Source organism: Pseudomonas sp. Irchel s3b2, from assembly GCF_900187445.1.
Classification (GTDB): Bacteria; Pseudomonadota; Gammaproteobacteria; order Pseudomonadales; family Pseudomonadaceae; genus Aquipseudomonas.
Genome location: NZ_FYEB01000004.1, coordinates 229,058 through 285,431, shown reverse-complemented (window position 1 = coordinate 285,431; position 56,374 = coordinate 229,058). Strand labels below are relative to the sequence as shown.

The 56,374-nt window shown below is 59.3% G+C and carries 55 protein-coding genes (2 of these 55 cut by a window edge); 34 read left to right on the top strand and 21 right to left on the bottom strand.

The features are described from left to right. The 5 genes from CKW20_RS12735 to CKW20_RS12715 all read right to left on the bottom strand — a co-directional run. On the bottom strand, positions 1-621 hold the 5' portion of the coding sequence (locus CKW20_RS12735; protein ID WP_007904854.1) for a peroxiredoxin. The gene continues 33 nt to the left of window position 1, outside the view; only the first 621 of its 654 coding nucleotides appear in the window; its start codon is at positions 619-621; its stop codon lies off the left edge, out of view. A gap of 161 nt (positions 622-782) precedes the next feature. Beyond that, positions 783-2,195, bottom strand: coding sequence for a cytosine permease (locus CKW20_RS12730; RefSeq protein ID WP_095053200.1), 1,413 nt, complete (start codon positions 2,193-2,195; stop codon positions 783-785). A 221-nt stretch (positions 2,196-2,416) separates the two neighbouring features. Next, a complete protein-coding gene (locus tag CKW20_RS12725; RefSeq protein WP_095053199.1) occupies positions 2,417-3,157 on the bottom strand; it encodes a TorF family putative porin in 741 nt (246 codons plus the stop codon). A 111-nt stretch (positions 3,158-3,268) separates the two neighbouring features. Continuing rightward, complete coding sequence (locus CKW20_RS12720; protein ID WP_095053198.1) at positions 3,269-5,011, bottom strand: amidohydrolase; 1,743 nt, start codon at positions 5,009-5,011, stop codon at positions 3,269-3,271. Between the two features lie 18 nt (positions 5,012-5,029). Then, positions 5,030-6,898 carry an amidohydrolase gene (locus tag CKW20_RS12715; RefSeq protein WP_095053197.1) on the bottom strand — a complete coding sequence of 623 codons (1,869 nt, stop codon included), beginning with the start codon at positions 6,896-6,898 and terminating at the stop codon, positions 5,030-5,032. 580 nt (positions 6,899-7,478) lie between these two features. Here CKW20_RS12715 and CKW20_RS12710 point away from each other — a divergent pair. After that, positions 7,479-7,835 (top strand): DUF6124 family protein, encoded by a 357-nt coding sequence (locus tag CKW20_RS12710; protein ID WP_095053196.1) that lies wholly within the window; start codon positions 7,479-7,481, stop codon positions 7,833-7,835. A gap of 97 nt (positions 7,836-7,932) precedes the next feature. On the opposite strand, the gene CKW20_RS12705 is transcribed toward CKW20_RS12710, so the two are convergent. From CKW20_RS12705 to ggt, 3 genes are all read right to left on the bottom strand, one after another. After that, on the bottom strand, positions 7,933-8,955 hold the full coding sequence (locus tag CKW20_RS12705; protein WP_095053195.1) for a helix-turn-helix transcriptional regulator: 1,023 nt from the start codon (positions 8,953-8,955) through the stop codon (positions 7,933-7,935). A gap of 115 nt (positions 8,956-9,070) precedes the next feature. Then, positions 9,071-9,601, bottom strand: coding sequence for a cysteine hydrolase family protein (locus CKW20_RS12700; RefSeq protein ID WP_095053194.1), 531 nt, complete (start codon positions 9,599-9,601; stop codon positions 9,071-9,073). A gap of 136 nt (positions 9,602-9,737) precedes the next feature. Further along, entirely contained in the window at positions 9,738-11,465 is a 1,728-nt protein-coding gene (gene ggt / locus CKW20_RS12695) for a gamma-glutamyltransferase (RefSeq protein WP_095053193.1), read from the bottom strand. 152 nt (positions 11,466-11,617) lie between these two features. Here ggt and CKW20_RS12690 point away from each other — a divergent pair, with 152 nt between their 5' ends. Further along, a complete protein-coding gene (locus tag CKW20_RS12690) occupies positions 11,618-12,136 on the top strand; it encodes a methylated-DNA--[protein]-cysteine S-methyltransferase (protein WP_095053321.1) in 519 nt (172 codons plus the stop codon). An 18-nt stretch (positions 12,137-12,154) separates the two neighbouring features. Here the strand turns inward: CKW20_RS12690 and CKW20_RS12685 are convergent, their stop codons facing one another. From CKW20_RS12685 to CKW20_RS12675, 3 genes are all read right to left on the bottom strand, one after another. Next, positions 12,155-12,973 (bottom strand): helix-turn-helix transcriptional regulator, encoded by an 819-nt coding sequence (locus CKW20_RS12685; protein WP_095053192.1) that lies wholly within the window; start codon positions 12,971-12,973, stop codon positions 12,155-12,157. A gap of 5 nt (positions 12,974-12,978) precedes the next feature. Further along, positions 12,979-13,518 carry a kinase inhibitor gene (locus CKW20_RS12680; protein ID WP_095053191.1) on the bottom strand — a complete coding sequence of 180 codons (540 nt, stop codon included), beginning with the start codon at positions 13,516-13,518 and terminating at the stop codon, positions 12,979-12,981. 134 nt (positions 13,519-13,652) lie between these two features. Beyond that, positions 13,653-14,246: an NUDIX domain-containing protein gene (locus tag CKW20_RS12675; protein WP_095053190.1), complete on the bottom strand. Its 594-nt coding sequence runs from the start codon at positions 14,244-14,246 to the stop codon at positions 13,653-13,655. Between the two features lie 156 nt (positions 14,247-14,402). Between CKW20_RS12675 and CKW20_RS12670 the strand changes: the two genes are divergently transcribed. Beyond that, positions 14,403-14,834, top strand: coding sequence for a GNAT family N-acetyltransferase (locus CKW20_RS12670; RefSeq protein WP_095053189.1), 432 nt, complete (start codon positions 14,403-14,405; stop codon positions 14,832-14,834). 54 nt (positions 14,835-14,888) lie between these two features. Here CKW20_RS12670 and CKW20_RS12665 read toward each other — a convergent pair whose 3' ends face one another. Continuing rightward, a complete protein-coding gene (locus CKW20_RS12665) occupies positions 14,889-15,239 on the bottom strand; it encodes a hypothetical protein (protein WP_095053188.1) in 351 nt (116 codons plus the stop codon). A 162-nt stretch (positions 15,240-15,401) separates the two neighbouring features. Here CKW20_RS12665 and CKW20_RS12655 point away from each other — a divergent pair, with 162 nt between their 5' ends. The 9 genes from CKW20_RS12655 (at position 15,402) to CKW20_RS12615 (ending at position 20,303) form a co-directional block, all read left to right on the top strand. Continuing rightward, entirely contained in the window at positions 15,402-15,656 is a 255-nt protein-coding gene (locus tag CKW20_RS12655) for a hypothetical protein (RefSeq protein WP_095053187.1), read from the top strand. A 2-nt stretch (positions 15,657-15,658) separates the two neighbouring features. Then, positions 15,659-15,988 carry a DUF6388 family protein gene (locus CKW20_RS12650; RefSeq protein WP_095053186.1) on the top strand — a complete coding sequence of 110 codons (330 nt, stop codon included), beginning with the start codon at positions 15,659-15,661 and terminating at the stop codon, positions 15,986-15,988. A gap of 28 nt (positions 15,989-16,016) precedes the next feature. Beyond that, a complete protein-coding gene (locus CKW20_RS12645; protein WP_095053185.1) occupies positions 16,017-16,721 on the top strand; it encodes a YoaK family protein in 705 nt (234 codons plus the stop codon). Between the two features lie 107 nt (positions 16,722-16,828). Then, entirely contained in the window at positions 16,829-17,221 is a 393-nt protein-coding gene (gene tusD / locus CKW20_RS12640; protein ID WP_064621317.1) for a sulfurtransferase complex subunit TusD, read from the top strand. Between the two features lies 1 nt (position 17,222). Beyond that, positions 17,223-17,585 carry a sulfurtransferase complex subunit TusC gene (gene tusC, locus CKW20_RS12635; protein ID WP_038982573.1) on the top strand — a complete coding sequence of 121 codons (363 nt, stop codon included), beginning with the start codon at positions 17,223-17,225 and terminating at the stop codon, positions 17,583-17,585. Continuing rightward, positions 17,585-17,878: a sulfurtransferase complex subunit TusB gene (gene tusB, locus CKW20_RS12630; RefSeq protein WP_095053184.1), complete on the top strand. Its 294-nt coding sequence runs from the start codon at positions 17,585-17,587 to the stop codon at positions 17,876-17,878. The genes tusC and tusB overlap by 1 nt, the downstream gene beginning before the upstream one ends. Next, positions 17,875-18,210, top strand: coding sequence for a TusE/DsrC/DsvC family sulfur relay protein (locus CKW20_RS12625; RefSeq protein ID WP_095053183.1), 336 nt, complete (start codon positions 17,875-17,877; stop codon positions 18,208-18,210). The genes tusB and CKW20_RS12625 overlap by 4 nt, the downstream gene beginning before the upstream one ends. Further along, positions 18,207-19,208, top strand: a complete 1,002-nt coding sequence (locus CKW20_RS12620; RefSeq protein ID WP_095053182.1) for a glycosyl transferase family protein — start codon at positions 18,207-18,209, stop codon at positions 19,206-19,208. The genes CKW20_RS12625 and CKW20_RS12620 overlap by 4 nt, the downstream gene beginning before the upstream one ends. A gap of 90 nt (positions 19,209-19,298) precedes the next feature. Continuing rightward, on the top strand, positions 19,299-20,303 hold the full coding sequence (locus CKW20_RS12615; protein WP_095053181.1) for a glutathione S-transferase family protein: 1,005 nt from the start codon (positions 19,299-19,301) through the stop codon (positions 20,301-20,303). Between the two features lie 43 nt (positions 20,304-20,346). On the opposite strand, the gene cysG is transcribed toward CKW20_RS12615, so the two are convergent. The 6 genes from cysG to CKW20_RS12585 all read right to left on the bottom strand — a co-directional run bounded on the left by cysG (position 20,347) and on the right by CKW20_RS12585 (position 27,981). Further along, the gene (cysG, locus tag CKW20_RS12610) at positions 20,347-21,741 is read right to left on the bottom strand and encodes a siroheme synthase CysG (RefSeq protein WP_095053180.1); all 1,395 of its coding nucleotides are present in this window, start codon (positions 21,739-21,741) and stop codon (positions 20,347-20,349) included. Next, complete coding sequence (serS, locus tag CKW20_RS12605; protein WP_050682726.1) at positions 21,742-23,022, bottom strand: serine--tRNA ligase; 1,281 nt, start codon at positions 23,020-23,022, stop codon at positions 21,742-21,744. A 15-nt stretch (positions 23,023-23,037) separates the two neighbouring features. Continuing rightward, complete coding sequence (gene crcB, locus CKW20_RS12600; RefSeq protein WP_030130939.1) at positions 23,038-23,412, bottom strand: fluoride efflux transporter CrcB; 375 nt, start codon at positions 23,410-23,412, stop codon at positions 23,038-23,040. Beyond that, positions 23,412-24,734, bottom strand: coding sequence for a replication-associated recombination protein A (locus CKW20_RS12595; RefSeq protein WP_095053179.1), 1,323 nt, complete (start codon positions 24,732-24,734; stop codon positions 23,412-23,414). Before CKW20_RS12595 ends, crcB begins: the two co-directional genes overlap by 1 nt. A 149-nt stretch (positions 24,735-24,883) precedes the next feature. Continuing rightward, entirely contained in the window at positions 24,884-25,507 is a 624-nt protein-coding gene (gene lolA, locus CKW20_RS12590; protein ID WP_008154853.1) for an outer membrane lipoprotein chaperone LolA, read from the bottom strand. Positions 25,508-25,575: 68 nt separating this feature from the next. Continuing rightward, positions 25,576-27,981 (bottom strand): DNA translocase FtsK, encoded by a 2,406-nt coding sequence (locus CKW20_RS12585; protein WP_095053178.1) that lies wholly within the window; start codon positions 27,979-27,981, stop codon positions 25,576-25,578. Positions 27,982-28,287: 306 nt separating this feature from the next. Here CKW20_RS12585 and trxB point away from each other — a divergent pair, with 306 nt between their 5' ends. The 4 genes from trxB (at position 28,288) to infA (ending at position 31,110) form a co-directional block, all read left to right on the top strand. Beyond that, positions 28,288-29,247 carry a thioredoxin-disulfide reductase gene (trxB, locus tag CKW20_RS12580; protein WP_095053177.1) on the top strand — a complete coding sequence of 320 codons (960 nt, stop codon included), beginning with the start codon at positions 28,288-28,290 and terminating at the stop codon, positions 29,245-29,247. A 68-nt stretch (positions 29,248-29,315) separates the two neighbouring features. Then, positions 29,316-29,996 carry a leucyl/phenylalanyl-tRNA--protein transferase gene (gene aat / locus CKW20_RS12575; protein WP_095053176.1) on the top strand — a complete coding sequence of 227 codons (681 nt, stop codon included), beginning with the start codon at positions 29,316-29,318 and terminating at the stop codon, positions 29,994-29,996. Between the two features lie 87 nt (positions 29,997-30,083). Next, positions 30,084-30,791, top strand: a complete 708-nt coding sequence (locus tag CKW20_RS12570; protein WP_095053175.1) for an arginyltransferase — start codon at positions 30,084-30,086, stop codon at positions 30,789-30,791. Between the two features lie 100 nt (positions 30,792-30,891). Then, a complete protein-coding gene (gene infA, locus CKW20_RS12565; RefSeq protein ID WP_002553999.1) occupies positions 30,892-31,110 on the top strand; it encodes a translation initiation factor IF-1 in 219 nt (72 codons plus the stop codon). Positions 31,111-31,325: 215 nt separating this feature from the next. On the opposite strand, the gene clpA is transcribed toward infA, so the two are convergent. Next, the gene (gene clpA, locus CKW20_RS12560; protein WP_038982525.1) at positions 31,326-33,596 is read right to left on the bottom strand and encodes an ATP-dependent Clp protease ATP-binding subunit ClpA; all 2,271 of its coding nucleotides are present in this window, start codon (positions 33,594-33,596) and stop codon (positions 31,326-31,328) included. 30 nt (positions 33,597-33,626) lie between these two features. Further along, the gene (gene clpS, locus CKW20_RS12555) at positions 33,627-34,010 is read right to left on the bottom strand and encodes an ATP-dependent Clp protease adapter ClpS (RefSeq protein ID WP_034146919.1); all 384 of its coding nucleotides are present in this window, start codon (positions 34,008-34,010) and stop codon (positions 33,627-33,629) included. Positions 34,011-34,234: 224 nt separating this feature from the next. Between clpS and CKW20_RS12550 the strand changes: the two genes are divergently transcribed. Then, positions 34,235-34,516 (top strand): cold shock domain-containing protein, encoded by a 282-nt coding sequence (locus CKW20_RS12550; protein ID WP_095053320.1) that lies wholly within the window; start codon positions 34,235-34,237, stop codon positions 34,514-34,516. Between the two features lie 59 nt (positions 34,517-34,575). On the opposite strand, the gene icd is transcribed toward CKW20_RS12550, so the two are convergent. After that, positions 34,576-35,832: an NADP-dependent isocitrate dehydrogenase gene (gene icd, locus CKW20_RS12545; RefSeq protein WP_007905029.1), complete on the bottom strand. Its 1,257-nt coding sequence runs from the start codon at positions 35,830-35,832 to the stop codon at positions 34,576-34,578. A gap of 493 nt (positions 35,833-36,325) precedes the next feature. Here icd and CKW20_RS12535 point away from each other — a divergent pair, with 493 nt between their 5' ends. From CKW20_RS12535 to nuoI, 17 genes are all read left to right on the top strand, one after another. After that, a complete protein-coding gene (locus CKW20_RS12535) occupies positions 36,326-38,551 on the top strand; it encodes an NADP-dependent isocitrate dehydrogenase (RefSeq protein ID WP_095053173.1) in 2,226 nt (741 codons plus the stop codon). Between the two features lie 212 nt (positions 38,552-38,763). Beyond that, complete coding sequence (locus tag CKW20_RS12530) at positions 38,764-39,210, top strand: NUDIX hydrolase (protein ID WP_095053172.1); 447 nt, start codon at positions 38,764-38,766, stop codon at positions 39,208-39,210. A 59-nt stretch (positions 39,211-39,269) separates the two neighbouring features. Beyond that, positions 39,270-40,403 (top strand): tRNA 2-thiouridine(34) synthase MnmA, encoded by a 1,134-nt coding sequence (gene mnmA, locus CKW20_RS12525; protein ID WP_095053171.1) that lies wholly within the window; start codon positions 39,270-39,272, stop codon positions 40,401-40,403. Beyond that, complete coding sequence (gene hflD / locus CKW20_RS12520; RefSeq protein ID WP_038982517.1) at positions 40,400-41,023, top strand: high frequency lysogenization protein HflD; 624 nt, start codon at positions 40,400-40,402, stop codon at positions 41,021-41,023. Before mnmA ends, hflD begins: the two co-directional genes overlap by 4 nt. Positions 41,024-41,150: 127 nt before the next feature. Continuing rightward, entirely contained in the window at positions 41,151-42,521 is a 1,371-nt protein-coding gene (purB, locus tag CKW20_RS12515; protein ID WP_008068312.1) for an adenylosuccinate lyase, read from the top strand. Between the two features lie 86 nt (positions 42,522-42,607). Next, positions 42,608-43,777: a cupin domain-containing protein gene (locus CKW20_RS12510; RefSeq protein WP_095053170.1), complete on the top strand. Its 1,170-nt coding sequence runs from the start codon at positions 42,608-42,610 to the stop codon at positions 43,775-43,777. Beyond that, positions 43,770-44,195: a GNAT family N-acetyltransferase gene (locus CKW20_RS12505; RefSeq protein WP_095053169.1), complete on the top strand. Its 426-nt coding sequence runs from the start codon at positions 43,770-43,772 to the stop codon at positions 44,193-44,195. Before CKW20_RS12510 ends, CKW20_RS12505 begins: the two co-directional genes overlap by 8 nt. A 168-nt stretch (positions 44,196-44,363) precedes the next feature. Beyond that, positions 44,364-45,125 carry a secretin N-terminal domain-containing protein gene (locus CKW20_RS12500; protein ID WP_095053168.1) on the top strand — a complete coding sequence of 254 codons (762 nt, stop codon included), beginning with the start codon at positions 44,364-44,366 and terminating at the stop codon, positions 45,123-45,125. A gap of 512 nt (positions 45,126-45,637) precedes the next feature. Then, entirely contained in the window at positions 45,638-46,963 is a 1,326-nt protein-coding gene (gene aceA, locus CKW20_RS12495) for an isocitrate lyase (RefSeq protein WP_095053167.1), read from the top strand. Positions 46,964-47,535: 572 nt separating this feature from the next. Further along, entirely contained in the window at positions 47,536-47,949 is a 414-nt protein-coding gene (locus CKW20_RS12490; protein WP_007905050.1) for an NADH-quinone oxidoreductase subunit A, read from the top strand. A 10-nt stretch (positions 47,950-47,959) separates the two neighbouring features. Further along, positions 47,960-48,634, top strand: a complete 675-nt coding sequence (locus tag CKW20_RS12485; protein ID WP_050682721.1) for an NADH-quinone oxidoreductase subunit B family protein — start codon at positions 47,960-47,962, stop codon at positions 48,632-48,634. A 72-nt stretch (positions 48,635-48,706) separates the two neighbouring features. Continuing rightward, positions 48,707-50,491 (top strand): NADH-quinone oxidoreductase subunit C/D, encoded by a 1,785-nt coding sequence (gene nuoC, locus CKW20_RS12480; protein ID WP_095053166.1) that lies wholly within the window; start codon positions 48,707-48,709, stop codon positions 50,489-50,491. A 2-nt stretch (positions 50,492-50,493) separates the two neighbouring features. Then, the gene (gene nuoE / locus CKW20_RS12475; RefSeq protein WP_030130919.1) at positions 50,494-50,991 is read left to right on the top strand and encodes an NADH-quinone oxidoreductase subunit NuoE; all 498 of its coding nucleotides are present in this window, start codon (positions 50,494-50,496) and stop codon (positions 50,989-50,991) included. Next, positions 50,988-52,343, top strand: coding sequence for an NADH-quinone oxidoreductase subunit NuoF (gene nuoF, locus CKW20_RS12470; protein ID WP_007905061.1), 1,356 nt, complete (start codon positions 50,988-50,990; stop codon positions 52,341-52,343). The genes nuoE and nuoF overlap by 4 nt, the downstream gene beginning before the upstream one ends. Before the next feature lie 138 nt (positions 52,344-52,481). Continuing rightward, positions 52,482-55,196 carry an NADH-quinone oxidoreductase subunit NuoG gene (gene nuoG / locus CKW20_RS12465; RefSeq protein ID WP_095053165.1) on the top strand — a complete coding sequence of 905 codons (2,715 nt, stop codon included), beginning with the start codon at positions 52,482-52,484 and terminating at the stop codon, positions 55,194-55,196. Beyond that, positions 55,193-56,200, top strand: coding sequence for an NADH-quinone oxidoreductase subunit NuoH (gene nuoH, locus CKW20_RS12460; protein WP_008014900.1), 1,008 nt, complete (start codon positions 55,193-55,195; stop codon positions 56,198-56,200). The genes nuoG and nuoH overlap by 4 nt, the downstream gene beginning before the upstream one ends. A 12-nt stretch (positions 56,201-56,212) precedes the next feature. Then, positions 56,213-56,374 carry the 5' end (the start) of an NADH-quinone oxidoreductase subunit NuoI gene (gene nuoI / locus CKW20_RS12455; protein WP_198044941.1) on the top strand. The gene runs 384 nt beyond the window's last position, so only the first 162 of its 546 coding nucleotides appear in the window; the start codon lies at positions 56,213-56,215; its stop codon lies off the right edge, out of view.

The following is a 56,374-nucleotide window of genomic DNA, read 5'->3' as shown; positions in this document are numbered from 1 at the left end:
TTTCAGTGTCTTGAAGCCATCCGGATATTTCTTCCTGGCGTCCTCATCGGAGACCGAAGTGGGAATGATCACGTCCTCGCCCGGACGCCAGTTCACCGGGGTGGCGACGGTGTGCTTGGCATTCAACTGCAAAGAATCGAGCAGTCGCAGTACTTCATCGAAGTTGCGCCCGGCACTCATCGGGTAGATCAGCATCGCCTTGACCTTTTTGTCCGGGCCGATGATGAACACTGAACGCACCGTCGCGTTGTCAACGGCAGTCCGTGCGCCGCCACTGGCATTCGGATGAATCATGTCGTAGAGCTTCGCCACCACCAGGTTCTCGTCCCCGATCATCGGATAGTTGACCGCATGCCCCTGGGTCTCTTCGATGTCTTTGGCCCAGGTCTGGTGGTTACTGACAGGGTCGACGCTGAGCCCGACGATCTTGGTGTTGCGCTTATCGAACTCTGGCTTGAGCCCCGCCATGTAGCCAAGCTCAGTGGTGCACACCGGGGTGAAGTCCTTGGGATGCGAAAACAGGATCGCCCACTTGTCGCCGATCCACTCGTGGAAATGCAGCGGGCCTTCGGTGCTTTCGACGGTAAAGTCCGGTGCTTCGTCGCCAATACGGATTGCCATGTTCGTTCTCCTTACTGTTGAGTCGTGGGGAGCCGCTGGCTGCTGTGCCAACGGCCTTCAGGATCTGCGTTGAACCTGTCAACGCGGATCAGTATAGGAGACGCTTGAACATAAGGCAGTTATCGCCGCGCCCACACTGCAGCCCTTGATCGACGTGGCCTTCAAGCCTTCGCGTTACCTTCGACCGACACCGCAAGCCCGGTTGTCCTGGCCACCCAGTAGTAGAGAATGCCCGGCACCACCAGCCCGACGATCCAGGAAATATCGACACCGCCAAGCTGCGCGACCATCGGTCCGGAATAGAAGTGAGTGTCGACAAAAGGCAGCTGAACCAGCACACCGAAGACATACACGCTGATCCCCAACACATTCCAGCGCCCATAACGCCCCGCCGGGTCGGACAACGCGGGAATGTCATAACGCTCTTTGTTGATGAAGTAATAATCCACCAGGTTGATCGCGCTCCACGGCGTGAAGAAGGTCAACAAAAACAGAATGAAGTATTTGAACGTCGTGAGAAACGAGTGCTGCCCCAGCAGTGCAAGCGCGGTGGACGCGCCGACAATCGCCAGCACAAACAGCATGCGTTTGCCGGCGGATATCTCGAAGCCTCGACGGAAGCCGCTGATAATGGTGGCCACGCACATGAAGCTGCCATAAGCGTTGAGGGTCGACACCGTGACCTTGCCGAACACCACGCTCAAGTACAGCAAGGAAGCGATCACCCCGGTACTGCCCAACCCAACGATGGTGGCGACTTCATGCCCGCGAAAACCCGTGCCCGCCAACGCAGCGGCGAATACCCCCAGCACCATGGACGCTTGAGCGCCCAGCACCGTTCCCAGGCCTACGGCGGTGAACGTCTTCCAGGACGAGGTCTTGCTCGGCAGGTAGCGTGAGTAGTCGGCCACATAAGGGCCAAACGCGATCTGCCAGGATGCGGAAAGGGATACCGCCAGCAGGAAAGTGCTCCAGCCGAAATGGCGATTTTGCAGCAACAGACCGATGTCGTTGAGCGTCATCAACCGGGTAAACAGATACACGAAAGCAATGATGCCCAGCACGCTGGCCACCCGACCGACCAAGTGGATGACCCGATAACCGAAGATCGTCAGAAACGCGATGCAGGCGGCGAAAATCAGGATGCCGGCGCTGTCGCTGACATCGATCAGCTGGGCAATGGCTTGCCCCGACAATACCGCGCCGGTGGCGCTGAAACCGAGGTACATCAGGCACACCAGCACAATCGGGATCGCCGCCCCATAGACGCCGAACTGCACGCGACTGGAGATCATCTGCGGCAGCCCAAGCTTCGGTCCTTGAGCAGCGTGCAGGGCAACTACTGCGCCGCCGAGCAACTGGCCGATCAGCAAACCAATCAGTGACCAGAACACATCGCCGCCCAGCACCACGGCCAGAGCGCCGGTGACGATCGCGGTGATCTGCAGGTTGGCGCCGAGCCACAGGGTGAACTGGCTATAGAGGCTGCCATGACGCTCGGCCTCGGGAATGTAATCGATTGAACGTGTCTCGATCAGGGGACTTCGCTGCTGACTATCGCTGACCTTGGTCATTACGGTGTTCTCTTCTGAGGGGGCAGACGGGCAAGGGGTTTCAAGTCGAATACTGTTTTGTGGCGAGCGAGCTTGCTCGCGCTCGACTGCGCAGCAGTCGCAAAATCGCATTGTTGTCAGAATTTTGGGGCCGCTTCGCAGCCCAACGGGAGCAAGCTCCCTCGCCACAATTGATCGCTGCCCCTGGACTTCTGTTAACTGACTGACAGGACTTTTAACGCTTAGAAGGCCTTGCTGGCACTGGCCACCACGGTGGCAGTGCATAGATCGTCATAGCCGTACCAGCTCGCGCATTCGCTTTTCGACAGGTCGGTATCGACGTAACTAAGTCCCCAGGTCACGCCCACGAAATCACGGGTCAATTTGGCTTCCCACTCGGTGTAGGCATCACGGCTTTCACCGTTGGCGGACCAGAAAGCCGGGTCTTTGACATCGTTGCGACCCACGCGCAGGTCCAGGCCGATCTCGGCCGGCAATTCGATTTTGTAGCTGAGGTAGGTGTAAAGGGTGTCCTGGTCCTCGCCAAAGAAGTTCGGCGTATCGTTTGAGTAGTTGGCGCCGAGCTTCACGCCATAAACGTCAAGGATGGCGTAGACCTCACTCATGTTGAATTGGCCTTCCTTTGGATAGTCGTACTTGAGGTACCCCAGATCGAGACTGATTGCTTCGGTCGCCTGCCAGTAGTAGCCCGCGTAGTACTCGAGTTCCTGCCGGGTTTTGTAGGGGCCGCCGAAATCGACATTCGAGGTCCAGGCGCCAATGTACAAGCCGCTGCTGTGCACCAGCGTGGCGCCGGCCTGAACTGCCGGATCCCCCAGGGTTTGCGAAATGCCACGGGTGCGGTAGTCGCTGACAACGCCCAAGGTCATGTCCAGGCTGAAGTTGTCGTTAAGTGTCAGTGCCTGGCTGGTCAGGGGAGCCAATACAAGGCTGGCAAGGGTCAATGCTGAGCGTACGTTCATACAAGTCTCTTATTTTTATGGATCAGCGGGTGATTTCGGGCATGGCGTTGCCCAGCCCCTCGCAATGCGAGGAGCAGGAGCATTTTTTTCGGTGCTGCCGGCGAGTGGTCGTCAGGACGCGGGCGCGTAAACCTGCTTGCCAGCGAAGAAAGTCTTCAGGACCTTGGTGTCGAACAGTTCGTCGTCGCTGACCTTGAACACATCGCGGTCGAGGATGATCAGATCGGCCTGTTTGCCGGGCGCCAACGAGCCAATCTGTTGATCCAGCCGCAGGACTTTGGCGGCATTGAGGGTGTAGGCGTAGAACATGGTCTGGCGATCAATGCTTTCATTGGCATTCAACACACCCAGCGGCCCTTTACGAGTGCTGGCCTGAGCGATGGCATTCCACGGATTGGGGCTGGACACCGGCCAGTCACTGCCACCGGCGATGAGCGCACCGGCGTTATGCAGAGACCTGGCGGGATACTGATAACCGTAAGCGAACGCGCTGATATACGGCTTGACCAACTCCACCGTGTAAGACTCGCCGGTAGCCCACAGCAGCTGCATGGAAGCGATCACGCCCAGTTGCTTGAAGCGCGGAAATTCCTTTGGATTGACCAGTTGCAGGTGGGTAATGCTGTGGGCCATCGGCGTCGGATTGAGTTTGCGCGCGTATGCAATGCCATTGAGTGACTCACGTACGGCACGGTCGCCGACCGCATGCGTGTGCACAATCCAGTCTCGCTTCTCCGCCGCGACTACCAACTCACCAAAGTGTGCCGGGTCGATCAGCAACTGACCATTTTTGTGACTGTTGGTGAACGGAACAATCACCGCTGCCGTCTGCCCCGGAAACTCCAGAACGCCGTCAGCGAAGACCTTGATGCCAGGGAAGCTCAGGTTGGGCACGCCCTCGAATTTCTTCATCACCTTGGCCAGCACTTCCAGATCGGCTGGCCGACTTTTTGGATTGGCCAGCAGCAGAGCCGCGACGTGGGCATTGAGCTCGCCCTTCTCTGCCAGTTCGCGGTAAAGCGGTAGAACACCGTAACTCTGTTCGGTGGCCTGGAAATCGAACAGCGAATCACCACTTCCGGCATTCGCTGCCGCGTCCATCCAGGCGGTAACGCCATATTGATTATTGACCTTCACCGCCTCGCGGGCGGCCTTCAGCATGACCTCGTTGCCGGGCGCGGGGATCTGACTGCGTACCGTATCCCAGCGCGACTCGGCGAACAAACCATTGGGGGTGAAGTCCGCTGCGTGCCCCACGAAGCTGCGGTCCTGTTCCGACAGGCCTTTTACCAATGCTGCGTCGATCTTCAGACGCTTGAGCATCGCGTTGTTGGCCCAGCCGGTATGCCCGTCAATCCCGCTGAGGACCACCGGTTGGTCCGCCCAGCGTCCCTGATTGAAGCGCTGACCGAGCTCGCGGCTTTTCTCCCAATAGGCCGAACTCACCCCGGCAATGCTGATCACATCACCGGCCCGTGCACGCCCCGCTTCATCCTGCTCGATCACCCATTGCTCGAGTTCCGGCAACGGCTTTACTTCATCCAGCAGGTTGGCCCCTTGGCTGTTGAAGGCCGCAACGACCGGGTGACTATGGGTATCAATCATTCCAGGCATCAATACTTTGCCCGCCAGATCGATTCGTTGCGTCTGGGCGTCGGCCAGGGCGTTGATCTCGGCATCGCTGCCCACTTTAAGAATCTTGCCGTCTTGCACCGCCACTGCCTGAACCAGTGCTTGACCGGGTTCGGCGGTAAAAACCTTGCCGTTGAACAGCACAAGATCAGCGGCGGCCATGGCCTGCACCGAGGAAAGGGCCAGGGCTGCGGCCAACAGGTTGGGAATGAATAATTGCATCGGAACACTCTCTTGTTTTTATTGGGTGGTTCGGGATGTGGAAGCTTGTGACAACGCCTTCGGATCAAGTCCAACGAACGGCGTCTTGGCCCACACGACCTTGCCGCCGACCACTGTCAGCAACACGTCGTTTCGGCCCAGCTCATCCTCTGGCACCTGCATGAAGTTCTTGTCCAACACAATCAAGTCGGCGAACTTGCCCACTTCGACCGAACCGACGACAGCGTCCAGTTTCAGCTGCTCGGCGGCGTTCATGGTGATGGTGCGCAGCACGTCAGTGCGCGACAGCGCCGGGTCGGCATTCAACCTGCCCGCATACTTGGGGCCATAGCTGTGCGGGTTCAGCGGATCGCCCGAGCGGGTGACACCGATCTTCAACGCCAGGAATTCATCGAGCGGGTCGACAGGCCAGTCGCTGCCATAAGCAACCCGACCGCCAGCGCGGCTGATGCTGCCGGATGGCTCCATGCGGGCAAAACGCGCCGGCCCGAGATGATCGCTGGTGCCATCAACCGTGGACGGTGCCTGCTGGGCCCACTGGAACGACATGTTGGCGGTCACATCGAGCGCCTTGAAACGTGCATAGTCGGCGGGGTCCACCGATTCGGCGTGAGTAATGGCCGGACGAAAGCTATTGCCCGGCAGTTGCTGACGCACGTATTCGATACCGTTCAACGAGTCACGCACCGCTCGGTCCCCGGTGGCGTGAAGGTGCGGATCGAGGCCGGCCTGCACCGCTTGCAACAGCAGCGGATTGAGCACTTGCGGCGGGTAGTACAGCTCACCGGCATTCTTGCCAGGCGTCCATTTGGGCGCGGCATCGGTGCCGGCATTGCGCAGGTACGGCGCCAACATTGCCCCGGTATCCGCTGGAGCGTTGATGATGCCGTCCATGAACAATTTGACGTGGCGCATGCTCACGCCCGGCGCGACTTTGGCTTCGCCCTGGTCGTAGGTGTTGGCCAGTGCCTTGGCCTCGGCAATGGTTTTCGCCGGGGCTGCAGCGGCCGCGGCAGGGTCGAGTTTGATCGCCAGCAAGGCCCGTGCGGTCAGCTCGCCCGACTGTTGCAGGGTGGTAAACGCTTTGCCATTTTCAGGTCCCGACAAGGCATCGAAAAAACTGGTGATGCCTTGCTGGCGCATGGCATCGAGCGCCGCGCGGGTCTGGTTGAGTTTTTCTGCGTCGCTGGCTGGCGGCACCACGGCGGCCATGGCATCGGCGGCACCGTCTTCGCAGATACCGGTCGGGTTGCCGGCGCTGTCGCGCACGTACTTGCCATCCCCCGGATTGGCCGTGTGCTTGTTGATGCCGGCAACCGCCAGGCCGCGAGAGTTTGTCAGCACGGTATGGAAGTCGGTAGAACGGACCTGAATCGGGCGATTGGTCTTGAGCGCATCCAGCGTCGACTTGTCGGGATCGCCGTCGAGCCCGGTCATACCCATGCGGTCCCAGCTACCCACTTCAAGCCAGACATCCGGGCCCTTGCTCTTGTCGGCATCCAGACACGCCTGAATGGTTTCCTGGAAAACCTTGCGGGTCATCGTCTGGTATTTCAGGTCGCACAACGTCATGGCGCGACCGCCATCCCCCGGGTGCATGTGCGCATCGACGAAGCCGGGCATCAACATGCGCCCCGCCAGATCGATCAGCTGTGTCTGCGTGCCGATGTACGAGGCAACCCCTTCATCGCTGCCGACATAAACGATCTTCCCGCCCGTGACGGCAATCGCCTGCTGCACGGAGTTCTTGCCATCGACGGTGTAGACAAAGCCGTTGCGCATCACCATGTCAGCCGGTGTCGAACCTTGTGTCTGACACCCCACCAGCGCCATGCAGGAAAATGCCGTTGTCGACGCAACGGCGATAAACAGCCTGGAAAATTTCAACTGCCTCACCTCTATTCTTATAGTTTTGGAAGTGGCCCGAACAGACGGCCGCAAGCCTCTGGTATGCAGGCATACCCTATAGGGCGCAGGCGTCGGATGGACCTCTACAAATGAGGAGGGGTGAGGTAATTAAATGACAGGGGTCCGATCGGGTGTAGCGGCGGAACCTGTGGGAGCGGCGGTGCGGCGATCCGACTTGCTCGCGAAGACGGCGGCACAGTCAACATTGACCGAAGAGGCTTGTTTAAAAAACCTCAACGTTACGTCCTGAAAGCTACAAAACCTTGCGCCGTTGCCTACGGCTGCACCAGAATCCGCCGGCTTGTGCGCCTTGGGGTCACTCGGTAACTTGATTCGTGTCACTGCTCATCAGTGATCGGGTTTAGCAGCCCGCGATAACTCGGCTGTGCGTGCATCTGTCATGCAGGTATTTTCATTGCCTGTAACTTGATGGTGGCTGTACGTAGGGCGCCCTCGGGCGCGCCGGATTGCTGAGTTCCCCGGTCTGCTAACCTGCGTACAGCTGCCACCCTCTTCGTTAGCAGCAGGAGGGTCGGCACACCATTAGGTAACTCAGCATATGATAAAGCCTTCACCGAACCCGCCGGACACCGATTCAGTGTCCCCTTACGAACCCGATTCAAAAAAACTCAACGAGGCCGCCGAACGCGCCCTCAACTTCCACTTCCCGTCGAATGCCGATATCAAAGCCACCGCGCGTAACCCCAGCAAGCTGTTTGTCGTGGCCCCAGAGGCCACAGCCGAAACCCTGGCGGTTTTTTTGGTCGAGACGCTGGCCTCGGTCGATGTGATGGTCCATCAGTTGGTGGATCATCTGGAGGGTGAATCGCGTTACGCCCTGCTGGGCATTTCAAACAGCATAATGGTGGCGGAGATCACGGCGAACCGCGTGCTGGATAAAATCGATACCCCTTAGAAACGTGAGCTCCATTCCCCTGTAGGAGCGAGGCTTGCCCGCGAAGGCGTCAGGTCTGGCACACCGCGTTATCGTTCTTCGCGGGCAAGCCTCGCTCCTACAAAGGACGTGTCGTCTCCGAGGCCGAGGTCGCTGAACGCAGAACCGAACCCAGTTCCACCTTGCTCTTCACACCCAGTTGCAAGTAGCAGTTGCGCAGATAGGTGCGGACTGTCGCAGGACTCAACTCAAGGATTTTGGCGATTTCCTTGTAGGAATGGCCGGCGGCGAACAGCATGGCTGCCGTTCGCTCGCGTGGCGCAAGCATCGCCCCGCGCGACTGGGCTTCGAGCGACAGGATGACGTGCTCGGCGTTGGGGGTCAGTGTCAGGGCGCAGCGGCCCAGACGCATCACGCAGGGTGCCTTTTGCAGTTGTGCGATCACCTGCGCGGGAAGCATTGAACCGTTCCAGCCGGGTAACTCACGTTCAATGGCTGCACACAGCGTTGCCCCCACGTACAGCAAGCTGCCATCCATGCGCGCGACACCAAAGTCCGACGCCCCGTTGCCTGTGTCGAAACGGATCATGTCCTGCACCTGGAATCGCCATAGCTGCAACAGATGGTCGCAGAAGGCCGAAAACAGATCGGCCTCGCTGTCGTTGAAAGCCGAAGCCTCAATGCCTCGGTAGAGACAGACGAAGAACATCAAACCGCTTTCGGGTAACTCGAAGGTGATGCACATCAGGTAGTAAAGGTCGTGGCGCCGAGCGAAAACGTTCACTTCTTCATTGGGGTCGGTGAAGCCGCTGTCGCGCAAGACCTCACCGGGTCGACTCATGGTGTCATGGGAGAATTTGTCGTTGCGCGCACAGGTATGCCACTCGGCGGCAAACGACTCGGGCAGATTGATTCGCCCGTGCATCCAGTTTCTGGGCGAAACATCGACGCCTGACGCAGACATCTCGCCCCACCAGGCCGAAGCGAAGGGCACCAGTTGGCTAAATGCCTGCAGGCCGTCCGCAATGAACTGCGATGCACCGCGATCCCGGGCAAGACGCCCCAGGTGCAACACGCAACGATTGAATGCTTGCAGCGTTGCCATCGACGTCTTGGCGCCGACCTCATCACCCTCCTCCATCGCTCTGATCCCGTTCGCTGCATGGCGTATTATTTTTTTGGACCATGCCATAGGCGCAGCGATTGCGTCCAGCCCCAGGCGCGCAAGCTCGCCCGCCACGGGACTGGCGGTGTTTTCAGACTTTGATTTCGCTGGCCGGCATCACATCGATCCGCGCCACGGAGCCGGTCAAGTGCGCCAGATCCTTGTTGTGTTCGGCGATGATGTCTTCGGCGCTCATCATGCCGTTGTCGATGGTGGAATGGGCGTCGGCCACCAGCACGACGTCGTAACCCAATTGATGCGCCTGGCGGACGGTGGCGTTGATGCAGTAGTCGGTTTGCAGACCGCAGATGATCAGACGGTCGGCTTCCAGCTCTTGCAGCTGTTCATGCAAGTCGGTCTGGTAGAACGAATCCGGGGTGGTTTTGTACACGTGCAGGTCTTGGGGGGAGGTCTTCAGACCGTCGGCCAGTTGCCAGCCTTCGCCGCCGTATTGCAGCAGGTCGCCTTCTTCGTGTTGGATCAGGATGACCGGGATGTCGGCGGCCCGGGCTTTGGTGCTGAGATCGTTGATGGTGTCGATGACGCGCTTGATGTCGAAGCATTCATACTCGCCGATGCACAGCGCGCGTTGGACATCAATGATCAGGAGTGCGGTGCTCATGGCTTCCTTCCTTAGATAGGTCGGTAAAACGATGGATTACAACTCCCTTTCTGGTCTGTAGCAGCTGTCGAGGCTGCGTTCGAGGATCGGAGATCGGGGCCACCCGGGGAGTTCAGGTGGCCGCTGATCGCCTGCTTTAGTAACCGAGTGACAACCCGGTATTACGCCGTGGATCGTTCGCTCCATAGAAGCGGTTCTTGCCCACTGGCTTGCCTTCCAGTGAAGGCGCACCTACCAGAATAGCTGCGATATGGTTCGGGTCCTGCGGCCCGGCAAATTTATGCCCCCAGCTTTCGAGCATCTTCTTGGTGTCCGGGCTGGTGGCGAAGTTCTCCAGGTTGGTTTCTTCCGGCAGCCATTGCTGGTGGAAACGCGGCGCATCCACCGCTTCCTGGATGTTCATGCCGTAGTCGATCACGTTGAGGATGGTCAGCAGGGTTGCGGTGATGATGCGGCTGCCACCGGGGGTGCCGACAACCATGACGACCTTGCCGTCCTTGGTGACGATGGTCGGGCTCATGGACGACAGCGGCGCTTTGCCGGGGGCGATGGCGTTGGCTTCGCCCTGCACCAGACCGTACATGTTCGGCACGCCGATTTTCGAGGTGAAGTCGTCCATTTCATCGTTGAGGATGACCCCGGTTTTGCTCGCCATGACGCCGGCGCCGAACCAATCGTTGAGGGTGTAGGTCACCGACACCGCGTTGCCCCATTTGTCGACGATCGAGTAATGGGTGGTGTTGCTGCCTTCGTGGGGCGCTACGCCGGGTTTAATCTCGCGGGATACGCCGGCCTTCTGCGGGTCGATGACTTCGCGAATTTTGGTCGCGTAGTTTTTATCCAGCAGATGGGTGATCGGATTTTTCACGAAGTCCGGGTCGCCGAGGTAGCTGTTGCGGTCCACATACGCGTGGCGCATCGCTTCAATCTGGTAGTGCATCGCCTGAGCCGAGCGGAAGCCCAGGTCTTTCATCGGGTAGCCGTCGAGGATGTTCATGATCTCGCAGATCACCACGCCACCGGAGCTTGGCGGTGGCGCCGAGACCACATGATAGCCACGGTAATCGCACTCGATCGGCGCCAGTTCGCGGGTCTGGTATTTGTCGAGGTCGGCCTGGGTGATGATGCCCTTGTTGGCCTGACTGGAGGTGACGATGGCGTCGGCCACCCAGCCTTTATAGAAACCGTCGGCGCCCTTTTCGGAAATTTCCCGCAGGGTTTTGCTCAAGTCTTTTTGTACGAGTTTCTGGCCGACCTGCATCGGCTCGCCATTGCTCAGGAAGATCGAGCCCGAGTCGCGCATGTCTTTCTTGAAGACGTCGGTGGCGTACTCCAGCAAGTCGACATCGCCCTGCTCCAGCACAAAACCGTCTTCGGCAAGCTTGATCGCCGGGGCGATCACTTCCTTGCGGGGTTTGGTACCGTATTTTTTCAGGGCCAGTTCCATGCCCGAAACGGTGCCCGGCACGCCAACGGCAAGATGACCGCGGGTGCTCAGGTCCGGGATGACGTTGCCCGCTTTGTCGAGGTACATGTCGGGGGTCGCGGCCAGCGGGGCTTTTTCACGGAAGTCGAGGAAGGTCTTGCGCCCGTCCGCCAATTGAATCGTCATGAAACCGCCGCCACCCAGGTTGCCCGCCGCGGGGTACACCACCGCCAGCGCATAACCCACCGCAACGGCGGCATCGACGGCGTTGCCGCCATTCTTGAGCACATCGACGCCGACGTGGCTGGCCAGATGCTGGGCGGTGACGACCATGCCGTTTTCGGCCGCGACCGGGGCGACGGAGGCCGCATGGGCGGTCAGGCAACTCAGCGCCAATGCGGTTGCCACGAGCGATTTGGTAAAAGGTTCGAACTTCATGAGTCAGTCTCTTTTTGTTTTTAGGTTCTGTTCAAAAACAGAGGGAACGGTTCAAGAGCAGTAGGCAAGTATGGCTGGGATTGCGTATTGCGCCTCCCCGACGAGGCAGTATGCTGAGTCCCCTGTTCAGCACTTTTACGGAGTCCGCCGGCATGTCCTACACCTTCACTACCCTGGCGTCTCCGGTCGGCGAATTGAAACTGGTCGCGAAAGGTGCGCGACTGGCGGCCATCCTCTGGGAAAACGACAAACCGGGTCGGGTAAGGCTTGGGCCGATGACTGAATCAGCGGACAACCCGATCCTGGTGCGCACCGCACAGCAGTTGCAGGAATACTTCGCCGGCACGCGTAACCGTTTCGAGTTGGAACTGGATTTTTCCGGGACGGAATTTCAGCAGAAGGTGTGGCAGGCGCTACTTACGATTCCGTTTGGCGAGACTCGCAGCTACAGCGAGATTGCCCGGCAAATCGGCAATCCCAGTGCGGTTCGGGCGGTGGGTGCGGCTAATGGCAAGAATCCGATTTCAATTGTCGCGCCGTGTCATCGGGTGATCGGTGCGTCAGGGAAACTGACGGGGTTTGCCGGTGGGCTTGAGGCTAAGGAACGGCTACTGACACTGGAAGGGTACGAGTGCCACGGGGCTGGCAGGATGGATGATTTGTTTATCTAACGGACTCACACAAACTGCCTAAATCGCCGCCCGTAATTCCCGTGGCGACAAGCCATAGTGTGAGCGAAAGCGCACTGCAAAACGTGAAGCCGAGGCGTAACCGCTGGCACCGGCAATTTCACCGATGGGACGAGACGTGGTTTGCAGCCATTGCAACGCCGTTGCCAGTCGAACACTTTCCAGAATATTCCTGAAACTGTCCCCTTCATTGGCCAGTTGGCGACGCAAAGTCGACTCGCCAAGGTTCAGGTGTTGTGCGACGTCCGCAACAGTCCAGTCTCTCTCCGGGCTGCTCATTACAAGCTGCTGCACCCGTTCGCGCAGGGGATCGTTGCGATCCATCAGCAGCGGTCCGGCCTGACCACCAAGACACAGGCTCAGAAGAACCGCTTCCCCATAGTGGGTGCGTAATGCATCTGGAGCATTCGCATTGATCGAGGCCAATAACTGATCCCATGCCTGTGTTGTATGCCTGTCCAGAGGGACACATAGATCTGTCTTCAGGGCACGGCGATGGCTCATGATCTGCTGGCCATATCGGCTGCTGAAACTACGCAGTGTCGAACCGGGAAAGGTCACCACATCGGCGATGTAGTGACCGTGAAGGCCAGGGAAGTTTGAGATGCCAAGCTCGCGCCCGGCCGGCATCAGAATCAGATGTTGCGGCCCTGCACGCATCTGCCGGTCATCCCATTGCAGCAGTTTTTCCCCCTGCCGCACTCGACACAAGGTCGTAGCGAATATCGGCACCCGTTGCAATGTATGGGGCTGTCGCGCCCGTATGACACAAGCATCGATAATATTTTCCCGGTGCTGTATGCCGAAACAAGGGCGCATCGTTCTTAACGTCCGTAAGTTGAAGTAATGGTCGCTTTGGCCAAGGCGTTGGCATTGAGCATATAGCCCACCAAGGCTCCGCTGGCCTGGTTGTCGAGGGGTAGCTTATCGACTTTCAACGCCCATACGGTGAATTGATAGCGATGCGGTTTATCCCCTACAGGGGGGCAAGCCCCGCCAAATCCAGGCTGTCCATAATCGGTTCGCCCCTGTACTGCGCCAGCAGGCAGGTTCGAACCGACCCCTCTTGGCAAACTGCTGGTTGAAGCGGGTAAGTTGACCACCGTCCAATGCCACCAGCCGCTGCCGGTCGGCGCATCAGGATCGTAGACCGTGATCGCGTAACTTTTGGTGCCCGCCGGGGCGTTGCGCCAGGAAAGTTCGGGAGAAGTATTACCCCCTTCGCAACCAAAGCCCTGGAACACTTCGCGACTGGTCAGCGGGCGGTTTTCCCCAATGTCCTGGCTCGTCAGCGAGAAGTCGGCAGCGTGGCCCGTGAGGGCGACTCCCATGGACAATGCGCAGAGGATTATTCTGATGTTCATCGTGACCTCATCTGAGTGTTGGTGAGGCACGAGTTTAGAGAGAGCAAAGGCTGGTTATTGTGCCGAAATGCTCGACCATTGTGCCTGAACGCTCTCTCGAATCAGATGAACTGCACTTGTAAAACCGCACCGGCTCAAACCGCGCCGAAGACATCCTTCATCGCCGCATACTGCAGCAGCATGATGGTCTTGGCATCGCAGATCTCCCCGCGATAAAACGCCGCCAGCGCGTCGTCGAACTTCCATTCCAGCACTTCCAGTTCTTCGGTTTCTTCCTCCAGCCCGCCGCCATCACTGACTTTCGAAGAGGCGTCGTACTCGGCCACAAAAAAATGCAGCTTCTCAGTCACCGAACCGGGGCTCATGTAGGCTTCGAAAACCTTCTGCACATGATGGACGCGATAGCCGGTTTCCTCTTCGGCCTCAGCGCGAATGCGCTCTTCAGGCGCAGCGCCTTCCAGCAGCCCGGCGGCCACTTCAATCAGCAAACCATCGTGGCCGTTGACGAACACCGGCAGCCTGAACTGGCGGGTCAGCACAACGGTTTTCTTCTCGCGATTGAACAGCAAAATCGCCGCGCCATTGCCGCGGTCATAGACCTCGCGAGTCTGACGCTGCCAGTCGCCGTTGTTGCGCAAATAATTGAAAGTGATTTTCTTCAGCAGATACCAGTCGTGGGACAGCACCTGGGACTCGATGATGTTGACCCGCTCGGCTGTGTTCGACATGACAATCCCATCCTTATGTTCGTCAGAAAGCGTCAATGTTAGGCGAAAAAAGAAAAGCCCCGAAACCACGATCGACGGATTTCTCAAATTCCGGGGGATAGAACAATCGCTGCGACCGGGATAGGCTCTGCGTTCATTGCCATAAGGATGTAGCTCATGACCCTGCGAGTCGAATTGTCGAAAAATGCCACTCAGGAAGAACGCGAGGCGATCCTCACACCGCTGCGTGCCTACAACGCTTCAAAGGTTGGAACCACGGTGTCAGAGCAGATTGCTTTGCTGGTACGCAATGACAACGACGAGATTCTCGGCGGGCTTTACGGCCGAGTGTTTTACCAGTGGTTTTTCATCGAGTTGTTGTCGGTGCCGGAGCAGGCCCGGGGACAAGGGATGGGCTCGAAGCTGATGCAGATGGCCGAAGACCTGGCGCGGGAAAAGGAATGCGTGGGGATCTGGCTGGACACCTTCGACTTCCAGGCTCCGGAGTTTTACAAGAAACACGGCTACAGCGAGTTGGGGCACATCGCCGATTACCCGCCGGGCCATAAGCGCTTCTTTTTTCAGAAGCGGTTGATGAACGACGCTTGACCTGTAGGAGCAAGCTCGCTCCTACAGGGGTACTGCGTCAGCCCATTAACCTCTTTAAAGACAGGTCGCCAACGCCGCCAATCGGCGCTTGGCGACAAAATCGTCGTGCTGGGCGTAATAGTTCAACGCGGTACCCGAGGCATCGGTGGTCACGTCCACGAAGGACTCGGCCGAACGGGTGTAGACCGTGGAGCCACCCTTCTTGCCCGGCTGCAAATAAGCACCCGCATCGACGCCGAACACCGCTTCGTCCTGCCAGGCAAATTGCACGCACTGGGCGACGACTTTTTCCGGTTTGTCCGAGGTCAGGGTTTTGTACGGGGTTTTGGTGCGGGCGTCATTCATCGCCGATCCGGCGCAGCCCGCCAGCAAGGTTGCGGCCAGCGCCACCATCAGAATTCGCATTGCGTTCGCTCATCAAGAAAAAGCGGACTGTATCACCGCGGCGCGGCGTATCGTTCTGCTTTACTTCATTTATACCGCGACACCGCGCAACGATTCGCGCACCCTGTCGCGCCATTAACGTCGCATCGCCCATTTTTTCGGGCTCATTTTTCTGGAAAGGCTATGACACCCAACGCCGAGTTCTACAAACCTTCCACTGACTATGCCGACAAACTGATCAGCCAGATCGGTCAGACGCCTTCCTGGATCGCCAAGCGAATTGGCGTTACCGACAAGCGGATTCGCTACATTCTCGATGGCGAAAGAACCGTCAAAGGCGAAACCACGCCGATCCAGATGACCTACCCCGAGCAATTTGCTCTGGAGTGTCTGGCCGCAGCCGCCAAGGCGAGCAAAAAGCAGTCTTCTAAGGAGTGACCATGGCGGCAACCGAACAGCAACACGAGCAGGCGCTGAAAAAGTTTCTCGATGAGCGTCCTGAACTGCGCATCGAACTGGACAACCTGAATCCACTGTTGGCCCAAGCCAAGGGCGTTACAGTGGCGCAGTACCGCGACGAGCGCTTGCATGAAGCGTTCGAAGCCGAGGCGGAGCGCCTGGGTTTGTTTGCCTGGGAGCTGACGCTGCAACTGACTGCCGCCACACCAGAGGATTACCAGGCCCACCGCCTGGAGGTGCACAAGGAAGTCGCGGAGATGGCCGGCATGGACTGGCTGGAGTATTGCGAGTTATATGGGTTAACCAAATAATCATCGCTGCTCAAGGAAGCTTTCGTCGATGCTGCCTTTGCCCTCAAGTACCCGGGCCACACCGGGCCATTTGCATACCCATAAATGGCGCGGACGCATCGGTCTGTCGATGGTCGCCAGTTTGTCGGTGCTCGCCGGCATGACCGATGCCATCGGCTTCATGGCCAGCGGCGACTTCGTGTCCTTCATGAGCGGTAACACCACCCGGCTGGCCGTGGCGATCAGCGATGGCGACCTCGGGCTGACCCTGCGCCTGGTAATCCTCGTGGCCACGTTCGTCGCCGGCAACGCCTTGGGCATTGTCGTCAGCCGTTTCGGTGGCCGTCGGGCGTTGCCGTTGCTGCTGTGCATCGCCACCCTGCTCTGCGGCGCTGCGGCCTGGCCCTACGAAACGCAATTGCCGGCGCTGCTGGCGGCGATCATCGCCATGGGCATGCTCAATGCCGCCGTGGAAGAAGTGAATGGTCTGCCGGTCGGGCTGACTTACGTCACTGGCGCGTTGTCGCGGTTTGGCCGTGGGCTGGGGCGGTGGATGCTTGGCGAGCGGCGCAATGGCTGGCGAGTGCAATTGATCCCGTGGGCCGGGATGTTTGCCGGCGCGGTGATTGGGGCTTTGTTGGAACATCATCTTGGGCTCAAGGCCCTGTTTGTCAGCGGGCTGCTGGCGGGGGTGCTGGGGGTGCTGTCGTTGAAGATTCCACGGCGTTGGCAGTTGGGTTATATGCCGCGCTGAATCTTGTATTGACTAGTCGTGTCTCATCGCGGTCTACGAGTAAACGCCCTTCGCCGCCCCGGCGATAAAGCTTTATCATGGCCGCAGTTTTGCTGATCGAGTCCGTCATGAAGTTTGCCATTGCGCTGTTTTCCGCCGCCCATGCGCCCTCCTCGCGCCGTGCCTTGCTGTTCGCCCAGGCCGCGCTGGCCGGCGGGCATGAGATTGTCCGGCTGTTTTTCTATCAGGATGGCGTCTACAACGCGTCCGGCAGCGTGGTCACGCCTCAGGATGAACAGGATTTGCCCAAACAATGGCGCAATTTTGTCAGCGAGCATCAACTCGATGGCGTGGTCTGCATCGCCGCCGCCCTGCGCCGTGGGGTGTTGAACGAGGAAGAAGCCCAGCGCTATCAGCGTGAAGCGGTAGCGGTGGGTGCGCCGTGGGAATTGTCCGGCCTCGGCCAGTTGCATGACGCGGTGCAAGACGCTGACCGTTTGATCTGTTTCGGAGGCGCGTGAAATGGCTAAATCTTTGCTGATTATCAGCCGTCAGGCACCGTGGTCCGGGCCGAATGCACGGGAAGCGCTGGACATCGTGCTGGCCGGCGGAGCCTTCGATCTGCCGATCGGCCTGCTGTTTCTCGATGACGGCGTGTTCCAGCTCGCCGCAAAACAGGACGCCAAAGCGCTGCAACAGAAAGACCTGAGCGCCAACCTGCAAGCCTTGCCGATGTTTGGTGTCGAAGACCTGTTCGTGTGTGCTGAAAGCGCCGCGGCCCGTGGTCTGGACCCAAAAGGTCTGTCGCTTGAAGAAGCCCAGGTGTTGGCCGCCCAGGAAATCACCGCCCTCATTGACCGTTACGACCAGGTGATCACCCTCTGATGTCGACTTTGCATGTGTTGTCTCATTCCCCTTTCGGCGACGATCGCCTGAGCAGTTGCCTGCGCGTGATCGGCGCCAACGATGCGTTGCTGCTGAGTGGCGATGCGGCTTATGCCTTGCAACCAGGCACCGCACCGTTCGGTACGCTGCAGGCTCGCAACCTGAAACTGTTCGTGCTGGCCGAAGATGCTCAAGCACGGGCTCTGGAAGTCCCGGACTGGGCCAAGGCCATTGATTATCCGGCCTTCGTCGAGCTGTCGATTCATTACGACAAGGTCAACAGCTGGCTATGAAATCCCTGACGGTCGGCGCACGCGCCATTGAACTGGACAAGGACGGTTTCCTGGTCGAACTGAGTGACTGGTCTGCCGAGGTGGCCGCCGCCCTCGCCGCTGCCGAAGACATCGAGTTGAGCCCGGAACACTGGGAGATCCTCGAACTGCTGCGCCGTTTCTACGACGAATTCCAGCTGTCCCCGGCGACTCGCCCGCTGATCAAGTACACCGCATTGAAACTCGGCCCCGACAAGGGCAACAGCCTGCACCTGAACCGACTGTTCAAAGGCACCCCTGCCAAACTCGCCGCGAAACTGGCGGGCCTGCCCAAACCGACGAATTGCTTATGACCGACTATCCAGCATTGACCCTCGAAACGCCCGCCGAGCACCCGTTCGCCCAGTTCGTGCGGATCCTTGGTAAAGGCAAACGCGGCGCCCGCGACCTGACCCGAGAGGAAGCCCGCGAGGCCATGGGCATGGTGTTCGACGACAAGGTCGAGGACACCCAGCTCGGCGCCTTCCTGATGCTGTTGCGGCACAAGGAAGAAAGCGCCGAGGAAATGGCGGGGTTCACCGAAGCCTTGCGTGAGCGCCTGAATCCACCGGCGCTGGCGGTCGATCTGGACTGGCCGACGTATGCCGGCAAGAAGCGTCACCTGCCGTGGTATCTGCTGGCGGCCAAGTGCCTGGGGCAGAACGGTGTGCGCATCTTCATGCATGGCGGCGGCGCGCACACGGCGGGCCGGCTGTACAGCGAACAACTGCTCGATACGCTGAATATTCCACTGTGCCGCAACTGGCAGCAGGTCGGCACTGCGCTCGACCAGGGCGGTCTGGCGTTCATGCCATTGGTGGACTGGGCTCCGCAACTTCAGCGAATGATCGACCTGCGCAACACCTTGGGCCTGCGCTCGCCGATCCATTCCCTGGCGCGGATTCTCAACCCGTTGGGCGCTCGCTGTGGCTTGCAAAGCATTTTCCACCCCGGTTATCAGGCCGTGCATCGCGATGCCAGCGGTTTGCTGGGTGATACCGCCATCGTCATCAAGGGCGATGGCGGCGAAATCGAGATCAACCCGGACGCCGACAGTCACCTGTACGGCACCACCGGCGGCGAAAGCTGGGATGAAGAATGGCCACAGCTGTCGACCCAGCGCCACGTCAAACCGGCCAGCCTCGATCCGGAACACCTGAAAGCTGTATGGCGTGGCGACGTGGTCGACAGCTATCCGCAAATGGCACTGATCTCGACCATGGCCCTGGCGTTGCGCGGCCTCGGCCAGACCCGCGAGCAAGCGTTCGAAACCGCCCAGCAATATTGGGATGCAAGAGACCGATCGATTTAACCGATCATAAACCCCCAACCTTTGCGCTTTTTGTTCGAACCTATGCGCATAGACTCCTCTCCAACGCTTATCGGTTGAGGAGTTCTGAACATGGGTTTGTTAGTCGAAGGCCGCTGGCAAGATCAGTGGTATGAAAGCAAGGACGGCACGTTCCAGCGTGAACAGGCGCAGCGTCGCAACTGGCTGACCGCCGACGGCAAGCCAGGCCCGACCGGCGTCGGTGGTTTTGCCGCCGACGCCGGTCGCTATCACCTCTACGTATCCCTCGCCTGCCCGTGGGCTCATCGCACGCTGATCCTGCGTAAGCTCAAAGGCCTGGAAAGCCTGGTCGATGTGTCGGTGGTCAGTTGGTTGATGCTGGAAAATGGCTGGACCTTTGATAAAAACCTGGGCTCGACCGGCGACAAACTCGATCACTTCAATTTTCTGCACCAGCGCTACACCACCGATACCGCCGACTACACCGGCCGCGTCACTGTGCCGGTGCTCTGGGACAAACAGACAAATCGCATCGTCAACAATGAATCGGCGGAGATCATCCGCATGTTCAACGGCGCTTTTGATGAGCTGACCGGCAATGATCTGGATTTATACCCGGCTCCATTGCGGGCCGAGATCGATGCGCTGAACGAGCGGATTTATCCAGCGGTAAACAACGGCGTCTATCGCGCCGGGTTTGCTACGTCGCAGCAGGCTTATGAAGAAGCATTCGATGAACTGTTTGGTGAGCTGGATCGGCTGGAGCAATTGCTGGGCGCGAATCGTTACCTGACGGGTGAGTACCTGACGGAAGCGGATATACGGCTGTTCACTACGATGATTCGCTTCGATGCGGTGTACTTCGGGCACTTCAAATGCAATCTGCGGCGGATTGCCGATTATCCGAATCTGTCGAACTGGCTACGGGAGATTTATCAGTGGCCGGGGATAGCCGAGACGGTGAGTTTTGAGCACATCAAGAATCACTACTACAGCAGCCACAAGACCATCAATCCGACCGGGATCGTACCTAAAGGGCCGGCGCAGGATTTCACTGCGACTCATGATCGGGCGCGGTTGAATGGGAAAGGGGTTTGGCGCAAAGCTGAGGTCTGATGATCGTTCCCACGCTCCGCGTGGGAACGATCAAACACAAAAATCAGACTTGCGCCTGAGCCCCTTCAAACCACGCCAATTTCTCGCGCAGTTGCACCACTTCCCCGACGATCACCAGCGTCGGCGCATGCACTTCATGCTCCGCCACCAGCCGTGGAAGGTCAGCCAGGGTGCCGGTAAACACTCGCTGATTGACCGTGGTGCCCTGCTGGATCAACGCCGCCGGGGTATCGGCCGCGCGCCCGTGTTTGATCAACTGCTCGCAGATGATCGGCAAGCCCACCAGCCCCATGTAAAACACCAGGGTTTGCGCCGGCGCGACCAGGTCGGCCCAGGGCAGATCGGTGGAACCGTCCTTGAGGTGCCCGGTGACAAATCGCACCGACTGCGCGTAATCGCGGTGGGTCAGCGGAATCCCGGCATACGCTGCGCAGCCACTGGCTGCAGTAATGCCCGGAACGACCTGGAACGGAATGCCATGGGCTGCCAGTTCTTCGATCTCTTCACCGCCGCGCCCGAAGATAAACGGATCGCCGCCCTTCAACCGCACCACGCGCTTGCCGGCCTTGGCCAGATCCACCAGATGCTGGTTGATCTGCTCCTGAGGCACGGCGTGATCGGCGCGGCGCTTGCCGACGTAGACTCGCTCGGCATCGCGACGGCACAAATCCAGAATCGCCGGCGCCACCAGACGGTCATACAGCACCACATCGGCCTGCTGCATCAGACGCAAGGCGCGGAAGGTCAACAGGTCGGGGTCACCCGGCCCGGCGCCCACCAGATAAACCTCACCGGTAGCGGCAGGTGCTTCACCAGCGATTTTCGCCAGCATCAAGCGCTCGGCCTCGGCGCCCTGCCCGGCCAGTTGCCGGTCGGCAATCGGGCCCTGGAATACATCCTCCCAGAACGCCCGGCGTTGCTGTACATCCGGAAACAGGCCTTTGACCTGATGGCGGAAACGCGCCGCCAGGCCGGCCAGTTGACCGTAGGTGGAAGGAATCCAGGTTTCCAGTTTGGCGCGGATCAACCGCGCCAGAACTGGCGCATCGCCGCCGCTGGACACCGCAATGATCAATGGGGAACGGTCGACGATCGCCGGGAAGATCACGCTGCACAGGGCCGGCGCGTCCACCACGTTGACCGGCACGCAACGCCGATGAGCATCGGCGGAGACTTGGGCGTTCAGCGGTTCGTCGTCGGTGGCGGCGATGATCAGCCCGCAACCGTCCAGGTCCGTTTCGGCGTAGCCACGCAACAGGCACTCGCCACCGCTGCCGACCACTAGCTCGCGCAGTTGCGGTTCGATTTCAGGCGCGACCACCCGCAGCAGCGCACCGGCTTCGGCCAGCAGGCGGGATTTGCGCAAGGCAATCTCCCCGCCGCCGACGACCAATACACGACTGCCGCGAAGGTTATGAAACAGCGGCAGATAGTCCATTTAGCCGATGACCTCAAGGCCACCCATGTACGGTTTGAGCACCTCTGGCACACGGATCGAGCCGTCGGCCTGCTGGTAGTTCTCAAGTACCGCCACCAGGGTGCGACCAACCGCCAGGCCGGAACCGTTCAGGGTGTGGACCAGCTCAGGCTTGCCGGTTTCCGGGTTGCGGAAACGCGCTTGCATGCGGCGGGCCTGGAAATCGCCGCAGTTGGAGCACGACGAAATCTCGCGGTATTTGTCCTGGCTCGGAATCCACACTTCCAGATCGTAGGTCTTGACCGCGCTGAAGCCCATGTCGCCGGTGCACAACGCCAGGGTGCGGTACGGCAGTTCCAGCAGTTGCAGGACTTTCTCGGCGTTGGCAGTCAGGCCTTCCAGCGCTTCCATCGAGGTCGATGGCTCAACGATCTGGACCATCTCAACCTTGTCGAACTGGTGCTGACGAATCATGCCGCGAGTGTCGCGACCCGATGCACCGGCCTCGCTGCGGAAGCACGGCGTGTGCGCCACGAACTTGATCGGCAGCAGTTTCGAGTCGACGATTTCGCCAGCGACGATGTTGGTCAGCGACACTTCAGCGGTCGGGATGAGGTACAGATCGGCTTCGCCTTCGCGGCTGATCTTGAACAGGTCTTCTTCGAACTTCGGCAGCTGACCGGTGCCCTGCAACGCAGGCGCCTGCACCAGGTACGGGGTGTAAGCCTCTTCGTAACCGTGTTCGTTGATGTGCAGGTTGATCATGAACTGCGCCAGCGCACGGTGCAAACGAGCGATCGGGCCGCGCAGCAGGGCGAAACGGGCGCCGGACAGCTTGGCGGCGGTTTCGAAGTCCAGCCAGCCGAACTTCTCGCCCAGAGCCACGTGGTCCTGAACCGGGAAATCGAAGGCTTTAGGCGTGCCCCAGCGGCGCACTTCCACGTTGCCTTCTTCGTCATCGCCAACCGGCACCGATTCGTGCGGCAGGTTCGGGATGCCCAGCAGGATCGAATCCAGCTCGGTCTGAATCGCGTCCAGCTCGACTTTACCGGCGCTCAACTCACCCGCCATGCGCTCGACGTCCGCCATCAACGGCGCGATGTCTTCGCCGCGCTGCTTGGCCTGACCGATGGATTTGGAGCGCGCGTTACGTTCAGCCTGCAGTGCCTCGGTGCGGGTCTGGACGGTCTTGCGCTGTTCTTCCAGCGCTTCGATGCGCGCAACATCCAGCGTGTAGCCACGGGATGCCAGGCGGTCCGCTACGTCCTGAAGGTTGCTACGTAACAGTTTGGAATCGAGCATGTCGGTTTCTCGTTATCAAAGTTTGGTCAAGGACAGGCCGGCCCAAGTGGCGAGCAGCCCGCCGAATACGCTGATGGCCGCATAGCCCAGGGCCAGCGGCACTTGCCCGGTTTCCAGCAGGCGCACCGTATCCAGTGAAAAGGATGAAAAAGTCGTCAGCCCCCCGAGGAAGCCGACCATCAACCCGGCGCGCACCGCAAACGGTACCTCCGGGCGAATCAAAAACAGACCGTATAGAACGCCGATCAGCAAACAGCCCACGATATTAACGGCCAGCGTCGCGGTATAGAAGTGCCGCGGCCAATTCGCGTTGATCCAGTTACCGGTGGCGAAGCGCAATAGCGTACCGGCGACACCGCCGACAGAAACGGCAACGATCAATGGAATCACTATTTTCTCCGCTGCCGTGGGCTTAGACGATCAAGCTGCGCGAGGTGGTTAAGCTTTTCGCCGATCTTCAGCTCCAGGCCGCGGGGCACGGGTTGATAAAACCGTTGGGGTTCTAGCTCGTCCGGGAAATAGTCTTCGCCCGCAGCATAGGCATCCGGTTCATCGTGGGCATAACGGTATTCATCGCCATAACCCAATTGCTTCATCAACTTGGTCGGCGCGTTACGCAAGTGCAGCGGCACTTCGAGCGAACCGTGTTCGGCGGCGCTGCGTATCGCAGCTTTGAAACCCATGTACACCGCATTGCTTTTCGGCGCGCAGGCCAGATAGGTAATGGCTTGGGCCACCGCCAACTCACCTTCGGGACTGCCGAGGCGCTCCTGCACTTCCCACGCCGCCAGGCACAGGCTCAGGGCGCGAGGGTCGGCGTTGCCGATGTCTTCGCTGGCCATGCGCACCACGCGCCGGGCCAGGTACAGCGGGTCGCAACCGCCGTCGATCATCCGCGCGAACCAATACAGCGCGCCATCGGGATTGGAACCGCGCACCGACTTATGCAGCGCGGAGATCTGGTCGTAGAAGGCTTCGCCGCCCTTGTCAAAGCGTCGACGGGTATCACCGAGCAGACTTTGCAGCAGATCGACGCCGATTTCGTTGTTGTCTTCGGCCAGGTCCGAGGCGTTTTCCAGCAGATTGAGCAGACGCCGGCCATCGCCATCGGCGGCGGACAACAGCATCTGGAAACCTTCATCGCTGAGGGTCAGTTGCCGCTTGCCCAACCCACGCTCTTCGGTCAGCGCGCGACGCACCAGCTTGCGCAGGGCCGCTTCGTCGAGGCTTTTGAGCACATAGACGCGAGCCCGGGACAGCAGCGCGTTATTGAGTTCGAATGAGGGGTTTTCCGTGGTCGCGCCGATGAAAATCAGCGTGCCGTCTTCAACGTATGGCAGGAATGCATCCTGCTGGGACTTGTTGAAGCGGTGCACTTCGTCGACGAACAGAATGGTGCGTTTGCCGTACTGCCCCGCCTGCTGCTTGGCGACTTCCACCGCCTGACGGATTTCCTTTACGCCGGCCAGCACCGCCGAAACCGTTTCGAAGTGCGCATCCGAGACTTCCGCGAGCAGTCGCGCCAACGTGGTTTTACCCACCCCCGGCGGTCCCCAGAAAATCATCGAATGCAGGGCGCCCTGTTCCAGCGCTTCGCGCAAAGGCTTGCCGCGAGCGAGCAGGTGTTCCTGACCGACATACTCGTCCAGATTGGTCGCGCGCAGGCGTGCGGCCAAAGGTTGAGCAATCGGGGCGCTGCGAAACAGGTCCATCACTACTTATGAAACCTCACTGGGTCCTGAGCTTGGCATCGCAATCCTTGTAGGAGCGAGCTTGCTCGCGAAGAGGGAGTATCAGTCGACATCAATGTTTCCGATACTCCGCCTTCGCGAGCAAGCTCGCTCCTACAGGATCCTGCATTTTATTCCTGGATCACATCGGCACCCTTGGGGATGTCGAACTTGAACTTGGACGCAGGAATCGGCTCGTTGGCCTTCACGCCGGTGAACAGGATATTGGTGCGCTGACCGACGCTGTCAATCATCTGCATGTCATTGACCAGACCGTTGCGGAACGACAGGCGCAGGCTGTCGAACAGGGTATCTTTGGTTTTCGGCTTCAGGGTGAAGTCGATCACGCCACCGGCTTCCTTGGCGCTGATGTCGAAGCTCTGGCTGATCTTGGACACGTCGCCCGACAGCAGCAATGCCGGGGTCTGGGTCAGGCGCTGATCAAGGTTCTTGATGGTGGCCTGCTCAAGGTCCGGATCCCACAACGTCACCTTCTTGCCGTCGGAGACCATCGTTTGTTCGGCCGGCGCGTTGGTGTGCCAGTAAAACAAGCCAGGACGCTGCAAGGACATTTCACCCGCGGTTTCCTGCAACTGAGTGCCACTGCCATCGAGGGTCAGCTGGGAGAAGCGCGCGGTCAGGGTCTGGGATTTTTCCAGCAGTTGAGTCAGACGCGCCACGTCCTTGTCATCGGCATGGGCCGAGAGCGTGGTCAAAGCCAGTACCGGCAGCAACAGCATGCGGATAAGACGCATGGGAGTCCTCATAAACATTCGTGGGAGTGCGGGCGGCGCCTCAAGACACCGCCCCTTTCAAAACCGGATCAGTCGCGCACCGGACCAGGGGCCAGGACTTCACGCGAGCCGTTGGTGTTCATGGACGTTACGACCCCGGCCATTTCCATGGCTTCGATCATACGCGCCGCGCGGTTGTAGCCGATTTTCAGCTTGCGTTGAACTGCGGAAATGGACGCACGACGGCTTTCCAGTACGAACTGCACCGCTTCGTCGTACAGCGCATCGGTTTCGGCATCATCGTCACCGCCACCGCCGCCGTTTTCAAAGCCGCTACCGGCCTCTTCGACACCGGCGAGGATGTCATCGTTGTATTCCGGTGCGCCGCGCAGTTTCCAGGCTTCAACCACCCGGTGAACCTCGTCATCGGACACGAACGCGCCGTGAACACGAATCGGCAGACTGGTGCCCGGTGGCATGTACAACATATCACCGTGGCCCAGCAGTTGTTCGGCGCCACCCTGGTCGATGATGGTCCGCGAATCGATCTTGCTCGATACCTGGAACGCCATACGGGTCGGAATGTTCGCCTTGATCAGGCCGGTGATCACGTCCACCGACGGCCGCTGGGTCGCGAGGATCAAGTGGATGCCGGCCGCACGGGCCTTCTGGGCGATACGGGCGATCAGCTCTTCAACCTTCTTGCCGACGATCATCATCATGTCGGCGAATTCGTCGACGACCACGACAATGGTCGGCAGTTTTTGCAGCAGTGGAGCCTCGTCGTGGATGCTTTCGCGCTTGTACAGCGGATCACTCAACGGCTCGCCGGCGTCCTGGGCTTCCTTGACCTTGGCGTTGAAGCCCGACAGGTTACGCACGCCCATCTTCGCCATCAGCTTGTAACGCCGTTCCATCTCGGCGACGCTCCAGCGCAAGGCATTGGCGGCGTCCTTCATGTCGGTGACCACCGGGCACAGCAGGTGCGGAATGCCTTCGTAGATCGACAGCTCGAGCATTTTCGGGTCGATCATGATCAGCTTGGCGTCTTCCGGGCCAGACTTGAACAGAATCGACAGGATCATCGCGTTCACACCCACCGACTTACCTGAACCGGTCGTACCGGCCACCAGCAAGTGCGGCATCTTCGCCAGGTCGGTGATGACCGGTTTGCCGCCGATATCGTGACCCAGGGCCAGGGTGACCGGGGACTTGAAGTTATCGTACTCGGGGGTCGACAGGACCTCGGAGAAGCGCACGATCTGCCGGTCTTCGTTAGGGATCTCGATACCGACCGTGGTCTTGCCCGGAATCACTTCGACGACACGCACGCTGGTCACGGCCAGGGAACGGGCCAGGTCTTTCGCCAGATTGGAGATGCGGCTGACTTTGACGCCGGCTGCCGGCTGGATTTCGTAACGGGTAATGACCGGGCCCGGGTGAATCGAATCCACCGAGACTTCGACGCCGAATTCCTTGAGCTTGATTTCCAGCAAGTGGCCGACGGCCGCCAGGGATTCAGGCGAATAATTGAGTTGTTTCTTTTCCGCAGGGTCGAGAATCGAGATCGGTGGCAAGGTGCCTTCCACGGCGCTGTCGACGAACAACGGCGCCTGCTTCTCTTTTTCCACGCGTTTGCTGGGCGCTGCGGGTTTGGGCGGAGCTGGGGCAATCACCGGCGGCACCTGCTTCTCGCGCTCGGACATGTGCTTGCTCAGGGCCTGCTCGCGCTCGATCAGGCGCTCCTTGACCTTGGCCTGCTCGCGTTTGTCGGAGACTGTCGGTGCGACCACGTCATGCATGCGATCGTCGACTTCACGCAGCTGGGCGACCAGTTGTTTGCGTTCCATACGGGCCGCCCACCAGCGATTGGCCGCGCCCTGAAACAGTTCGAACAGATCCAGGGTGATCTTCCCGGTGACGTCCATCACCTTGAACCATGACAGGTCGGTGAACACCGTCAGGCCGAACAGAAACAGCGCGATGAACAGCAGCGTGCTGCCCTGGATGTTCAGCGCGTTCCTGGCCAGATCGCCGAGGCTTTCGCCCAAAGCGCCCCCCGCACCGGCCGGCAGACCAGTCGCCGCATGGAAATGAATGTGGGCCAGTGCCGCGCCCGACAGCACCAGAAACACCAGGCCAATCAGGCGCCAGGAGAACAGCCAGCCGCTCCACTGCCACGGCTCGTGGCGCTGGCGGAAGATCTGATAGGCCTTGACCGCCAGCAGCAACGGGAAAATGTAGGCGAAGTAACCCAGGACCATGAACAGGATGTCGGCGCTGTAGGAGCCGGCAGGCCCGCCGAAGTTCTGCACATCGTCGATCTTGCTGTTATGGCTCCAGCCCGGATCGTCTTTGCCGTAGGTCAACAAAGCCATCATCAGGAACAGGCACAAGGCGCCGATGGCGATCAATGCACCTTCCTTGAGCCGGTAGTGCAATTGCTGACGCCAGAGCGGAACGACTGTTTTAGGTGCTGCGGTGGATTTCTTCAAAACGCTTCTTTTCCTGCGCCCATGGCGCGTCCATCTGTTGAATGACGATAAAAACTGCCCAATCCAGGCAGGTAAAAAAGTTAACAGGCGCAACCGGGACTACTTTTAACACTGTGCCCTGGTTTTTCGAAATACGGCACGCACCGCTTTTTTGATACAAACACTGTTACAAGCAGGCATTGTACGGGTTTGTTCGCCCGATGCCATGCTTGAGACCCTTGGGTGCAGCATAGCCAACAGCACAGTACGCGCGGTCCAATTTGAGCATGCATTCTCTTTTGTGACAAAGGCTTATGAGGTGTTTTTATGACTGAAGCGAAGCATTCCCGCCTGATCATTCTGGGTTCCGGCCCTGCCGGTTACAGCGCAGCCGTTTATGCCGCTCGCGCCAACCTCAAACCCGTTGTCATCACCGGCATACAGGCAGGTGGCCAGCTGACCACCACCGTCGAAGTCGACAACTGGCCCGGCGACGTCGAAGGCCTGACCGGCCCGGTACTGATGGAACGCATGCAAAAACACGCCGAACGCTTCGACACCGAGATCGTTTACGACCACATCCATACGGCCAAGTTGCAACAGCGCCCGTTCGAACTCATTGGCGACAGCGGCACCTACACCTGCGATGCGCTGATTATCGCCACCGGCGCTTCCGCACAATACCTGGGGCTGCCATCGGAAGAAGCCTTTGCCGGCAAAGGGGTTTCGGCCTGCGCCACCTGCGATGGCTTCTTCTACCGTAACCAAGTGGTCGCGGTGGTCGGCGGCGGTAACACGGCCGTGGAGGAAGCGCTGTACCTGTCGAATATCGCCAAGGAAGTTCACCTGATTCACCGCCGCGACAAACTGCGCTCGGAGAAGATCCTCCAGGACAAGCTCTTCGAAAAAGCCGCCAACGGCAATATACGCCTGCACTGGAACCAAAACCTGGACGAAGTACTGGGCGACGCCAGCGGCGTGACCGGTGCCCGTCTACGGCACAGCCATACGGGCGAAACCAGTGAGTTGTCGCTGGCCGGCGTATTCATCGCCATCGGCCACAAGCCCAACACCGACCTGTTCCAAGGGCAGCTGAAAATGCGTGACGGCTATCTGCTGGTCAAGGGCGGCAGCGAAGGTGACGCCACTGCCACCGACATTGAAGGCGTGTTCGCCGCTGGTGATGTGGCCGATCATATTTACCGCCAGGCGGTGACGTCCGCCGGGGCCGGCTGCATGGCCGCGCTGGACGCCGAGAAGTATCTCGATGACATCCCCACCGTTTGACGGTTAACCTCCTTCAAGGCGGGCTCACCGGCCCGCTATCGCCCTCCCCTTCTGCAAGCCCGGATGCCATGCTGACTTGGTTACAACGCAATACCCTGACCTTCCCGCCGCTGGAAAAAGCCATGCGCGATCCCAACGGGTTGCTGGCCGCGGGCGGCGATCTGTCCGCCGATCGTCTGATTCAAGCCTATCGTCACGGCTGCTTTCCGTGGTTCTCGGAGGGTCAGCCAATTCTCTGGTGGTCGCCAGATCCGCGCACAGTACTGTTTCCCGACGAACTGCATGTCTCCCGCAGCTTGAATAAACTGCTGCGCCAACAACGCTATCAAGTGACCTTCGATCGGGATTTTGCCGCAGTCATCCGCGCCTGCGCCGCACCGCGCGAGTACGCTGACGGCACCTGGATCACCCAAGCGATGCAGGACGCCTACGTCGAACTGCACAAGCGCGGTTACGCCCACTCGGTGGAAGTCTGGGACAATGGCGTGCTGGTCGGCGGGCTCTACGGCTTGGCCATGGGGCAGCTGTTTTTCGGCGAGTCGATGTTCAGCCGCGCCGACAACGCCTCCAAATATGGCTTTGCCACACTGGTGCGACATCTGAAAGACTCAGGTTTTGTACTGATCGACTGCCAGATGCCTACCGATCATCTGCACAGCCTCGGTGCCCGAGCGATTCCCCGCCGCGAATTTGCTGGCTACCTTGCCCGGCACCTGGATCAACCCGGCCGTGCCACCTGGGTTTGCTGAGCGACTTTTGCGCGCGTGGCTTACACTTAATGCGGGGAAACGAATTGAGAGCGCCCCCTAATCAAAAGCTTATCCCGAGGGTTGATCATGACCGAGTTGGCGCGTTTGAAGTTCTATGCCACTCAGCCCCACTCTTGCAGTTATCTGCCCGAGGAGCAGGCCACCACGCTGTTCCTCGACCCTAGCCAGCCCATGGATGTGCATGTCTACGCAGATCTGTCGGAAATGGGCTTTCGTCGCAGTGGCGATCATCTCTACCGACCCCATTGCCAGCATTGCAATGCGTGCGTACCGGCGCGCATTCCTGTGGCGCAATTTACGCCCAACCGCCAACAAAAACGCATTGTCAAACGCAATGCCGACCTGCAAGTGCGCCCGGCCAGACCAAAGTTCACCGAAGAGTACTTCGACCTCTATCAGCGCTATATCGAACAACGTCACGCCGATGGCGATATGTATCCGCCGAGCCGCGACCAGTTTTCGACCTTCCTGGTGCGTGACCTGCCGTTTTCCCGGTTCTACGAATTCCGTCTCGAAGGCCGGCTGCTGGCAGTGGCCGTCACTGACTTGCTGCCCAACGGTCTGTCGGCGGTCTACACCTTCTACGAGCCCGGTGAGGAGCGTCGCAGCCTGGGGCGTTACGCGATTCTCTGGCAGATCGCCGAAGCCCGGCGCCTGGGCCTGGAAGCGGTCTATCTCGGCTACTGGATCAAAAACTGCAAAAAAATGAGCTACAAGACCCAATATCGCCCTATCGAACTGCTGATTAATCAGCGTTGGGTCATCCTGAGCTAGAACCCCTTGGCTTAAACCCCATTTTTCGGGCACAATGCACGCCGCTTTTGCCTGGCGCAGTTGCACCGGGCCATTCATTGGACACCGAGGGCTTTACTGCATGTCGAAAGAAGACAGCTTCGAAATGGAAGGCACTGTCGTCGACACCCTGCCCAACACCATGTTTCGTGTGGAGTTGGAAAATGGGCACGTCGTAACCGCGCATATCTCCGGCAAGATGCGCAAGAACTACATCCGTATTCTTACCGGCGACAAAGTGCGCGTCGAGCTGACGCCCTATGACTTGAGCAAAGGGCGCATCACCTACCGCGCTCGCTAATCAAGTCAATACAAAACGCCCGGCCATGCCGGGCGTTTTTGTTTGTGGATCGTTCCCACGCTCAGCGTGGGAATGCCTCAACGGACGCTCTGCGTTCGGCTTTTGAAGGGACGCGGAGCGTCCCGGACTGCATTCCTTTGCTGCGCGTGGGAACGATCATGGCGGACAGCAAAAAGGCGCCAATCGGCGCCTTTTTGCTGTCTTGCGGTTTAACGTCAGGCCATTTCAGCCGTGGTCTCGAACTCGAAGGTCAGCTCGCCGTCCTTGATGTCGATGTGTACCACACCGCCATGTTCGGCCAGTTCGCCAAAGAGAATCTCCTCCGCCAGCGGACGCTTGATTTTGTCCTGAATCAAACGCGCCATTGGGCGAGCGCCCATTGCCGAGTCGTAGCCACCGGCCGCCAGCCAGCTGCGAGCAGCGTCGGTGACTTCCAGCAGCACACGCTTGTCTTCCAGTTGCGCCTGAAGTTCGGTAAGGAACTTGTCCACCACGCTTTTGATGACCTCATGGCTGAGGCGACCAAACTGGATAATGGTGTCCAGACGGTTACGGAATTCCGGCGTGAAGCTCTTCTTGATCACTTCCATCGCATCGGACGAGTGGTCCTGATAAGTGAAACCGATCGAAGCACGCGCTGCAGTCTCGGCACCGGCGTTGGTCGTCATGATGACGATTACGTTACGGAAGTCCGCCTTGCGCCCGTTGTTATCGGTCAGCGTACCGTGGTCCATGACCTGCAACAGCAGGTTGAAGACTTCCGGATGCGCCTTCTCGATTTCATCGAGCAGCAGCACGCAGTGAGGCTGCTTGGTGATGGCTTCGGTCAGCAGACCGCCCTGATCGAACCCGACATAGCCTGGAGGTGCACCGATCAGACGCGATACGGTGTGGCGCTCCATGTACTCGGACATGTCAAAGCGAACCAGCTCGACACCCAACGCCTTGGCCAATTGCCGCGCGGCCTCGGTTTTACCCACACCGGTCGGCCCTGCGAACAGGAACGAACCGACGGGCTTGTCAGGCGACTTGAGGCCGGCACGGGACAGTTTGATCGCGGTCGACAGCGAGTCGATCGCCGCATCCTGGCCAAATACCGTGAGCTTCAGGTCACGCTCAAGGTTACGCAGCAGCTCTTTATCGGAACTGGTGACGTGCTTAGGTGGAATTCGCGCGATTTTCGCGACGATGTCCTCGACCTGAGGCACTTCGATGCGTTTCACGCGTTTCTCGATCGGCTGCAGACGCTGATAGGCGCCCGCCTCGTCGATGACGTCGATGGCCTTGTCCGGCATGTGCCGGTCATTGATATAACGCGAGGCCAGTTCAGCCGCGGCGCGCAGGGCTTCATCGCTGTATTCGATGTTGTGGTGCGCTTCGAAACGCCCTTTCAGGCCACGCAGGATGCCAATGGTGTCTTCCACCGAAGGTTCCGATACATCGACCTTCTGGAAGCGCCGGGCCAGAGCACGGTCCTTCTCGAAGATCCCGCGGAATTCCTGGAACGTGGTCGAACCGATGCAGCGAATGTCGCCCGAAGACAACAATGGCTTGAGCAGGTTCGATGCATCCATGACGCCACCGGACGCAGCGCCCGCACCAATGATGGTGTGGATCTCGTCGATGAACAGGATCGCCTGTGGACGTTTTTTCAGCTCATTGAGCAGCGCCTTGAAGCGCTTCTCGAAATCACCGCGGTATTTGGTCCCGGCCAGCAAGGCTCCCAGATCGAGGGAATACACCACACTGTTGGCCAGCAGGTCCGGAACCTGGTTGTCGACAATCCGTTTGGCCAGGCCTTCGGCAATCGCGGTTTTACCCACGCCCGCCTCGCCCACCAGCAGCGGATTGTTTTTGCGACGGCGCGCGAGGATCTGCGCGACGCGCTCGACCTCCAGCTCACGGCCTACCAACGGATCGATACGACCCTGGCGCGCGAGTTCGTTGAGGTTGCTGGCATAAGCATCCAGAGGATTGCCTGAAGAAGAAGACTCACCGCCCTCGTCGTCCTGCATATCTTGTTCACCTTCAGAGTGATCGCCATGCCCCGGCACTTTGGAAATGCCATGGGCGATGTAGTTGACGACATCGATGCGCGCAACGCTCTGCTGTTTCAGCAGAAACACTGCCTGACTCTCTTGCTCACTGAAGATTGCGACCAGCACGTTAGCACCAGTCACTTCGCGTTTGCCCGAGCTCTGTACATGAAAGACAGCACGCTGCAATACACGCTGGAAGCCCAGGGTTGGCTGGGTTTCACGATCCTCGTCATGAAGAGGGATCAATGGCGTGGTGGAGTCGATGAACTCCTGCAGATCATGCTTGAGTTTGTCGAGGTTTGCGCCGCAGGCACGCAAAACGGTGGCGGCAGCCTCATTATCCAATAGGGCCAGCAGCAGGTGCTCGACGGTCATGAATTCATGACGCTTCGAGCGAGCCTCCTTGAAGGCAAGATTGAGGGTGACTTCGAGCTCGCGGTTTAACATAGCTTCACCTCATACCCAAGTGGTCGGCGATTAACCGTCCTTCTCGATTTCACAGAGTAGCGGATGCTGGCTTTCCCTGGCGTACTGGTTGACCTGCATGGCCTTGGTCTCGGCGATGTCGCGGGTAAACACTCCACATACTGCCCGTCCTTCTGTGTGGACGGCCAGCATGACCTTGGTCGCCAGCTCGCGATTCAGGTTAAAAAACACCTCGAGCACTTCGACGACGAAATCCATCGGTGTGTAGTCATCATTAAACAAAACCACCTTGTACATAGGCGGCGCCTGTAAAGCAGGCTTAGCCTCCTGAACAGCAATGCCTGCGGAATCGTCGTCGTGTTCCTCCGGGTGATCTTTTTGGAGAGTCGGGCGATCCTGATTGAATGTTAGTCGAATCTGGCTGATTGCATGCATGGAAAGAAAGGTTCGTCAGTTGTGCAAATACAGTGGTGGGGGCGGTTATGAACGTTTTCAACTCCGACTGCCCGGTCACCTTGACTATCGGAAAATCGGTGTTACAAACAATAGAGCCCACAGTGGGTAAAAAAGGTCCGCGGAGTCAATCTATTTGCAAGATTAGACTGCGGATTAACTGGATGATACTCCAGTGATGGAGTCTGTTGCAGAGGGATATGGGTATGGCTGTCGGTAAGGTGAAATGGTTCAACAATGCCAAGGGGTTCGGTTTCATTAACACCGACGCCAGAGAAGGTCGCGACGAGGACGGCAAGGAAATCGATTTCTTTGCCCACTATTCGGCCATTGAGATGGACGGATACAAAACCCTCAAGGCTGGGCAAAGCGTTAGCTTCGAGATCATTCAAGGCCCCAAAGGATTGCATGCAGTAAAGATCGCGTCCGCCACACCCCCGAACGAACAGAGCGCCCCTGCCATCCGGCCAGAAACAATGTCGAGCTGACGCAGCTCGTCATCCAGTCATAAAAAAACCGCCCGAAGGCGGTTTTTTTGTCAGCCGGCTTACATATGCGAGATCAACGCATCACCAAACGCGGAAGATGACAGCAGTTTCGCGCCCTCCATCAGACGCTCGAAGTCATAGGTCACGGTTTTCGCAGAGATCGCGCCGTTGGTGCCTTTGATGATCAGGTCGGCCGCTTCGGTCCAGCCCATGTGACGCAGCATCATTTCGGCGGACAGGATCAACGAACCCGGGTTGACCTGGTCCTTGCCGGCATACTTCGGCGCAGTACCGTGGGTCGCTTCGAACATGGCCACGGTGTCGGACAAGTTGGCACCCGGCGCGATACCGATACCGCCCACTTCGGCCGCCAGGGCGTCGGAGAGGTAGTCGCCATTGAGGTTCAGGGTCGCGATCACATCGTACTCGGCCGGGCGCAGCAGGATCTGCTGGAGCATGGCGTCGGCGATGGCGTCCTTGACGATGACGTTCTTGCCGGTTTTCGGGTTCTTGAACTGCATCCACGGACCGCCGTCGAGCAGAGTTGCGCCGAATTCTTCAGCGGCCACTTCGTAGGCCCATTCCTTGAAGGCACCTTCGGTGAACTTCATGATGTTGCCTTTGTGCACGATGGTCAGCGAGTCGCGGTCATTGTCGACCACATACTGCAGAGCCTTGCGCGCCAGACGCTTGGTGCCTTCCAGGGAAACCGGCTTGACGCCGATACCGCAGTTTTCGTCGAAACGGATCTTGGTGACGCCCATTTCTTCTTTAAGGAACTTGATAACCTTGGTCGCTTCCGGCGAACCGGCCTTCCATTCAATACCGGCATAAATGTCTTCCGAGTTTTCACGGAAGATGGTCATGTCGACATCGCCTGGCTTCTTGACCGGGCTCGGTACGCCTTCGAACCAGCGCACCGGGCGCAGGCACACATACAGGTCGAGTTGCTGACGCAGGGCCACGTTCAGCGAACGGATGCCGCCGCCGACCGGCGTGGTCAGAGGGCCCTTGATGGAAACCACGTAATCCTTGACCGCGTCCAGGGTTTCCTGAGGCAGCCAGGTGTCCTGATCGTAAACCTGAGTCGCTTTCTCCCCGGCGTAGACTTCCATCCAGGAAATTTTGCGCTCGCCGCCGTAAGCCTTCTTAACAGCAGCATCGACAACCTTGATCATGACCGGGCTGATATCAACGCCAATACCATCGCCTTCGATGAAGGGGATGATCGGGTTGTTAGGAACATTGAGAGAATGGTCCGCGTTGACGGTGATTTTGTCGCCGACGGCTGGAACCTGAATCTTCTTGTATCCCATGCTGAACTCCATTGTTTGGATTGAACATCTGGCTGCGTTCGAGCGTACCCCAGTTAAATCGGCGCGCAAACCCTATGTTCCGCCCATCTGCCGCAAAGCTGCACAGTTCGCGACGTACAAGCTTGAAAGCAAAGGGAAAAGCGCCAAACTCAAGCACGGCGAACGACTCTACGCCCCACGTCCGCCTGCGACCTTTAGACCAATGGACGAAAAACGTTGCTTATGAACCATCGGCAGATTGCCAGCTACCTATGTATAATGCCGCCGCTGACCAAAGAGTCACGACGGCCGACCGCTCTATCACAAGACGTTGGGCCCGAATAAGCCGGATTGTTATCGCAGTCCACCCGCTTGACGCTCGACTGATGCACCCAACATCACCGCGAAGAAATCTCGACATTCGGCTCATGGATGACTTTGAACGAACGCGCTTACCCGGCGCCCCTCGAGTTTCTGCGCACGCTTTAGCAAAGAAGAGAGAGTTAATCCGAATATGCCCACCCGCTCGAAGATCATCTATACCTTCACCGACGAAGCCCCAGCCCTCGCCACCTATTCACTGTTGCCTATCGTAGAGGCTTTCACCGCCTCGGCTGATATCGCCGTTGAAACCCGCGATATCTCTCTTGCAGGGCGCATTCTGGCCAGCTTCCCCGAGCAATTGGGTGACAAAGCCGTAGCCGACCACCTCGCCGAACTGGGCGACCTGGCCGTTACGCCGGAAGCCAACATCATCAAGCTTCCGAACATCAGCGCTTCGGTTCCGCAACTGCAAGCCGCGATCAAAGAGCTGCAAGCTCAGGGTTACGCACTGCCGGACTACCCGGAAACCGTGACCAGCGATGCCGACAAGCTCGCCAAATCGCGTTACGACAAGATCAAGGGCAGCGCCGTGAACCCGGTTCTGCGCGAAGGTAACTCTGATCGTCGCGCACCGCTGTCGGTCAAGAACTACGCGCGCAAGCACCCGCATAAAATGGGCGCCTGGGCCAAAGACTCCAAGTCCCACGTGGCTCACATGAGCACCGGCGATTTCTACGGCAGCGAAAAAGCCGCCCTGATCGACGCCGCTGACGCCGTCAAAATCGAACTGATCGCTCAAGACGGCACCACCACCGTTCTGAAAGAAAAGACCACCGTACAAGCCGGTGAGATCCTCGATTGCGCCGTTCTGAGCAAAAACGCACTGCGTAGCTTCATCGCGGCCGAGATCGAAGATGCCAAAGCCAAAGGCGTGCTGCTGTCGGTTCACCTGAAAGCCACCATGATGAAGGTCTCCGACCCGATCATGTTCGGCCAGATCGCTGCCGAGTTCTATAAAGACGCCCTCGCCAAACACGCTGACGTGCTGGCACAGATCGGCTTCAACCTGAACAACGGCATCGGCGACCTGTATGCTCGCATCAAGGCTTTGCCGGCTGAGCAACAAGCGCAGATCGAAGCGGACATCCAGGCGGTCTACGCCGTTCGTCCGTCGTTGGCCATGGTCAACTCCGACAAAGGCATCACCAACCTGCACGTGCCGAGCGACGTTATCGTCGACGCCTCGATGCCGGCGATGATCCGTGACTCCGGCAAGATGTGGGGCACTGATGGCCAGCTGCACGACACCAAGGCTGTGATCCCGGATCGCTGCTACGCCACCATCTACCAGGCAGTGATTGAAGACTGCAAGGCTAACGGCGCTTTCGATCCGACCACCATGGGCAGCGTGCCAAACGTTGGCCTGATGGCGAAAAAAGCCGAAGAGTACGGCTCCCACGACAAGACTTTCCAGATCAAGGCAAACGGCGTGGTTCGGGTTTCCGACAGCGCTGGCCGCACTCTGCTGGAACAGTCGGTTGAAGCCGGCGACATCTTCCGCATGTGCCAGACCAAAGACGCGCCGATCCAGGACTGGGTCAAACTGGCCGTCAACCGTGCCCGTGCAAGCGCAACTCCGGCCATTTTCTGGCTGGACCCAATGCGCGCCCATGATGGCGTAGTGATCGAGAAAGTTCAGGCTTACCTGAAGGATCACGACACGACCGGCCTGGACATCCAGATCATGTCGCCAGTCGACGCGATGAAGTTCACCCTGCAGCGCACCCGCGAAGGCAAGGACACCATCTCGGTGACCGGCAACGTATTGCGCGACTACCTGACCGACCTGTTCCCGATCATGGAACTGGGCACCAGCGCCAAGATGCTGTCGATCGTTCCGCTGATGAACGGCGGCGGTCTGTTCGAAACCGGCGCTGGCGGTTCGGCACCGAAGCACGTTCAACAGCTGCTGGAAGAAAACTTCCTGCGCTGGGATTCCCTGGGTGAGTTCCTGGCCCTGGCCGCTTCCCTTGAGCATTTGGGCGTGACTTACAACAACCCTAAGGCGCTGGTGCTGGCCAAGACCCTGGATCAGGCCACTGGCCAGTTCCTGGATAACAACAAGTCGCCATCGCGTAAAGTCGGCAACATCGACAACCGCGGCAGCCACTTCTACCTGGCGCTGTACTGGGCTCAAGCCCTGGCCGCCCAGACCGAAGACGTTGCACTGCAAGCGCAGTTCGGCGAACTGGCCAAAACCCTGACCGAGAACGAAGCGACCATCGTTGCCGAGCTCAACGCCGTTCAGGGCAAGCCAGTGGACATCGGCGGTTACTACCACGCCAATGCCGAGCTGATCAGCAAGGCCATGCGCCCGAGCAACACCTTCAACGCCGCGATCGCTGCGCTGGTTTAAGGTGTAAGGGAACATCACAAACCCCGGCCATGTGCCGGGGTTTGTGTTTCCGGATTTCACACACCTATCTGCCGAACCCGATCCCTGTAGGAGCTGGCTTGCCAGCGAAAGCGGTTTATCATTCAACATTTCATTGACCGACCCACCGTCTTCGCTGGCAAGCCAGCTCCTACAGGGATCGGGTTTCAATATTCAAAAATCGAGGAAACTTCATGGATTGGCTACCCCACATCACCGTCGCCACCATCGTCGAAGACGATGGTCGCTTCCTGATGGTCGAAGAACTCAAGCACGGACAAACGGTGCTCAACCAGCCCGCCGGCCATCTGGACCCGGACGAAACCCTGATCGACGCCGCCGTGCGTGAAACCCTCGAGGAAACCGGTTGGGACGTCGAGCCGACAGGCGTGGTGGGCATTTATCTCTATACAGCCCCGAGCAACGGCGTGACCTACCAGCGGGTCTGCTTCAGCGCAAAACCGCTCAAACACCACCCGGACTATCAGCTGGATGACGGTATCGTCGGCGCAAAATGGCTGACGCGTGACGAACTGCTGCAACAGCGCGCAAACTGGCGCAGTGAGCTGATCATCCGCTGTATCGATGATTATCTGGACGGTAAACACTTCAGCCTTGAGCTGATCCGCCCTTCTCTTTAGCCTTGCGGGCTCCAGCCTGCTAGAATCGCGTCCTTTTTCAAGACACTCATTGAATCCCTATGCGTGATCCAGCCCCTTCTGACACACAAAAGAAGCGCGTCATTGTCGGCATGTCCGGCGGCGTGGACTCTTCCGTTTCCGCTCTCCTGCTGATCGAACAGGGCTATGAGGTGGAAGGCCTGTTCATGAAGAACTGGGAAGAAGACGATGGAACGGAATACTGCACCGCCATGGATGACCTGGCGGACGCTCAGGCCGTGTGCGACAAGATTGGCATCAAGCTGCACACCGCCAACTTCGCCGCCGAGTACTGGGACAACGTGTTCGAACACTTCCTGGCCGAATACAAGGCCGGTCGCACGCCGAACCCGGACATCCTGTGCAACCGCGAAATCAAGTTCAAGGCGTTCCTCGATTACGCCATGATGCTCGGCGCCGACCTGATCGCCACCGGCCACTACGTGCGCCGCCGCGACATCGATGGCCGCACCGAATTGCTCAAGGGCCTGGATCCGAACAAGGACCAGAGCTACTTCCTGCACGCCGTCGGCGGCGAACAGATCGCCAAGACCCTGTTCCCGGTCGGCGAGCTGGAAAAACCCGAAGTGCGCGCGATTGCCGAGAAACACGACCTGGCCACCGCGAAGAAAAAGGATTCCACCGGGATCTGTTTTATCGGCGAACGCCGCTTCAGCGACTTCCTCAAGCAATACCTGCCGGCCCAGCCCGGCGAGATCAAGACCACCGAAGGCGAAGTCATCGGCCGCCACCACGGCTTGATGTATCACACCATCGGCCAGCGCCAAGGCTTGGGCATCGGTGGCCTGAAAGACGCCGGTGACGAGCCGTGGTACGTGCTGATCAAGGATCTGGAACACAACGAGCTGATCGTTGGCCAAGGCAATGATCACCCTTATCTGTTCTCCCGCGCCCTGCTCGCCTCGGACATCTATTGGGTCAACCCGATCGATTTGACCGAGCCGAGCAAGCTGACCGCCAAAGTACGTTATCGCCAGAGTGACCAGCCTTGCATGCTGGAAAAGACCGCCAGCGGCTACCGCGCGACCTTCGATGACCCGCAACGCGCGGTCACCCCAGGCCAATCCGTGGTGTTCTACGACGGCGAAATCTGCCTCGGCGGCGGCGTGATCGAAGTGGCCGAACCCTGGACCAGCAAGGGCCAGCGACCATGAGCCCGACTCAGGAGCAACTGACAGCCCTGGGTGGCGTGTTTCTCGCCGCCGTGCTGGTGGACAAGATCGCCAAGACCGGCCAGACCAACGAAGCCGGCCTGACCTGCATGCTCGGTAGCCTGCTGATTCGCGACCCCAAGGACACGCTGGAAGTCTATGGCGGTGACGACATCAATTTGCGTGAAGGCTACCGCGCATTGATCGGCGCTCTGGAGCGCGACCCCAGCACCCTTCAGCGCGAACCGTTGCGCTATGCCCTGTCAATGCTGGGGCTGGAGCGTCAATTGGCCAAGCGCGAAGACATGCTGGAAGTGATCGGCAAGCGTCTGCCGCAGATTCAATCTCAGGTCGAACACTTCGGTCCGGCCCACGAAAACGTGATCGCCGCCTGCGGTGCGCTGTATCAGGACACTCTGAGCACCCTGCGCCAACGGATTCAGGTGCATGGCGACATGCGCAACCTGCAGCAACCGAGCAATGCCTCGAAGATTCGCGCGCTGTTGCTGGCCGGGATCCGTTCGGCACGCCTGTGGCGGCAGTTGGGCGGTCATCGCTGGCAGTTGGTGATCAGCCGGCGCAAGTTGCTTAAAGAGCTTTACCCGCTGATGCGCAGCAGCTGAACCGCGCCCGCAATACCGCTTTGTAGTCAGTAACGCGTAATACGCCGGTCAGTTGGCAACGGACCGGCGGATTTTTTCATGTATGATACGCGCCCCATTTCGTTGCCCGACTGTCCGAGAACACCCCATGCAGCTCTCTTCGCTCACTGCGGTTTCCCCTGTTGACGGCCGCTACGCCGGCAAAACCCAGGCCCTGCGCCCGATTTTCAGCGAATACGGTCTGATCCGTGCTCGCGTCCTGGTTGAAGTGCGCTGGCTCCAGCGCCTGGCCGCTCATCCTGCCATCAGCGAAGTGCCGGCGTTCTCCGCCGAAGCCAACGCTGTGTTGAACACACTGGCGGAAAACTTCTCTCTGGAGCACGCCGAGCGTGTCAAAGAGATCGAGCGCACCACCAACCACGACGTCAAAGCCATCGAATACCTGCTCAAAGAGCAAGCGGCCAAGCTGCCAGAACTGGCTGCCGTCAGCGAATTCATCCACTTTGCCTGCACCAGCGAGGACATCAACAACCTGTCCCACGCCCTGATGCTGCGCGAAGGCCGTGATGACGTGATGTTGCCGCTGATGCGCCAGACCGCCGAAGCCATCCGCGAACTGGCGATCCGTTTCGCTGACGTGCCGATGCTGTCGCGCACCCACGGTCAACCGGCATCGCCGACCACCCTGGGCAAAGAGCTGGCGAACGTGGTTTACCGCCTGGAGCGTCAAATCGCTCAAGTCGCTGCCGTTCCGCTGCTGGGCAAAATCAACGGCGCTGTCGGCAACTATAACGCTCACCTGTCGGCCTACCCTGAGATCGACTGGGAAGCCAATGCCCGCGCCTTCATCGAAGACGAGCTAGGCCTGGGCTTCAACCCGTACACCACGCAGATCGAACCGCACGACTACATCGCCGAGCTGTTCGACGCGATCGCGCGCTTCAACACCATCCTGATCGACTTCGACCGCGACATCTGGGGCTACATCTCCCTGGGTTATTTCAAACAGCGCACCATCGCTGGCGAAATCGGTTCGTCGACTATGCCGCACAAGGTCAACCCGATCGACTTCGAAAACTCCGAAGGCAACCTGGGCATCGCCAACGCACTGTTCCAGCACTTGGCGAGCAAGCTGCCGATCTCCCGCTGGCAGCGTGACCTGACCGACTCCACCGTATTGCGCAACCTCGGTGTCGGCTTCGCCCACAGCGTGATCGCGTACGAAGCCAGCCTCAAAGGCATCAGCAAGTTGGAGCTCAACGAGCAGAAGATTGCCGCTGACCTGGATGCGTGCTGGGAAGTGTTGGCCGAGCCGATCCAGACCGTGATGCGTCGCTACAACATCGAAAACCCGTACGAGAAATTGAAAGAGCTGACTCGCGGCAAGGGCATCAGCCCTGAAGCGCTGCAGACTTTCATCGATGGCCTGGACATGCCAGCGCAAGCCAAGGCCGAGCTGAAGCTGCTCACCCCGGCCAACTACATCGGCAACGCTGTGGCGCAAGCCAAACGCATCTGATCGACCGTTCTACCCGTTTGAGACGCCCGGCAGCGCCGGGCGTTTTTATTCCCGTCTGAAAAGTGCTTTTTTTCAATAGGTTACACATGAATCCTGACATTCCTCTTCAACTTCTGGGCGGCATCACGGCACGGGAATTCCTGCGCGACTACTGGCAGAAAAAACCATTGCTGATCCGCCAGGCGATTCCTGATTTCGAAAGCCCGATCGACGCCGACGAACTGGCCGGCCTGGCGCTGGAAGAAGAAGTCGAATCGCGCCTGGTGATCGAGCATGGCGAGCGCCCATGGGAATTGCGCCGCGGTCCGTTTGCCGAAGACGAATTCAGCAAGTTGCCGGAACGCGAATGGACTCTGCTGGTGCAAGCCGTCGACCAGTTCGTCCCGGAAGTCAGCGAACTGCTGGAGCACTTCCGCTTCCTGCCGAGCTGGCGTGTCGACGACGTGATGATCAGCTTCGCCGCCCCGGGTGGCAGCGTCGGTCCGCACTTCGACAACTACGACGTGTTCCTGCTGCAAGGCCACGGCAAGCGCAATTGGAAAATCGGCCAGATGTGCGATTCCGAGAGCAAGCTGCTGCAACACGCGGACCTGCGCATCCTCGCTGATTTCGAAGCCACCGATGAGTGGGTTCTGGAACCGGGCGACATGCTCTACCTGCCGCCGCGCCTGGCTCACTGCGGCGTGGCCGTTGACGACTGCATGACTTACTCGGTCGGTTTCCGTGCACCGAGCGCCGCTGAAGTGCTAACCCACTTCACCGATTTCCTCAGCCAGTTCCTGTCGGACGAAGAGCGTTACACCGACGCCGACGCCCTGCCGGCGGTCGATCCTCATCAGATCCAGCACGACGCCCTCGATCGCCTGAAAAGCCTGCTGGCCGAGCACATGAGCGACGAGCGTCTGCTGCTGACCTGGTTCGGCCAGTTCATGACCGAGCCGCGCTACCCGGAACTGGTGGTTGGCCCGGAAGAGATCGAAGAAGACGACCTGCTCGCCAGCCTCGAGCAAGGGGCGGTGCTGATCCGCAACCCAAGCGCACGTCTGGCCTGGTCGGAAGTCGATGACGACCTGTTGCTGTTCGCCAGCGGTCAAAGCCGTTACCTGCCGGGCAAACTGCGCGAGTTGCTGAAGATGATTTGCGCCGCCGATGCGCTGCACGTCGACAACCTTGGCCAATGGCTGAGCGACGAAGACGGCCGCGGCCTGCTGTGCGAACTGATCAAGCAAGGCAGCCTGGGGTTTGCCGATGAATAAAATTCACGTACGTGTCGCAGACTGGCAAAAGGACAACGCCGAGATCCGGCGCATTCGTGAAACGGTGTTTGTCGCCGAGCAATCCGTTCCGCCTGAACTGGAATGGGATGCCGATGACGCTACGGCGGTGCATTTTCTGGCCTTCGAAGGCGACTTTCCGATTGGCACCGCCCGCCTGCTGCCCGATGGGCATATTGGCCGGGTATCGGTACTGAAGGACTGGCGCGGCTTGAAAGTCGGCGATGCGCTGATGCAAGCGGTGATTGGCGAAGCTGAGGCGCGCGGGCTGAAGCAGCAGATGCTGAGCGCGCAGGTGCAGGCCACAGCGTTCTATGAGCGCTTAGGCTTCAGCATGGTCAGTGAGGAATTCCTGGAAGCCGGGATTCCGCATGTGGACATGGTGCGGCATTCGGCTTGAAACCCTGCAACTGATCGTTCCCACGCTCCGCGTGGGAACGATCACGCCACACAAAACGCCCCGCCATCAACCGATGCCGGGGCGTTTTGCTGTCTGTGATTCAACTCGCACCACGCCGGGCCGACAAACTGGCAATATCAATACTTTAAGTTGGCGGAGATACCGGAAATGTCCCTACGCACCCTACTCACCACGCTGCTGCTTATCTGCAGTTTTTCGGTCATGGCCGCCACCGAGATCGTGCCCCTGAACTATCGCACCAGCGCCGACCTGCTGCCGGTGGCGCAGAATTTCATCGGCAAGGACGGCCAGGTCAGCGCCTATGGCAATCAGCTGATCGTCAACGCGGAACAGCGCAAGATCGACGAACTTAAGGCCTTGATCAGCCAACTCGACGTGGCCGCCAAGCGCCTGCTGATCACCGTCGACACCAACGAAAACAATTTCCAGGGCGATCAGGGTTACTCGGTGAACGGCGCCAAGCCGAGCCAGACTCGCATCATCAACCGCAGCACCGACAGCCGCGACGGCGGCATCCAGCAGGTTCAGGCCAGCGAAGGCACACCGGCGCTGATCCAGGTCGGACAGAGCGTGCCGCTCACCAGCACCCAGACCGACAGCTATGGCGACCTGCGCAGCCAGACTGAATACCGCAACGTCACCCAAGGCTTCTACGTTACCGCCAGCGTCACCGGCGACATCGTTCATCTGGCAATCAGTACTAACCGTGACCGGATGAGCCAGGATCGTCCCGATGTAGTGAATGTGCAAAGTACCGACACAACGGTCAGCGGTCGACTGGGCGAGTGGATCACCCTGGCCGGTGTGAATCGCCAGACTCAAGCCGACAAACAGGGCCTGACCCGCAGCTACTCGACTCAGGGGCGGGATGACATGTCTCTGCGGGTGAAAGTCGATACGTTGGACTAAAGCACCAAAAACTGACTGATTAGTCGTATTAGACCAAAGATGTAGTGCTATAAAAAAAGCACTACAAAACGTTTGACGAGCCAAAAAAGCAAAGGCATGATGGCCTCGCTCCCGCTAATCAGAGGCCCTGGCAAGGGCTTTCGAGTTGCTGTTCGCACCTACCCCGCGAGCCGATTCGTGTCTGTACCGCCCACAAGGCGTGTTTGACGAGGTTGCCGACTGGAACGAAGTTGTCCCGAGGGACGGAAGCGTATTAGGTAACCCGGCTCCACACTGAAGTTCGCACCAAGGCCCACGACGCCCGAATGCGCCCGTCAGTTCGCCCTTACCTGCTCACTTCCCCCTCGAGCCCATCGTTCATCCCGTCGCCTTCCCCGCCGAACCCGACTTGACCGCCTAAGCTTCTGGTCAGCGAGCAGCCTTTTACGCCCCTTTTGAAATGCGTAGTTGGCACGCAGGAATTGTCCACCCCAGAACCACTTTCGATTAAAGACGCGACGAGGTTTATCTCCATGGCACTGACACGCGAACAGCAAATTGCAGCCCTCGAAAAAGACTGGGCTGAAAACCCGCGCTGGAAAGGCGTGACACGCAATTACTCCGCTGCTGACGTCGTCCGTCTGCGTGGCTCGGTTCAACCTGAGCACACCTTTGCAAAAATGGGCGCCGAGAAGCTTTGGAACCTGGTAACCCAGGGTGCCAAGCCGTCCTTCCGTCCTGAGAAAGATTTCGTCAACTGCATGGGCGCCCTGACCGGCGGCCAGGCTGTACAACAAGTCAAGGCCGGCATCCAGGCGATCTACCTGTCGGGCTGGCAAGTGGCTGCGGACAACAACTCCGCCGAATCGATGTACCCGGATCAGTCGCTGTACCCGGTGGACTCGGTTCCGACCGTGGTCAAGCGCATCAACAACTCGTTCCGTCGCGCTGACCAGATCCAGTGGAAAGCCGGCAAGAACCCGGGCGATGAAGGTTACATCGACTACTTCGCTCCGATCGTGGCTGACGCTGAAGCCGGTTTCGGTGGCGTTCTGAACGCCTACGAACTGATGAAAAGCATGATCGAAGCAGGCGCCGCCGGCGTTCACTTCGAAGACCAACTGGCTTCCGTGAAAAAATGCGGCCACATGGGCGGCAAGGTACTGGTTCCGACCCAGGAAGCAGTGCAGAAGCTGACCGCTGCCCGCCTGGCAGCTGACGTTGCCGGTACACCAACCATCATCCTGGCGCGTACCGACGCCAACGCAGCTGATCTGCTGACCTCCGACTGCGATCCATACGACCAGCCATTCGTGACTGGCGAACGCACCCAGGAAGGTTTCTACAAAGTGCGCGCCGGTCTCGACCAGGCCATCGCTCGCGGCTTGGCTTACGCGCCGTTCGCCGACCTGATCTGGTGCGAAACCGCCAAGCCGGATCTGGACGAGGCTCGTCGCTTCGCTGAAGCGATCAAAAAGGAATACCCGGACCAACTGCTGTCGTACAACTGCTCGCCTTCCTTCAACTGGAAGAAAAACCTGGACGACGCGACCATCGCCAAGTTCCAGCGCGAACTGTCCGCCATGGGCTACAAGCACCAGTTCATCACCCTGGCCGGCATTCACAACATGTGGCACAGCATGTTCAACCTGGCGCACGATTACGCCCGCAACGACATGACTGCCTACGTGAAACTGCAAGAGCAAGAGTTCGCTGACGCCGCCAAGGGTTACACCTTCGTGGCTCACCAGCAGGAAGTGGGCACCGGCTACTTCGACGACATGACCACCGTAATTCAAGGTGGCACGTCCTCGGTGACCGCGCTGACCGGTTCGACCGAAGAAGAACAGTTCCACTGATCTGCTTCGTTTAAGCAAACGGCCCTTGCGGACCGAATAAAAAGCTAACCGCAAAGCCGCCCATCTGACGCCCCGACTGGTTCGGGGCGTTTTTTTGCCCGCGATTTTTCTCCCCCCCTGTAGGATCGCCGCACCGCTCGCTCCTACAGACGTGGGTGGATTTGCGGACAAAAACCTTGATCCAGAGCAGTTTCACGACCCGGAAAATCAGGTAAAACGACCGCGCTCGCTACTTGCAGTAACGCGCATATAAGACAACTTCCCAGCCACTCACCCGTTAAACAGTTTGAAAGCCACGACAAATAATATTGATTATCATTTAGCGGTAACTATGTTCGTTACATTACCTACAAGACATATTTGACAAAATCCCCGCTAATGCCCGAGCGGCATGGGCTACAGGGCTTTGGAGGCGCGCGATGTCCTTATTCTTGTGAATAATTTCGCTATCGGAATTTTACTTGCTCGGTGTTTAGCCATAAAATCAGCGGGATTGATTGCTGCGACATATCGTCACTGCTTTGTTTCTTTTCAAGCTCAGAGACCTTTGCTCTCTGTTAAGGATTACCAGCATGCCCGAAGCGACCGGACTCATGGCCCACAACTGGGGCTTTGCCATTTTCCTTCTGGGTGTCGGCGGCCTTTGCGCCTTCATGCTCGGCGTCTCCAGCCTCCTTGGGTCAAAAGCCTGGGGTCGCAGCAAAAACGAACCGTTCGAGTCCGGCATGCTACCTACCGGTGGCGCCCGCTTGCGGCTCTCAGCCAAATTCTATCTGGTCGCGATGCTCTTCGTGATCTTCGATATCGAAGCCCTTTTTCTCTTTGCCTGGTCTGTGTCCGTCCGCGAAAGCGGCTGGACCGGATTCGTCGAAGCTCTCGTTTTCATAGCAATTCTGTTGGCAGGTCTTGTCTACCTATTCCGAGTGGGCGCCCTTGATTGGGCTCCGGAAGCTCGGCGCAAGCGGCAAGCGAAGCTGAAACAATGAGGCTTTGGCAATGCAATACAATCTCACCAGGATCGACCCCGATGCTCCTAACGAGCAGTATCCGATTGGCCAGCGGGAAACCGTTTCCGATCCGTTAGAAGATCAAGTCCACAAAAACATTTTCATGGGCAAGCTCGAAGACGTGCTCAACGGCACGATCAACTGGGGGCGCAAGAACTCCCTGTGGCCGTATAACTTCGGTCTTTCGTGCTGCTACGTGGAAATGACCACCGCCTTCACGGCGCCCCACGACATCGCGCGCTTTGGCGCCGAGGTTATCCGGGCATCGCCGCGTCAGGCGGATTTCATGGTTATCGCCGGTACCTGCTTCATCAAGATGGCGCCGATCATTCAGCGTCTCTACGAGCAAATGCTCGAGCCTAAATGGGTCATCTCCATGGGTTCGTGCGCCAACTCCGGTGGCATGTACGACATCTACTCCGTCGTTCAAGGGGTGGACAAGTTCCTGCCCGTGGACGTCTACGTGCCTGGCTGCCCGCCCCGCCCTGAAGCTTTTCTGCAAGGCTTGATGCTCTTGCAAGAGTCGATTGGACAGGAGCGTCGCCCACTTTCCTGGGTCGTCGGCGATCAAGGCGTGTACCGCGCCGAGATGCCTTCGCAAAAGGAACAGCGCCGCGAACAGCGAATCGCAGTCACCAACCTGCGCAGCCCCGACGAAGTCTGATCCAGATCTGTTCTTACAAAGAAACGAGAAACTGGCTTCATTCTTTACGTTGACCGAAAGCGATAAATAACCATGACTACAGGCAGTGCTCTGTACATCCCGCCTTATAAGGCAGACGACCAGGATGTGGTCGTCGAACTGAATAACCGTTTTGGCCCGGAGGCGTTCACCGCCCAGCCGACCCGCACCGGCATGCCGGTGCTTTGGGTTGCCCGTGCCAAACTCGTCGAAGTCCTGACCTTCCTGCGCAACCTGCCCAAGCCGTACGTCATGCTCTATGACCTGCACGGCGTGGACGAGCGTCTGCGCACCAAGCGTCAAGGGCTGCCAAGCGGCGCCGACTTCACTGTGTTCTATCACTTGATGTCGATCGAACGTAATAGTGACGTAATGATCAAGGTCGCCTTGTCCGAGAGCGACCTCAGCGTGCCGACCGTTACCGGTCTCTGGCCGAACGCCAACTGGTACGAGCGTGAAGTGTGGGACATGTACGGCATCAACTTTGCCGGTCACCCGCACCTGACCCGTATCATGATGCCGCCGACCTGGGAAGGTCACCCGCTGCGCAAGGACTTCCCGGCCCGTGCCACCGAGTTCGACCCGTTCAGCCTGACCCTGGCCAAGCAACAGCTTGAGGAAGAAGCCGCGCGCTTCAAGCCTGAAGACTGGGGCATGAAGCGTTCCGGTCCGAACGAGGACTACATGTTCCTCAACCTCGGCCCGAACCACCCTTCGGCTCACGGTGCATTCCGTATCATCCTGCAGCTGGACGGCGAAGAAATCGTCGACTGCGTGCCGGACGTCGGTTACCACCACCGTGGTGCCGAGAAGATGGCCGAGCGTCAGTCCTGGCACAGCTTCATTCCGTACACCGACCGTATCGACTACCTCGGCGGCGTGATGAACAACCTGCCGTACGTGCTCTCGGTCGAGAAGCTGGCCGGCATCAAGGTGCCCGAGAAGGTCGACGTCATCCGCATCATGATGGCCGAGTTCTTCCGGATCACCAGCCACCTGCTGTTCCTGGGGACTTACATCCAGGACGTCGGCGCCATGACCCCGGTGTTCTTCACCTTCACCGACCGCCAGAAGGCGTACACGGTGATCGAAGCCATCACCGGTTTCCGTCTGCACCCGGCCTGGTACCGCATCGGTGGCGTCGCCCACGACCTGCCACGCGGCTGGGAAAAACTGGTCAAGGATTTCGTCGAGTGGATGCCCAAGCGTCTGGACGAATACCAGAAAGCCGCACTGGACAACAGCATCCTGCGTGGCCGGACCATCGGCGTCGCCGACTACAACACCAAAGAGGCCCTGGAATGGGGTGTCACCGGTTCCGGCCTGCGCGCCACCGGCTGCGACTTCGACCTGCGTAAGGCACGCCCGTACTCCGGCTACGAGAACTTCGAATTCGAAGTGCCGCTGGCGGCCAATGGCGATGCCTATGACCGTTGCATCGTTCGCGTCGAAGAAATGCGCCAGAGCATCAAGATCATCGAGCAGTGCATGCGCAACATGCCTGAAGGCCCGTACAAGGCGGATCACCCGCTGACCACGCCGCCGCCCAAAGAGCGCACGCTGCAACACATCGAGACCCTGATCACGCACTTCCTGCAAGTTTCGTGGGGCCCGGTCATGCCGGCCAACGAATCCTTCCAGATGATCGAAGCGACCAAGGGCATCAACAGTTATTACCTGACGAGCGATGGCGGCACCATGAGCTACCGCACCCGGATTCGTACCCCAAGCTTCCCGCACTTGCAGCAGATCCCTTCGGTGATCAAAGGCAGCATGGTCGCGGACTTGATCGCGTACCTGGGTAGTATCGATTTCGTTATGGCCGACGTGGACCGCTAAGCATGAACAGCCCGCTTATCCAGACAGACCGTTTCGCCCTGAGCGAAACCGAGCGCTCGGCCATCGAGCATGAGCTGCATCACTACGAAGACCCGCGCGCGGCGTCGATCGAAGCCCTGAAGATCGTCCAGAAGGAACGTGGCTGGGTGCCTGACGGCGCGCTCTACGCCATCGGCGAGATCCTCGGCATCCCGGCCAGCGACGTTGAAGGGGTGGCGACGTTCTACAGCCAGATCTTCCGTCAACCCGTGGGCCGTCACATCATTCGCGTCTGCGACAGCATGGTCTGCTACATCGGCGGCCACGAGTCGGTGGTCAGCGAAATCCAGAGCAAGCTGGGCATCGGCCTGGGTCAGACCACCGTCGACGGTCGTTTCACCCTGCTGCCGGTCTGCTGCCTCGGCAACTGCGACAAGGCGCCGGCGCTGATGATCGATGACGACACGTTCGGTGATGTGCAGCCTGCCGGCGTTGCCAAATTGCTCGAGGGCTACGTATGACCCTGACTTCCTTCGGTCCTGCCAACCGCATCAAGCGTTCGGCCGAGACTCACCCGCTCACCTGGCGTCTGCGTGACGACGGCGAAGCCGTATGGCTCGACGAGTACCAGGCCAAGAACGGTTACGCCGCTGCGCGCAAGGCCTTCGCCGACATGGCCCAGGACGACATCGTCCAGACCGTGAAAGATTCCGGCCTAAAGGGCCGCGGCGGTGCAGGCTTCCCCACGGGCGTGAAGTGGGGCCTGATGCCCAAGGACGAATCCATCAACATCCGCTACCTGCTGTGCAACGCGGATGAGATGGAGCCGAACACCTGGAAAGACCGCATGCTGATGGAGCAACTGCCCCATCTGCTGATCGAAGGCATGCTGATCAGTGCTCGCGCGCTGAAAACCTACCGTGGCTACATCTTCCTGCGTGGCGAATACACCACCGCCGCCAAGCACCTGAACCGTGCCGTGGAAGAAGCCAAGGCAGCAGGCCTGCTGGGTAAAAACATCTTGGGCAGCGGCTTCGATTTCGAGCTGTTTGTCCACACCGGTGCCGGGCGTTACATCTGCGGTGAAGAAACCGCACTGATCAACTCCCTCGAAGGCCGCCGCGCCAACCCGCGCTCCAAGCCGCCCTTCCCTGCCGCCGTGGGCGTGTGGGGCAAGCCGACTTGCGTGAACAACGTTGAAACCCTGTGCAACGTCCCGGCGATCATTGCCGACGGCGTGGACTGGTACAAATCGTTGGCCCGCGAAGGCAGCGAAGACATGGGCACCAAGCTCATGGGCTTCTCCGGCAAGGTCAAGAACCCTGGCCTGTGGGAATTGCCGTTCGGCGTCACCGGTCGCGAGCTGTTCGAAGACTACGCCGGCGGCATGCGCGACGGTTACAAGCTCAAGTGCTGGCAGCCAGGCGGCGCCGGTACCGGTTTCCTGTTGCCGGAACACCTGGACGCACAAATGTATGCCGGCGGCATCGCCAAAGTGGGCACCCGTATGGGTACCGGCCTGGCCATGGCGGTGGACGACAGCGTCAACATGGTGTCCTTGCTGCGCAACATGGAAGAGTTCTTCTCCCGCGAGTCCTGTGGCTTCTGCACCCCATGCCGTGACGGTCTGCCGTGGAGCGTCAAGCTGCTGCGCGCGATCGAGAACGGTGAAGGGCAAGCCGGCGATATCGAGACCCTGCTGGGTCTGGTCGGTTTCCTCGGCCCGGGCAAGACCTTTTGTGCACACGCACCGGGTGCCGTGGAGCCGTTGGGCAGCGCCATCAAATACTTCCGTCCAGAGTTCGAAGCCGGCATCGCGCCCACCAGCGCCGTCGTCCCGCCTCTGGCAAAGCCGATCGTAGTCGGCGCGTAAACGCTTAAAAAAGGCGAAGGGTCCGTGCCCTTCGCCTTTTCGTCCGATGACGCCTTTCGAGGCTGTTTGGATTCGGACGGATAACAAGATTCCATTAGCCACGCCCGCTGACACCGGGCCAACGAAGAACTTTGAACCATGGCCACTATCCACGTAGACGGCAAAGAGCTCGAAGTCGATGGGGCAGACAACCTGTTACAGGCATGTCTGTCGCTAGGCCTCGATATCCCTTATTTCTGCTGGCACCCAGCCCTTGGCAGCGTTGGCGCTTGCCGCCAGTGCGCGGTCAAGCAGTACACCGACGAGAACGACAAGCGTGGTCGGATCGTCATGTCCTGCATGACCCCCGCCACCGACGGCAGCTGGATCTCCATCGACGACGAAGAAGCGAAAGTGTTTCGCGCCAGCGTCGTTGAATGGTTGATGACCAACCACCCTCACGACTGCCCGGTCTGTGAGGAAGGCGGTCACTGCCACCTGCAAGACATGACAGTGATGACCGGCCACAACGAGCGCCGCTATCGCTTCACCAAGCGTACTCACCAGAACCAGCAACTGGGCCCGTTCATTTCCCACGAAATGAACCGCTGCATCGCTTGCTATCGCTGCGTGCGCTTCTATAAAGACTACGCTGGCGGCACCGACCTCGGCGTATTCGGTGCCCACGACAACGTGTACTTCGGTCGCGTTGAAGACGGCACCCTCGAAAGCGAGTTCTCCGGCAACCTCACCGAGGTCTGCCCGACCGGTGTGTTCACCGACAAGACTCACTCCGAGCGCTACAACCGTAAGTGGGACATGCAGTTCTCGCCGAGCATCTGCCATGGCTGCTCCAGCGGTTGCAACATCTCTCCGGGCGAGCGTTACGGCGAACTGCGTCGCATCGAAAACCGTTTCAACGGTTCGGTGAACCAGTACTTCCTGTGCGACCGTGGCCGTTTCGGCTATGGCTATGTCAACCGCGAAGACCGCCCGCGTCAGCCACTGCTGGCCAACGGCACCAAGCTGAGCCTCGACGAAGCGCTGGATAAAGCTGCTGACCTGCTGCGCGGTCGCAACATCGTCGGTATCGGTTCGCCGCGCGCCAGCCTCGAAAGCAACTACGCGTTGCTTGAACTGGTCGGCGCCGAGCACTTCTACTCCGGTATCGAAGCCGCTGAGCTCGAGCGCATTCGTCTGGTTGTGCAGGTGCTTAAAGACAGCCCGCTGCCGATCCCGAACATGCGCGACATCGAAGATCACGATGCGATTTTCGTCCTTGGTGAAGACCTGACCCAGACCGCTGCGCGTATGGCCCTGGCCCTGCGTCAATCGGTCAAGGGCAAGGCTGAAGACATGGCCGATGCCATGCGCGTTCAGCCATGGCTCGATGCCGCGGTGAAGAACATCGGTCAGGACGCGCTGAACCCGCTGTTTATCGCCAGCCTGGCTGAAACCAAGCTCGACGACGTGGCGGAAGAATGCGTTCACGCCGCTCCCGACGATCTGGCCCGCATCGGTTTCGCCGTGGCTCACGCCCTCGATGCCAGTGCGCCGGCCGTTGAAGGCCTGGACGCTGAAGCCCTCGAACTGGCTCAGCGCATCGCCAACGCCCTGCTCGCGGCCAAGCGTCCACTGATCATTGCTGGCACCTCGCTGGGTTCCAAGGCATTGATTGAGGCTGCTGCCAACATTGCGAAGGCGCTGAAGCTGCGCGAGAAGAACGGTTCCATCAGCCTGATCGTGCCAGAGGCCAACAGCCTCGGCCTGGCCATGCTCGGTGGTGACTCGGTCGACGCAGCCCTGCAAGCGGTGATCGACGGCAAGGCAGACGCCATCGTCGTGCTGGAAAACGATCTGTACACCCGCACCGACAAAGCTCGTGTCGATGCTGCCCTGAACGCCGCGAAAGTGGTGATCGTGGCGGACCATCAGAAGACCGCTACCAGCGATCGCGCGCACCTGGTTCTGCCAGCCGCCAGCTTCGCTGAAGGCGACGGTACGCTGGTCAGCCAGGAAGGTCGCGCCCAGCGTTTCTTCCAGGTATTCGATCCGACTTACCTCGACGCAAGCATCCTGGTTCACGAAGGCTGGCGCTGGCTGCATGCCCTGCGTTCGACCCTGCTGAACCAGCCGATCGACTGGACCCAACTGGACCACGTCACCGCTGCCGTTGCTGCGAGCAAACCGCAACTGGCGCGCATCGTCGATGCTGCACCGTCCGCCGCGTTCCGTATCAAAGGCCTGAAGCTGGCTCGCGAACCGCTGCGTTACAGCGGCCGGACCGCCATGCGCGCCGACATCAGCGTGCACGAACCGCGTACTTCCCAGGACAACGACACTGCGTTTTCGTTCTCCATGGAAGGTTACTCGGGCTCGGTCGAACCGCGTCAGCAAGTGCCATTCGCCTGGTCTCCGGGCTGGAACTCACCGCAAGCCTGGAACAAGTTCCAGGACGAAGTCGGTGGTCACATCCGCGCGGGCGACCCGGGCACTCGCCTGATCGAAAGCACCGGTGATTCGCTGAACTGGTTCGCCAGTGTTCCGCGCGCATTCAACCCGGCTCCGGGCACCTGGCAGGTCGTGCCGTTCTTCCACCTGTTCGGCAGCGAAGAGAACTCTTCCAAAGCCGCGCCGGTTCAAGAACGCATTCCAGCCCCTTACCTGTCGCTGGCCAAGTCCGAAGCCGATCGCCTGGGTGTCAATGACGGTGCCCTGCTGAGCCTGAACGTGGCCGGCCAGACCTTGCGTCTGCCGCTGCGCATCAACGAAGAGCTGGGTGCCGGTCTGGTCGCATTGCCGGCCGGTTTCGCCGGCATTCCGCCTGCGATCTTTGGCAAATCCGTTGACGGTCTGCAGGAGGCAGCGCTATGACCTGGTTCACGCCTGAAGTGATCGACGTAATCATCGCGGTCCTCAAGGCCATCGTGATTCTGCTCGCCGTGGTGGTGTGCGGCGCGCTGCTGAGCTGGGTCGAGCGTCGTCTGCTCGCCCTCTGGCAGGACCGTTACGGTCCGAACCGCGTTGGCCCGTTCGGCGCGTTCCAGATCGCCGCCGACATGATCAAGATGTTCTTCAAGGAAGACTGGACCCCGCCGTTCGCCGACAAAGTGATCTTCACGTTGGCGCCGGTCGTGGCCATGAGCGCCTTGCTGATTGCCTTCGCGATCATCCCGATCACCCCGACCTGGGGCGTGGCGGATATCAACATCGGCATCCTGTTCTTCTTCGCCATGGCCGGTCTGTCGGTCTACGCGGTGCTGTTCGCCGGTTGGTCGAGTAACAACAAGTTCGCCCTGTTGGGCAGCTTGCGGGCCTCGGCACAAACCGTGTCGTACGAAGTGTTCATGGGCCTGTCGCTGATGGGCATCGTGATCCAGGTTGGCTCGTTCAACATGCGCGACATCGTTGAATACCAGGCGCAGAACCTGTGGTTCGTCATTCCGCAGATCTTCGGTTTCCTGACCTTCTTCATCGCTGGCGTCGCCGTGACTCACCGTCACCCGTTCGACCAGCCGGAAGCGGAGCAGGAACTGGCCGACGGTTACCACATTGAATACGCCGGCATGAAATGGGGCATGTTCTTCGTCGGCGAGTACATTGGCATCGTGTTGATTTCGGCGCTGCTGGTGACCTTGTTCTTCGGTGGCTGGCACGGTCCGTTCGGCATTCTGCCGCAGATCCCGTTCATCTGGTTCGCACTGAAAACCGCGTTCTTCATCATGTTCTTCATCCTGCTGCGCGCCTCGATTCCGCGCCCACGGTATGACCAAGTGATGGATTTCAGCTGGAAGTTCTGCCTGCCGCTGACCCTCGTCAACATGCTGGTGACCGCTGCGGTCGTGTTGCTCAACACGCCCGCCGTCGCGGCTCAGTGAGGATAGAGAATCATGAAGTACATTTTTGACATCGTGCATGGCTTCTTCACCCAGCTTCGCAGCCTGGTGATGATTTTCGGCCACGCCTTCCGCAAGCGCGACACGCTGCAGTACCCGGAAGAAGCCGTGTACCTGCCGCCGCGCTTCCGTGGACGTATCGTGTTGACCCGCGAC

Excerpts from the sequence above, each read along its gene's own strand:
- CKW20_RS12730 (WP_095053200.1), bottom strand. The coding sequence starts at position 2,195 with ATGACCAAGGTCAGCGATAGTCAGCAGCGAAGTCCCCTGATCGAGACA.
- CKW20_RS12725 (WP_095053199.1), bottom strand. The coding sequence starts at position 3,157 with ATGAACGTACGCTCAGCATTGACCCTTGCCAGCCTTGTATTGGCTCCC.
- CKW20_RS12720 (WP_095053198.1), bottom strand. The coding sequence starts at position 5,011 with ATGCAATTATTCATTCCCAACCTGTTGGCCGCAGCCCTGGCCCTTTCC.
- CKW20_RS12710 (WP_095053196.1), top strand. The coding sequence starts at position 7,479 with ATGATAAAGCCTTCACCGAACCCGCCGGACACCGATTCAGTGTCCCCT.
- CKW20_RS12705 (WP_095053195.1), bottom strand. The coding sequence starts at position 8,955 with ATGGAGGAGGGTGATGAGGTCGGCGCCAAGACGTCGATGGCAACGCTG.
- CKW20_RS12700 (WP_095053194.1), bottom strand. The coding sequence starts at position 9,601 with ATGAGCACCGCACTCCTGATCATTGATGTCCAACGCGCGCTGTGCATC.
- ggt (WP_095053193.1), bottom strand. The coding sequence starts at position 11,465 with ATGAAGTTCGAACCTTTTACCAAATCGCTCGTGGCAACCGCATTGGCG.
- CKW20_RS12690 (WP_095053321.1), top strand. The coding sequence starts at position 11,618 with ATGTCCTACACCTTCACTACCCTGGCGTCTCCGGTCGGCGAATTGAAA.
- CKW20_RS12685 (WP_095053192.1), bottom strand. The coding sequence starts at position 12,973 with ATGCGCCCTTGTTTCGGCATACAGCACCGGGAAAATATTATCGATGCT.
- CKW20_RS12680 (WP_095053191.1), bottom strand. The coding sequence starts at position 13,518 with ATGAACATCAGAATAATCCTCTGCGCATTGTCCATGGGAGTCGCCCTC.
- CKW20_RS12675 (WP_095053190.1), bottom strand. The coding sequence starts at position 14,246 with ATGTCGAACACAGCCGAGCGGGTCAACATCATCGAGTCCCAGGTGCTG.
- CKW20_RS12670 (WP_095053189.1), top strand. The coding sequence starts at position 14,403 with ATGACCCTGCGAGTCGAATTGTCGAAAAATGCCACTCAGGAAGAACGC.
- CKW20_RS12665 (WP_095053188.1), bottom strand. The coding sequence starts at position 15,239 with ATGCGAATTCTGATGGTGGCGCTGGCCGCAACCTTGCTGGCGGGCTGC.
- CKW20_RS12655 (WP_095053187.1), top strand. The coding sequence starts at position 15,402 with ATGACACCCAACGCCGAGTTCTACAAACCTTCCACTGACTATGCCGAC.
- CKW20_RS12650 (WP_095053186.1), top strand. The coding sequence starts at position 15,659 with ATGGCGGCAACCGAACAGCAACACGAGCAGGCGCTGAAAAAGTTTCTC.
- CKW20_RS12645 (WP_095053185.1), top strand. The coding sequence starts at position 16,017 with ATGCTGCCTTTGCCCTCAAGTACCCGGGCCACACCGGGCCATTTGCAT.
- tusD (WP_064621317.1), top strand. The coding sequence starts at position 16,829 with ATGAAGTTTGCCATTGCGCTGTTTTCCGCCGCCCATGCGCCCTCCTCG.
- tusC (WP_038982573.1), top strand. The coding sequence starts at position 17,223 with ATGGCTAAATCTTTGCTGATTATCAGCCGTCAGGCACCGTGGTCCGGG.
- tusB (WP_095053184.1), top strand. The coding sequence starts at position 17,585 with ATGTCGACTTTGCATGTGTTGTCTCATTCCCCTTTCGGCGACGATCGC.
- CKW20_RS12625 (WP_095053183.1), top strand. The coding sequence starts at position 17,875 with ATGAAATCCCTGACGGTCGGCGCACGCGCCATTGAACTGGACAAGGAC.
- CKW20_RS12620 (WP_095053182.1), top strand. The coding sequence starts at position 18,207 with ATGACCGACTATCCAGCATTGACCCTCGAAACGCCCGCCGAGCACCCG.
- CKW20_RS12615 (WP_095053181.1), top strand. The coding sequence starts at position 19,299 with ATGGGTTTGTTAGTCGAAGGCCGCTGGCAAGATCAGTGGTATGAAAGC.
- cysG (WP_095053180.1), bottom strand. The coding sequence starts at position 21,741 with ATGGACTATCTGCCGCTGTTTCATAACCTTCGCGGCAGTCGTGTATTG.
- serS (WP_050682726.1), bottom strand. The coding sequence starts at position 23,022 with ATGCTCGATTCCAAACTGTTACGTAGCAACCTTCAGGACGTAGCGGAC.
- CKW20_RS12595 (WP_095053179.1), bottom strand. The coding sequence starts at position 24,734 with ATGGACCTGTTTCGCAGCGCCCCGATTGCTCAACCTTTGGCCGCACGC.
- lolA (WP_008154853.1), bottom strand. The coding sequence starts at position 25,507 with ATGCGTCTTATCCGCATGCTGTTGCTGCCGGTACTGGCTTTGACCACG.
- trxB (WP_095053177.1), top strand. The coding sequence starts at position 28,288 with ATGACTGAAGCGAAGCATTCCCGCCTGATCATTCTGGGTTCCGGCCCT.
- aat (WP_095053176.1), top strand. The coding sequence starts at position 29,316 with ATGCTGACTTGGTTACAACGCAATACCCTGACCTTCCCGCCGCTGGAA.
- CKW20_RS12570 (WP_095053175.1), top strand. The coding sequence starts at position 30,084 with ATGACCGAGTTGGCGCGTTTGAAGTTCTATGCCACTCAGCCCCACTCT.
- infA (WP_002553999.1), top strand. The coding sequence starts at position 30,892 with ATGTCGAAAGAAGACAGCTTCGAAATGGAAGGCACTGTCGTCGACACC.
- clpA (WP_038982525.1), bottom strand. The coding sequence starts at position 33,596 with ATGTTAAACCGCGAGCTCGAAGTCACCCTCAATCTTGCCTTCAAGGAG.
- clpS (WP_034146919.1), bottom strand. The coding sequence starts at position 34,010 with ATGCATGCAATCAGCCAGATTCGACTAACATTCAATCAGGATCGCCCG.
- CKW20_RS12550 (WP_095053320.1), top strand. The coding sequence starts at position 34,235 with ATGGCTGTCGGTAAGGTGAAATGGTTCAACAATGCCAAGGGGTTCGGT.
- icd (WP_007905029.1), bottom strand. The coding sequence starts at position 35,832 with ATGGGATACAAGAAGATTCAGGTTCCAGCCGTCGGCGACAAAATCACC.
- CKW20_RS12535 (WP_095053173.1), top strand. The coding sequence starts at position 36,326 with ATGCCCACCCGCTCGAAGATCATCTATACCTTCACCGACGAAGCCCCA.
- CKW20_RS12530 (WP_095053172.1), top strand. The coding sequence starts at position 38,764 with ATGGATTGGCTACCCCACATCACCGTCGCCACCATCGTCGAAGACGAT.
- mnmA (WP_095053171.1), top strand. The coding sequence starts at position 39,270 with ATGCGTGATCCAGCCCCTTCTGACACACAAAAGAAGCGCGTCATTGTC.
- hflD (WP_038982517.1), top strand. The coding sequence starts at position 40,400 with ATGAGCCCGACTCAGGAGCAACTGACAGCCCTGGGTGGCGTGTTTCTC.
- purB (WP_008068312.1), top strand. The coding sequence starts at position 41,151 with ATGCAGCTCTCTTCGCTCACTGCGGTTTCCCCTGTTGACGGCCGCTAC.
- CKW20_RS12510 (WP_095053170.1), top strand. The coding sequence starts at position 42,608 with ATGAATCCTGACATTCCTCTTCAACTTCTGGGCGGCATCACGGCACGG.
- CKW20_RS12505 (WP_095053169.1), top strand. The coding sequence starts at position 43,770 with ATGAATAAAATTCACGTACGTGTCGCAGACTGGCAAAAGGACAACGCC.
- CKW20_RS12500 (WP_095053168.1), top strand. The coding sequence starts at position 44,364 with ATGTCCCTACGCACCCTACTCACCACGCTGCTGCTTATCTGCAGTTTT.
- aceA (WP_095053167.1), top strand. The coding sequence starts at position 45,638 with ATGGCACTGACACGCGAACAGCAAATTGCAGCCCTCGAAAAAGACTGG.
- CKW20_RS12490 (WP_007905050.1), top strand. The coding sequence starts at position 47,536 with ATGCCCGAAGCGACCGGACTCATGGCCCACAACTGGGGCTTTGCCATT.
- CKW20_RS12485 (WP_050682721.1), top strand. The coding sequence starts at position 47,960 with ATGCAATACAATCTCACCAGGATCGACCCCGATGCTCCTAACGAGCAG.
- nuoC (WP_095053166.1), top strand. The coding sequence starts at position 48,707 with ATGACTACAGGCAGTGCTCTGTACATCCCGCCTTATAAGGCAGACGAC.
- nuoE (WP_030130919.1), top strand. The coding sequence starts at position 50,494 with ATGAACAGCCCGCTTATCCAGACAGACCGTTTCGCCCTGAGCGAAACC.
- nuoF (WP_007905061.1), top strand. The coding sequence starts at position 50,988 with ATGACCCTGACTTCCTTCGGTCCTGCCAACCGCATCAAGCGTTCGGCC.
- nuoG (WP_095053165.1), top strand. The coding sequence starts at position 52,482 with ATGGCCACTATCCACGTAGACGGCAAAGAGCTCGAAGTCGATGGGGCA.
- nuoH (WP_008014900.1), top strand. The coding sequence starts at position 55,193 with ATGACCTGGTTCACGCCTGAAGTGATCGACGTAATCATCGCGGTCCTC.